Genomic DNA, 57671 nt, shown 5'->3' with positions numbered 1-57671 from the left:
AGTAACTTCTCCAGCTCCTTCAAGCAATGGTTTTTCACTGCTTCTTGATCTCCATACTCAGTCATGTGATAGGCATATGGTGAAGGGGCGGAAATCCGTTGAAATAAGAGTGGCTTAAAGATTCTATGGAATAGATCCATTCCGCCAACACTCACGGCACCGACAGTATCGCCATGGTATGCTTCGTCAAGGGAGATGAATTTGTTTTTATTCCGATACTTGACGGGATCGATATTCTGCCAATATTGATAAGCGACTTTAAGGGCGATTTCCACAGCAGCAGATCCAGTGTCAGAGTAGAAGACTTTCGATAAATGACCAGGAGTGATCTCTGCAAGTTTTTTTGCCAGTAAGATCGATGGTACATTTGCAGATCCCAGCAGCGTGGAGTGCGCGACTTTATTCACTTGTTCAATAAGGGCGCCATTTAATTCCGGTTCGTTATGCCCGTGCACATTCACCCATAATGAAGCATAGCCGTCCAAATAGCGTTTGCCATCCACATCAATCAAGTAGCTGCCTTCCCCGCGCTCGATGATCAGCGGTTTACTTTCCCGATACGTTTTCATTTGTGTGAACGGATGCCATACATATTCCTTATCCCATTGCTCTAAATCCTGACTGTTCATGCTTGGAACACCTCTTTCAGTTGTTGGGTATAATCTTGATCACCAAGTAAATCAAGGATGCAGATCCTCAAGTCTTTTCTAACATCCGCCAGTGTTGGGATGCAGGCGAGGCCATTCAGCCCTGTCAGCTTTTCAATGGTTTCGATATTGTCTTTATGAATCCGATCCTCTGACCGGTAGTGGTTATACAAAATGGTTTTCACGCATATATCATGGATTTGTGCATACGAATGCGTCGTCACGACATTATGAATCGCCCCTAAACCACTTGTAGATACGAATACGACAGGCATGCCGCAATCTCTTATGAAATCCGTCGTCATATAGAAATCAACGGATCGTTCAATGAGCGGGACAGCCAATCCGCCAGCACCCTCGACTAATACGATGTCATACATTTCCTCAAGTTCATGAACCCTTTCCACGACTTTCTTCTCATCAATTTGCTTTCCGGTCAATTTAATCGCCAAATGTGGGGAGGTTTCAGGTTCCAGTGTGTAAAACCCTGATTCCTTTACACCGAGTTCCTGCTCAAACCAAGATATGTCCGGGTATGTATTGTTTTCCTCATTGATTCCAGTTTGAAATGGTTTGAATATCGTGACGCTTTTTCCCAATGTTTGAAGAGACAGATAGAGTGCGCTCGTGACGATGGTCTTTCCAATATCCGTGCCAGTTCCGGTTATAAAGTAGGCTTGGCCCATGGATGATTCAGCTCCTTTAAGTTTATATATCTTGCAATGCGCGGACGTACTTGTTGAATGATGACAGCACATAGAATGCACAGCAGTAGATCACCGGGTACAGGTAATAAGAAGCCGTAAAGAATCGTTTGGTTGATTGAAAGCGGCGTTTCCACAATCCACTTCATCGCACCATACAGCCAGATGCAGCCGAAGAAGTAAACAGTCAGTAAAGAGGCGGCATTAGCAAAGAATATGGAACGAATCGTGGTGAGGGAAAACCGGTTGATCAGCCATCCATTTACATAGGCTCCCAGTATATATCCGAGCAAATAGCCGAAAGTGGGTTTGAATATATAGCCGAATCCCCCGCCTTCAGCAAACACGGGCACCCCGATAAGTCCGATCAAGACGTAGCATAGCTGACTGAGCAATCCAAGACGGGGACCCAATAATGCGCCTGCCAAATAGACTGCCAGAATTTGAAGTGTGAATGGTATGTAAGGGATAGGTATTTTAATAAAGGCGCCAATTGCGGTTAACGCGGTAAAAAGGGCCACATAAGAAATCGTCCTTGCTTTCAAGGTTTTCACCTCCTTTTTTAGAAATGATAGGCGAAATGCTCACTATTAGTTTGCCTGATTCCCATTTTATATGTCAACTAATTTATTATTTAGTTAACATATAAAAACCATACGTTCACAGGTTTTAATGGACAGACTAGTAAAATATTGAAAAAAGACCATTGAATAATATTTTGTTTGTATGTTATTATTCTATCGATATGTTAACTTAAAATATTTTAGGTTAACAAATTAAAAGTTCTATTTTTGGGAGAACTATTTAGATCACTTATTGGCATGTTTCCAGGCATTGTTGATCTTTCGGTGCTCATTATGGTTGGTGTTGCACGTTCGACCGGCGGGGAACTTCCGAACATTTTGGTTTGAAGGGAAAGATAGATACCGAAATGGGGCCATTCTGCTGAAAACCGGAACGAGCCAAGCTGCTTTCCTAGGAAGTACATAAGCCACGGAATCCATGCACCAGCGATTCATCTCACTTTAATGGCAACACATCAGGAACAACAGATGTGATTTAGCGAGTGCAAAAAATTATTCAATCCGTTCCAAGGGTCAGGTAATTAATCGAGTCAGTTTCATGAGAAGGAATTTATAAGATTGTAAAGAAAAGAGGGATAAGATTTGGATACATTAGTAAGGGATTGGAAGATGTTAGCTGAGAACGTAATTAAAGGATATAAGGTGACGAAGGAAGAAGCATTATCCATCGTGCAAGCTCCGGACGGCGATGTTTTGGAAATTTTGAATGCAGCCTATCTCATACGCAAGCATCATTATGGGAAGAAGGTTAAATTGAATATGATCATCAATACGAAATCAGGATTATGCCCCGAAGATTGTGGCTACTGCTCGCAGTCGATCGTTTCGGAAGCCCCAATCGATAAATATGCCTGGCTGACTAAAGAAAAGATTGTCGAGGGAGCGCAAGAATCCATTCGTCGTAAAGCGGGTACATATTGCATTGTTGCTTCTGGCCGTCGGCCGACTAGCAGGGAAATTGATCATGTCATTGAAGCGGTAAAAGAAATCCGCGAAACGACGGATCTTAAAATCTGCTGCTGTTTAGGTTTCCTGAATGAGGAACATGCCGGCAAACTAGCGGAAGCAGGCGTTCATCGATACAATCACAACTTGAATACATCACAGGAAAACTACAGCAATATTACATCGACACATACATATGAGGACCGGGTAGATACAGTCGAAACTGTTAAAGATGCCGGAATGTCTCCATGTTCAGGTGCCATTTTCGGTATGGGGGAATCTGAGGCGGAAGCGGTGGAAATCGCTCTATCATTACGCAGCCTTGATGCAGATTCCATTCCTTGTAATTTTCTCAATGCAATTGACGGAACACCGCTTGAGGGTACTTCCGAGTTGACCCCCAATAAATGCCTGAAATTGATTTCAATGATGAGATTCGTTAATCCGAGTAAAGAAATCCGTCTGGCCGGCGGTCGTGAGGTCAATCTCCGTTCCATGCAGCCCATGGCACTTTATGCAGCCAATTCCATCTTCGTCGGCGATTATTTAACGACAGCTGGTCAAGAACCCACGGCAGATTGGGGAATCATCGAAGACCTGGGATTTGAAATTGAAGAATGTGCTCTTTGATAAAGAAGGTTATAAAACTTTCATTTTTTGAAGAAACTATATGGATTTGAAAAAAACACCCTTAGGGTGTTTTTTTTCAGTTTGTGACAAAAGGGAGCGGATTTCTGAAAACAGCTGGAATATTTTTTGAGGGTTTGTAAAATTCGAACGCTGATTTACTCTCCAGGCACTCGCTTTCCGCGGGCGGTCCGGGAGCCTCCTCGGCGCTTTTTGCGCCTGTGGGGTCTCCCTTGACACGCTTTTCCCGCAGGAGTCTCGTACCTTCCGTTCCAATCAACTGGAATTTATAAAGGAAAAAACTGCAGGCAACCCGATTTCTTCAATTTGTCTACAGTCAGGGTGTTTTTTTTATTTAGCTGAAGATAGCAAGTGACCAGTCAATCTTTACAAAAATAAAAAAATGATTGATTAGTGAAAATAATTAAAAAAAAATGCTAAATTGTAAGAAGAGGTTTTTTTAATGTAATGAAAGACAGAGCAATGAAAATTGTAATTGCTTGAAGATAATAACATTTGCTGCATAGAGTTAAAAGATTATGATATAGGGAAAGGACCAGTATTGGTAATATAAATAATGAGAGGGTATGTTTTTGTGTGATACATATATGGATATTTAGTTTTATTATTTTATTTTTGCTATTTATATTTTATACTATTTTCCCAACGGTGCTTATTCGTGCATGCAGTCTGGGAATAACAAAAAATTTCAAGTCGAATAATGGGATGGCGCTAACTTTTGATGATGGTCCCAACCCTGAATATACGATAAAATTACTTGATCTTTTAAAAGATTATGGGATAAAGGCTACGTTTTTTGTTGTTGGCAGTAAAGTGAAAAGTAATCCTGAAATTATTAAAAGAATGCATGAAGAGGGACATACTATAGGTATCCATCATTTTCATCATGTTTCAAGTTGGGTTCTTTCTCCAATCCATCTGCGGAGACAGTTGGATATGACGGCAAAGGCAATAAATGAATGTACGAATGAAAAGGTGGTTTTTTACAGACCTCCATGGGGCCATTTCAATATTTTCACCCCACTTTTAAGTAAGAAATATAAGGTGATAATGTGGTCGCACATTTTCGGAGATTGGAAAGTTAAAAAATGCAGAAATAATCTGCTTGATCAACTGCGAACCACTTCAACAGAAGGTTCCATTCTATTGCTTCATGACTGTGGTGAAACCTTGGGAGCGGATAAAGAAGCACCTGGCTACATGATTGAAATGTTAAAAATTTACCTGCAGGAGCATAAGGAAAAGGGAACGCGCTTCATTACTTTAAAAGACTTATAACTAATTCTGGGGGTATTATGAATATAGATACGCTTTTACATTTTATTGATTCGTATGGATACCTGATCATTTTTCTTTTTTTATTCTTTGGCATTGTGGGAGTGCCTGCTCCAGAAGAATCCCTTCTATTTCTGATTGGGGTGTTGGTTGTCCAAGGGAAGCTCTCATTTGGTTTAGCGACGCTGTGTGCAATTCTCGGCGCCTTTATCGGAATGCTGGCAGCTTATGCATGCGGAAAATATGTGGGGTATCCATTTATAAATAAATATGGGAGATTCATTGGAATTACTGGTGAACGCTGGGAGAAAGCAAAGAAAAACTATACGGATAATGCACAAAAAACCTTAGTATTGGGATTTTATATTCCGGGTATAAGACAAATTAGTCCATATTTTGCAGGAATCTCTTCTATACCCTTTCGGAAATACTTCCTATTTTCCCTATTAGGCACTATACTCTGGACTGTCCCTTTTATAGTGGCCGGTTATTATGTGGGGGATGCTTTTAATGTTAATCCCAAATATGTTCCATATTTAGGAATTGTATTTTTGGTAATTTTTGTAATATATGTTACTATCAAATACATTAAAAAGAGAAAACGAATGTCGAAAAATTGAATCGGCTCCTCGTTATACAGCACTACATTGATTCCCTCTCGGAAGATGGAACTTTTGCTAAACTTGATTTAAAGGAAATTGTTTAAAAATATCGATAATTATATTGTAAGAGGAAGATATCATGGACCTGCTAATACATTTCCCCATTATATATTTTCAGAATGATTTCTTAGGAGATGACACATATGAAGAAGATTTTGTTTTTACCTCTCTTTCGAATGCAATCGGGACATCATCAAGTTGCAGAGGCATTAATGGATATGTTGAAAAAGCATTCAAATGGGATTACTTATAAAAAAATCGATCTAATCAGTTATACCAACACCTCTCTAGAAAAAATAGTGGCAAATAGTTATCTGACATGGATTCGTTATGCGCCAGAAACCTATAATCTTGCCTATAAAAACCTTTTTTACATTCACTCACCAAAGGAACGGATATTTAAATGGTATCAGCAAATATTCATGAAAAAAATGGAACAATTGATAGCTGAAGAAAAGCCTGATTTAATTGTTTGTACACATGGTTTCCCTTCCTATCTTTTGAGCCAGTTAAAGATGAAAGGAAAGTGCAGCACACCGGTTATAAACGTGTACACGGACTTCTTTATTAATAATGTGTGGGGAAGCGAAGGGATAGATGCCCATTTTCTTCCTAGTCAAGAAGTAAAAGAAAAGCTGATGGGTAAGCGTCAAATACCAAAACAAACGATGATGGTCACTGGTATTCCCGTGCACGAGGAAATCACTAAAAATGCAGGTGTACAAAGAAACACAGAACGACCAAAAGTTTTGATATCCGGAGGAAATAGTGGTTTGGGAGGGATTTTGAACTTAGGTGATGAGTTAAAGAATTCGACCGACTTTGATTATTTAGTTCTTTGTGGCAACAACACCAAGCTGTATGATGAAATCCAAACGTGGAACTTAGCTCATATCAAACCATTGCCTTATATCTCATCAAGGTCTGAAATGAATAAGCTTTATGAAGAAGTTGACGCAATCGTTACGAAACCGGGCGGTGTCACGATTAGCGAAGCATTGCGAAAAAGGCTTCCCATTTTTGTTCATTCCAGGCTTCCGGGGCAGGAGGAAATTAATCTACAGTATTTAAAACAACAAGGACTTGTATTTAAACTTAATCAGAAAACGCCTTTTGAAAAACAATTGTTGAGTATATTGAAGGATCAGAAAAAAATGAAAAAATGGAACACATCCATTGAATCCTATCATAAGGAAATAGAGTTGGAGAAACCTGAGCGAATGGTGGAGGTCATGAAATTGATCCTTAATCTTAATCAAAATGGTACGCCTTCCTATCTAGCCCGACAGCCCAAAATACTTTATAGCTAAGTTTTCACTTTCTGGCAAGGGCATCCTACAGTGAACCAGATGAAGAGGCGGTTTGAAAAGAACAGATTATAGTCAATGGCATTCCAAACCCGGAAGGCTGCTTTATTAGTAGCTCTCCTGATTTTGTTTTTATAAGATATAACTAGTCGGAAGGAAGAGCGATTTTGAAAAAAATATACCTTATGATTTTTGCGATTATGCTGCTTGTGGCAGTGGGTACAGGGTGTTCAAATGAAGAAGCGGAAAACACGGAAATGAAGGGGCAGCAGGTGGAATTGACGGTTTCCGCAGCTGTAAGTTTGCAAGATGCCTTAAATGATATAAAAGAGTCCTTTGAAAAAGAGAATGCAAATGTGAAAGTTAATTACAATTTTGGAGCCTCTGGAGCTCTTCAGCAACAGATTTCCCAGGGCGCACCTGTTGAACTGTTTTTCTCGGCTGCAGAAGATAAATTTGATAAATTAGTAGAGGAAGACCTTATTGAAGAGAAAAACGGAATCGATTTAGTCGGCAATGACCTGGTGCTGGTGGTGCCAAAGGATTCCGATAAGGAACTGGGATCACTGAAAGACCTCACAAAGGCTACCAAAATTTCGATTGGCACTCCGGAGTCTGTACCGGCAGGGCAATATGCGAAACAAACCTTGGAAAACCTGAATCTCTGGAAAGAGGTTGAAGATAGATTGATTTATGCCAAGGATGTCCGGCAAGTGCTTACATATGTGGAAACGGGAAATGTGGACGCAGGGCTCGTTTATAAAACGGATGCGATGAGCTCATCAAAAGTTGATATCATTGCAACAGCCAAGGAAGATTTACACGATCCGATCATTTATCCCGTCGGAATGATCAATGACCTGGACCATTCCAAGGAAGCCAAGCTATTCTATGACTATCTCCAATCGGAAGCCTCCATTAAAATTTTTGAAAAATACGGATTTAAGAATTTGAAATAACCACCAATCTGGTGGTCTTTTTTTTTAGTATAACAAGTAATATTAGGAATATTTTACTTTATATTGAAACTTCATCTCGCTTTAAACGTAAGTATAAGGACATGCATGTATTCATCTTTCAACATAAGGGGATAATTCGACCTACACTTGACTGCGAATGGTTCCATTCTTTTTGAAAACTGTGTAAAACAGCTTAATCGGCAGGTATCCTATAATCCCACCGAGAGTATTCAGGATTAAATCATCGGTATCAAAACTTCCTAATTCAAATAAAAGCTGAAGAATCTCGTAGGTGAAGCTAAAACAGAATGTCGCAATCAAGATCGGTTTGAGTTGGGTAAACCTTTTTGATAGTAAAGGAAGCATGAGGCCAAATGGTACGAAACCGATGATATTCCCCACTATGTTTTCAATCCGGATGGATGTATTTACATCAGCTAAGAACAGGTAATGGAAAATGGTTTTAAAGGGGATGAAGTTATGGGAACCCCAATAGCGGCCATTGAAGGAAAAACTAATATGATCATTCATTTCGGTTATCGAGAAGGTTTTAAATAAAATGAGCTTTGTAAGAATTAATAGATAAAGAACCATACATAGCGATAAAAGGACTTTTACAAAAAATTTCATGATACAACTCCAATATTAAAGTAGGAAATATATATCATTTTATCACAAATGGTATATGATGAGTTTAATGTAATATTTTACTAGTTTTTTAGAACAAATGACCAAGGAGGAGTAAAAGTGGAGGAAGCAATAATTGATTTTCTCATTGTAGTCATGTTAATTATTGGTTTCACATACGGTCTGATTCGGCAATTTAGACAATGCGTCAGTATCAGGAATGGAAATAAATCAGATTATGCACATTACAAGAGGGTACTGATTGGAAACTATCTGATTTGCCTATCCTATTTGGGTTTTCTTTTTTCCTACATTTTGAATTCATTACTGGCATCTCGTATTATACCGGCTTCATTTATTACAAGTGATAATACTAGTTTTTGCTGTTTCAGTTTTCTTGCCATTCTATTAATCGCTAAATTTGGAATTATTCCTAAGGAAAATGAACAAGTTGGATTACAAGAATACATAGTTGAGAAAGAGGAAATATGAAGAAAATTTCGCTTACCTTATTAATCGTATGTATATCGATCACCTTTCTATTGAATTTTGCCATGCCTGAATTTGCTGGCAAAATGAAAGGCAATATAAGTTCCATGAATATCCTGTATTCATACAGTGTCACAAAATCATTCTCGGAACAAACCCAAGAAAAGATCGAAATGGCATCCGTGCCTTCAGGGAAAACTGAGACCAGGAGCGCCGATTTCCGAAGTGATATTAAGCTTGAGGGAACTCCACTGAATATTAGAAGTGTAGTGAAAGAGAGCTTGAACAAGCCACAGGCGTATAAAACCAAAGAGAAATTAACCGGTCCCGAAAAAGGGTTTTCATACCGGAAATATTATCTTACCAAAAATTATGATAAAGGAAGATATACAGTCATCCGAACGAATAAAATTACCGGAAAAGAAAAGGTGTATGTCGGAACTTACTATGAGCCGAGCACGCAAGATCCAATCGTCAAATGGTCACGTGATGAGAAATGATAGCTGATAACATGAAAAGTTGGGTGATTATATGGGGAAAACAGTAAAGATCGAAGATTATAACCCAGATTGGGTTAGCGAATTTCAACAGGAAAAAGTAAGGATAATGGAGGTTTTAAAGAACTCTTGCCTTTGTATTCAGCATATTGGAAGTACATCTGTCAAAGGGTTGGGGGCAAAACCGATTTTGGACATCATGGCTGGCGTTCAACATTTAGATGAAGCTGACACATTCATTGAACCCTTGAAATCGGATTGGGTATGAATTTGTCCCGCATCAGGAATTTCCCGAAAGGCGTTTTTTTAGAAAAGGCCAATGGAGAGCGGGGACACATCATTTGCATATCTATAGATTCGGAAGTGAACAGTGGAAGAATCACCTTTCGTTTAGGGACTTTCTAAGAAGCCATCCTGACGTAAGGAAACAATATCAGCAATTAAAATTATCCTTAGCTCAAAAGCATCCTGCGGATATAGTCGGGTACACGGAAGCGAAGGCACCATTTATCCAAAATGTCATAGAATCAGCTAAAAATGAGGTGAATGGCGGGTGATTTCCAAGGTGAAGGTTTGATCATGTATCTGTAAATTACCTGAAAGAAAATCGGTTAGCTTTTCTTTCATCATTCCAGTGTAAATGGTAACGGCAGTGTAACTAACCTGCCGTTTTTGTCTAATCCTTTAGCATGAACCTCGAACAATCAGTTCGGGGGCAAACCGATAAGTAATGTACGGGGTCTGACCAGAATCGGTTATCCGGTGCAATAATAACTCTGCTGTTTTAATACCCATTTGTTGTATTGGTTGTCCGATTGTTGTGATCGATGGTTCATAAAACTCTGTATAAGCGACATCATCAATGCTGACAATGGCAACATCCTCAGGAATCAAGATTTTTTGTTTTTTCAAATAGCTAAGGATTTCACGTAACACTAAATCATTTCCTGCCACTATGGCTGTCGGAGGCTTTTCTGCATCGAATATCCGGGCCAACTTTTCTTGAATTTGGTTTCTGGGCAACGAATAAATATCATCATCCCTTACTTCCAATTTATGAGATGCCATCGCTTTTTTAAATCCTTCGATTCTCTCCATTCTTGGTGTGATGGGGATATCAATAGGTAAGGTTAAGAATGCAATATTTTCGTGTCCTTTTTCAGCCAGCATGGACACAGCCAAAAAGATTGCAGCATGATTGTCTAAAAGAACGGAATCAGATGTTACTCCATCAACCAATCGATCAACGAATACCATTGGAATGGAATGATCGATCAGGTAATTATAGACTTTGAAATCATTTCCTACCGGAAAAATGATGATTCCATCTACTTGCGTGGAAACCAGCAAATCAAGATATTCTTTTTCTTTCTCAGGATCATCGGCAGAGTCACATATGAATACCTTCATGCCATGCTGCTGAAGCTGTTCTTCTACGGTACGAATGATTTCGGTGGATAAAGTATGTAAAATATTAGCTACGAGTATCCCTATGACTTTTGTTTTTTTCACTTTTAAATTCCTGGCATTATCATTGGGACGAAAGTCGAGTTCTTGGATGACTTTCTCGATTCTGTCTTTGGTTTCAGCACTCATATAACGAAAACGTTGGTTGATATATTGAGAAACCGTACTTTTGGAAACACCGGCCTTCTCAGCAACATCTGATATGGTAATTTTCTTTTTTTTCATGATGTTCTCCTAAAGGGAATAATTTCTTGAAATAGAACGGGATACCTACATCATAACAAAGGAGTCTGATTTTGTTAAACATTGGATGAAAGAAACACCCTAAGCGCTTTGGCTAAGGGTGTTAACCTTAAACATATTCATTTGTCTTAATCGGCGGATTAACGAACGAGCCAGCCTCCATCAACAGCGAGGATATGGCCATTCATATAGTCAGAGGCCTTGCTTGCAAGAAATACGACGGTTCCCATGACATCAAAAGGTGTTCCCCATTTTTCAGCCGGGATCCTTGAAAGAATGTCTTTGTTTCTTGACTCATCTGCACGAAGCGCGGCTGTATTGGCCGTTTCAATATATCCTGGCGCAATCGCGTTTATTTGAATGTTTTTAGCGGCTAATTCATTAGCGAATGCTTTAGTCAGCCCAGCAACGCCATGTTTACTCGCTGTATAGGCCGGAACGAACTTACCTCCTTGGAATGTGAGCATGGATGCGATATTTATGATTTTTCCGCTGCCTTGTTCAACCATTTCTTTAGCAACAAGCTGACTAAGAAAATACAGGGAATTAAGGTTAATGTCCATTACTGCATTCCAATCTTCATCTGTATATTCCAATAAAGGAGCCCTGCGAATCGTTCCTGCATTATTAACAAGGATATCGATTTTCCCGTATGCATCAAGACAACCTTTTACAACACCTTTAAGGCTTTCCTTGTTCGTAAGTTCTGCTTGGTAAAAGACTGCCTTTTGTCCGGTCGTTTCGATTAAATCCTTCGCTTCCTGCCAATTATCACCATGGGCAACGATAAAAACATCTGCACCTGCTTTTGCTAACGCTACCGCATATCCTTGTCCTAATCCAGTGTTTCCTCCTGTTACGATGGCAACTTTACCTTTTAAACTGAAAAAGTCCATTGAAAAATCAAGTAAACTCATCTTTTTTCCTCCATCCCCAATAAGAATATGATTGTCTTCGGCAATTTTAGTTTTAGCATTCTTTGGTGTTACTTCATTTCTGAAATAGGAAAGGTATCCATATCCTCATATGTATAATTCTCTCCAGCCATTGCCCAAATGAAGGTGTAGTTGCTCGTAGCGGAACCACTATGTATGGACCACGGAGGGGAAATGACAGCTTGCTCATTTTTCATTACAATATGCCTTGTTTCTTCGGGTTCACCCATCATGTGGAACAAAATTGCATCTTTAGCTAAGTCAAAATACATATAAACTTCTACTCTGCGGTCATGAACGTGAGGAGGCATCGAATTCCAGACATTTCCTGAAGCCAATTCAGTCATTCCCATACACAGTTGACAGCTTTGGATTCCTTTTTCATGAATCATTCTACGAATCGTCCGCTTGTTTGCCGTTTCCTGTGAACCCAGTTCATCACCTTGCACTTCCTTAAATGCAACGTGTTGAACTGGGTAATTTTTATGGGCTGGAGCAGAGGCTAAATAAAATTTAGCGGGTTCGGTGCCTGAATCACTAGTGAAAATTAGCTCTTTACAGCCTAATCCTATATACAGACAATCGCGATTTTCAAGGGTATATACTGCCCCATCAACTGAAACCTTCCCTTGGCCGCCTATATTAAATACACCTAATTCTCTTCGTTGTAGAAAATAATCGGCTTTAATGAAATCATGGCCCTCAAGCTTCACCCCTTTAGAAACAGGTTTGATTCCCCCTATGATGATCCTGTCATCAAGGGAATAGCATAAAGAAACGTCATCATCGAGAAATAAATTTTCCACTAAAAAATTTTTGCGGATTTCACTTGTATCAAAATGTTTGGCTTGTGACGGATGAATGGAATAACGTTTTTCCATATGCATTATAAATAACCTCCTAATTTAGTAAAACGGTTTATCATATTTTTAAAAAATGTTAACGTTACCAATATTTAAAATATATATAATGTTTTCCGAATAGTCAATGTTTATAGAAAATTTTAGTAGTTAATTAGTATAACTAAGGGAAAATATGTTAAAAAATGTGTTTTTATGCAAAATAAAATATAAAAACTTAGTATTGTTAATAACTGGTTTATATGATAATCTGATTTCATTCAAAAGAAAGCGCTTTCTAGTAGTTATGGTTTACTAAACCGTAATATACCTTTTTTCAGGAGGAATTGGGAATGAAAGATTTAGATGTGATCACCTTTGGGGAACCGATGAACATGTTTTATGCAAATGAAGTAGAGCCATTACATGATGTTAAATCCTTTTCCCGAGCGATTGCGGGAGCAGAATCAAACGTTGCTTGCGGATTGGCGCGTCTTGATTTAGATGTTGCTTACATGACGAAACTTGGCAAAGACAGTTTCGGTAAGTTCATCATCGAAGAATTGAATAAAGAAAAAGTCGACACGACAGGGATCCGATTTACAAGTGATCACCCGACAGGAATGTTAATTAAGTCTAAAGTACTCCAGGGAGATCCGGAGGTGGAATATTTCAGGAAAAATTCAGCTGCTTCCACCCTGGATATTGACGACCTTTCAGAAGAATATTTTCGGCAAGCTAAACATCTGCATGCAACAGGTATCCCATCCGCATTATCTGAAAGTTGCCATGAATTCACAGTTGCTGCCATGAAATTTATGAAGAATCAAGGAAAAACGGTTTCATTTGACCCGAATTTACGACCTAACCTATGGCCGGATAAACAAAAAATGGTGGATTGCATTAATCAGCTTGCTTACATTTGTGATTTATTTCTTCCTGGCATGTCCGAAGCGGAAGTTTTAACAGGACTTAAAAGACCTGAAGAGGTGGCTGAATTTTATTTGAACAAAGGAGTTAAAATGATCGTCATCAAGCTTGGAGCAGAGGGAGCCTATTATAAAAATGCGGATGAAGAAGGGTATATTAAAGGTTTTGTCCCCGAAAAGGTTGTTGATACAGTAGGTGCCGGCGATGGTTTTGCCGTCGGGGTGATCAGCGGCTTGCTTGAAGGGAAATCTACGATTGAAACCGTTACTCGGGGTAATGCGATTGGCGCTCTTCAAGTCATGTCACCTGGTGATATGGATGGTATGCCTAGCCGGAAAAAATTACAGGACTTTATTGAAAGCCAGAATGAACTTTTAAACGTTGAATGATCGATGACAGCAACCAGTTAACTCCACAACTAGACTTCCAATTACAAATAATCATAAATTTGATAATGAAGTGGAGAGATTGCGATGAGAATAAAAGCTGCAATAGAAAAAATCCCTGGTGGCATGATGGTTGTCCCTTTGTTCATAGGAGCCTTGATACATACTATTTTTCCTGATACGGCAACCTTCTTTGGAGGATTTACAGGTGCCATGCTAACAGGTACCGCATCGATATTAGCCGTCTTTTTCTTTTGTGTCGGAGCTACGATAGATGTTAAGCAATCCGGGTATATTGCCAGAAAAGGATTTACATTGCTTATCGGTAAAGTCGTATTTGCGGCATTATTAGGATATGGGGCAGCTTTGCTGCTTCCAGAGAATGGGATTCAAACTGGTCTCTTTTCCGGTCTTTCGGTTTTAGTGCTGATAGCAGCTTTTAATGAAACGAACGGCGGTCTTTATACCGCACTTATGACAAAATTGGGCAGAACGGAAGATGCTGCCGCATTCCCGTTCATCAGTATTGAAAGCGGACCGTTCTTCACAATGATCATCCTGGGAGTAGGCGGGCTTGCTACATTTCCATGGCAAACAATCGTCTCCACTTTGATTCCATTTGCAGTCGGCATGATTGTAGGGAATATTGATAAAGAATGCCGGGAATTCTTTGGACAGGCCGTACCGGTCCTTATCCCGTTCTTCGCATTAGCTCTAGGATTCGGGTTGGACTTTGGCATGATCTTAAAATCCGGATTCATGGGTATTTTAATGGGTGTTGCTGTCGTCTTCCTTTCCGGAGGTGTCTTATATTTACTGGACCGCTACGTTACAGGCTCTGATGGTGTTGCTGGGGTCGCCGCTTCTTCCACAGCGGGTGCAGCAGTTGCTGTACCATTCATCATTGCCGAGTTAAACCCGCAATTTGCTCCTGTAGCGGAATCGGCAACCGCGATTATCGCAACAAGTGTATTGGTAACGGCGATTCTAACACCCATGCTGACGATGTGGGTCGCAAAGAAACAAGAAGAAAGAGGCATTCCGCACCGTAGAGGCATGAAACCAGCCATATTAAAAGATCTAAATGTAACTTCCATAAAAAGAGCGAAGTAAAACATATGAAGTGTAAGCGTTAACTAAAAGCAACTGGGATTGTAGTCCCAGTTGCTTTTTTTGTGATGCATATAGATTGATGTTAAAATAAGGAAATGACAGGACCTCCCTCATTATCAATCTATGAATTTGGCTAATCAATGGAGTTCTTCGATAGGGAAGGCTCCTGGATTGCAGTTCTTAGCCGTTTTAAGAATGTAAGCATGATAGAATATACCAGCTCTTTAAATGTTTATAAGAATCTATTATACAGAAGGTGATTATATATGAAACTAAATTATGATACACAGTACATCAGGGGCGTCTACCTGAATAGAGACCGAATATCTTCGTATGACCATTTTCCTCTTGATCTTCCGGTTATCAACCACCTTAATGAAGTGACCTTTCATCCCAGTGTTACCTATGTTATCGGGGAAAATGGAATGGGGAAGTCCACCTTGCTTGAAGGTATTGCGATTGCGTATGGCTTCAATCCAGAAGGCGGAACGTTGAATTTCAATTTTTCCAATTATGATTCACATTCGAATTTGGACGAATACCTCCGTTTGAAAAAAGGAGTTTACAAACCGAAGGATAATTTTTTCTTTAGGGCGGAAACTTTTTATAATTTAGCTACGAATATAGAGGAATTGGACAGGGAGGCATCGTTTGGTTCGAAAATCATCGATTCCTTCGGTGGAAAATCACTTCATCAACAATCACATGGGGAATCTTTTTTCTCAGCCTTTGTAGAACGATTTCAAGGCGATGGATTGTATATCCTTGATGAGCCTGAAGCTGCTTTGTCGCCATTGAGACAAATATCGATGCTGGCCAGGATAAATGAGCTTGTTCAACAAGGTTCCCAATTTATCATTTCCACCCATTCCCCGATCATCATGGCCTACCCGGATGCTAAAATCCTTCAGATTTCAGAAGAGGGAATGAATGAAGTGACGTTAGAGGAGTCCAATCACTATTTGTTAATGAAACAGTTTTTTGAAGATAAAGATCGGCTGCTTCATCATCTATTTCAATGAGATTTTAGCATCTCCATGAAAAGCAACTAAGGAAAAACCCCGTCTGCACTGCGCATACGGGGTTTTCATTTTTTTGGAATTCCTTGTTGACAGCTTAGGTGTATTACGGGTATAGTACATCTATAAGGTGTATGAACCACTTAGTACATACACAAGTTAATACACGTAATTCTAAATAAATAGGGGGTGTTTTTAATGAATGTTAATACCCGGGAACCGGTATATCTGCAAGTCGTTAGGCATTTTAAAGAACAAATAGCCATTGGTAAATTCGTTGCTGGACAGGAGATTCCCTCGCGAAGGGAACTGGCGGCTTCACTGAATATAAATCCTAATACCGCTCAAAAAGCGTATAAAGAAATGGAGGAACAGGGCTTGATTCATACAGAACGAAATTTCCCAAGTCAAATCACGACGAATGAAACGATTTTACAGGCTGTAAGGCAGGAATTGATTCTGGCAGCCGTTGATTCGTTTGTCGATGCGATTCGTCCGATTAATGTACCAGTTGATGAACTGCTTCGTGTTGTTAAAGAAAAATATTCGGAAGAAATAAGGGAGGAGGAAGAAAAATGATAGAAGTAAAACGGATTTCCAAGAATTACGGCCGGAAAAAAATCTTGGATAGTGTTTCTTTTACAGCTAATAAAGGGGAAGTCACGTGTCTGATCGGGATAAATGGTGTAGGTAAAACGACTACACTCAAAGCCATTATGGGATTGACGCCATATAAAGGTGAAATCCTGATCGATGATCAAAAGATGACAAAGGACAGTTATGAAAAAATCACCTTCATTCCGGACGCACCGATCATGCTTCCGCAAATGACCGTTAAACAGGCAATGGTTTTCATGGAGGATTTCTATACGTCATGGAATTCGGAAAGAGCTAACCAATTGATGGGATTCTTCAAGCTGAAAGAGGAGACCCCCATTTCGGAACTGTCAAAGGGGAATACAGCTAAGCTCAACCTGATGCTTGGTTTGTCCCTTGACGTGGATTATGTACTGATGGACGAACCATTTTCAGGCATCGATATGTTTAGCCGCGAGCAAATCGCCGATGTCTTTGCGAGCCACCTTATTGAAGATAGAGGAGTCATCATCACGACCCATGAAATCGGTGATATTGAACATTTAATCGATAAGGTCATTTTATTGGATAACGGTACAGTGCTTAAAGAGTTCAAAACAGAAGAAATGCGTGAAGAGGAAGGAAAATCGGTAGTCGATGTAATGAGAGAGGTGTATCAATCATGATGCGATATTTAAAGCTAGTGAACTTTGAAATCAATCGATTTAGTAAAATATATATATCCTTATTGTTGATAACCTTGGTTTCGCAATTTGCTGGAGTGATCATCGTAACGAAGAGCCTTCTTAAAGATGCCAGGAAGATCATGTCGGATGAAAGACTATCCGAAGCTGCCTATATTGCGACTTATAATGGCATTGATTTTAGCCATATCGCCAATACCCTCTTGTTTGTAGGACCGATTGCGCTGAGTGCGGTTGCCCTTATTTTTTACATTTTCCTTATTTGGTATCGTGATTGGTTTGGTAAGAATACATTCATTTATCGGCTATTAATGTTACCGACATCCAGATTATCGATCTACCTTTCAAAAGCTACGGCCATCTTCCTTATGGTATTAGGGTTGATTGCTTTCCAGATCATCATTTTACCAATGGAAAATGCCCTATTTAATTCAAATGTGCCGGAAGCATTCTTGAATGCGGAAATGTCAACTTACTCCATAGCGAAAGCCAATCAGGTATTGATGTTGATCATCCCAAGTACCTTCACGCAATTCCTGCTTTCCTATGGCATCGGTCTTATGGTCATGTCGATATTATTCACAGCGATCATGTTTGAAAGAAGTTTCCGCATAAAAGGAATCGTACTGGGCTTGGTGTATTGCGGAATTGCTGCTGCATTGTTTTTAGCTCCTGTTTTCGTAATGGCGCTTGGTAAATTCCATTTTTATCCTAATGAATTATTTGGTCTGCTGCTCGCATTAGGAATCATTGTGACAGGGCTTTCGATTTGGCTTGGTTCCTGGTTATTGAAAAACCGCGTTACCGTATAACAACAACTATTAAAGGAGAGTGAACAAGGTGAAACGTTATCTATGCAGCATCATTATTGGAATGGTTGTCATCTTAAGCATCGGGACCTATTATGTCAAAGTAGCTTCCTCCGCTTCCAGCCTACCAAAGTATACGTTCAAGACGCTAGAAGGCAGTGATAAAGAGCTTGATCCGGTGACCATAAATGCTTCGCTTGAAAATGGTGTCTTTTATGAATCGTTAACAATTGAATCAAATCGAACCACATATGACAGTGAAAAGTCTTACTGGCAGAACTTATCTGGAAGACAAGATTATCAAATTGAAAGATTAATAAAAGAACATCGTTCGTTTATGCGTGGCAAGGATTCCATTAGTTCTTTATATGAAGACGATGATTTTCTGGCTTACGCTTGGGTGAATAACGAAATTACGAATAACGGGAAAATGGAAGCGAAGTTTGATATCGGTTTACTGGAGAAGAAGGACGAAGAGGAAACTTTTTTCCAAATTGAACTTCCCGACCAAGAGAGAATCATGAATGCTGATGTCAGGGATGTGCAGTTGGTCCATTCAAAACTACAGGTTTTAACGATGAATGATGTGAATTCAAGTGATGATAAGCAAACGAAAGAGGTTCATCTGTATACGATCGATTTAGCTAATAAAAAAGTTTTGAGCGATAAAACCCTTTTATCCGAAACCTTTACTTACCCCAATCAAGTAGATTTTGAGATGCCAATTGATATTGCTCCTTCCCAGCCAAACAATATGGTTTTAATTTCTGTAATTAAAGGAGTAAATCATGAGGACGGTCCCTATGAGGAAAAATTAAATGAAAGCAAACTGTTATCTTATAATTATGAAACGGAAAAAGTAGAAACGGTTAAATTACCCAAAAGGGAATCTCTTAGCCTTGGTATGGTTGAATCAGGATATGTGGACGGGAAAAACCTTTACCTAATTGATAAGAAATCCGATAATTATCGCATTAAAATGTTTGACCTAAGCAGTCAAACATTAACGAATGACATGGAGCTAGATTTAGCTGTTAATAAAAAGGAACAAAACTTCGCTGCCATTAAGAATGGGCGTGTGTACTTCCTATTAGGCAACGGAGTGGATCAAGTGGGCTCATTAACATACAACCCTGCCAAACTTCTAATCGCTGATATAAAGACTGGAAAGACTTTATATAAAGGTGAATCGGTCATGCAAGCAACAAATAAAAATAATGGCAAAAAATTTGGAATCTTTATCGATGAATTGGAAGTAAAATAAGGATCACTATAGCTAGAAGCTGTTAAATGAAAAAGGGATATCCTCCAATAGGATATCCCTTTTTCATTTAAATGGAAGCCAAGTTCGTTCTGGCTGTACGTTCCTTCTTGCCGTGCAAGAAGTAGTAAAGGACAGAGGTTAAGATGACCACAACGCCCAAGATGACATAAAGTGTGCTGTAACCTGTTACCGGAATGATGAATCCCAGAATATAAGGGCCGAAGCCAAGTCCTGCATCAAGCATGATAAAGAAGGTGGACGTTGCCATCCCCATTCGGTGAGGCGGTGTCAGTTTAACGGCAATCGCCTGCGAGCTTGATTGCATATTACCGAACCCAAGGCCAATGAGGAAACCAGCTGCCAGTAAAGTGAAACTATTGGTTGTCATACTTAGAAGCAGCAAGCCGATTCCGAAAATAATGAAAGCCGGATACATAATGAAGTTCGATCCTTTCCGGTCCATCAATGGTCCTGAGAATGGACGTGATAACAATACGGCTACTGCGTAAACTACAAAGAAGAAGCTAGCCGTATTGACCAGATTGATTTCAATGGCATAAAAACTGATGAAAGAAAGGACACTGGAATAACAGAATGCCAATACCAGAGTGATGATTGAGATGGGCAGTGCCTTAGGTTCAATGAAATTGGAAAGCTTGAATCCTTTGCTTTCCGTAACTTTGGCCGTCACTTTCAATGCCGGGACATGTAAGAAGAATGCTGTAATCAGGCTGATCACTCCTAAAGCCAGGCAGAAACTGAAAATGACTTGGAAGCTTGTATGTTGAGCCATATACAGACCGATGAAAGGACCAATTGCCGTCGCAAGTGTTGCACTCATGCTGTAATAGCCGATGCCTTCTCCCTTTCGTGTTGCCGGGATGATCTGGGCAACGATCGTTCCTGTCGCAGTACTCGCCATCCCCATCGCCATACCATGGATCAGGCGGTTAACAAGCAGGAAGCCAATTCCAAGGTCCACAAAATATAGAAGTGTTGTCAAAGTGAAAAAGATCAAACCTATGAATAATGTTTTCTTGCGGCCGATTGAATCAATGAAACGGCCAATGAACAGACGTCCGATTAACGTCCCGATAATAAAAATACCCGATATGAGTCCGGCTTCACTTGTAGAAGCATCCAATTCATTAACAGCATAGATGGCAAGTGTCACCATCAGTAAATAAAAGATTAATGTTATGAAAAAATTGATGGACGAAACGATGACAAAGTCCTTCGTCCACAGTCTGGCTCTGGATTGATCCATGTTATTATCTCCTTATTTTATAATGTTATTTCTTATTTCGCCCATGATGCGTATGGCTGCGAGTTGTTCCTCTTCAGTGATTCCTTTCAAGATAGCCTGTTCGTATTGATCAATTGTCACGCGGACTTCACTGTAGATCTTTTTGCCAAGCTCCGTAAGCCGCATTCTTTTTTCGCGCTTATCTTTGCTTGGCACATGCTCGACATACCCCAGCTCTTCCAAACGGGCAATGGTCCTCGTAATCGTTGGTTTTTCCACACCTTGATAATTGGCAAGCTCTACAAGCGTCGCCGAACCATAATTGATTAAGAAATGTAAAATGGACCATTGCGCCCTGTGTAAATCATGCTTGTTCAGCTGGATATTAAGATTATTTTCAAACGGACGGTACAGCAGCAAAAATTGCTGAAAGAACTTTTGGTAAGTCTCTATCAGAAACACCCCTTATACTTAATATATAGTTACTGTGAGTAATTGTTACCCTGAGTAACTATAATAACAAAGTAATTCCATTCTGTCCACTCGGATTTGTATTGTTAATTTAATAAAATGAAGGGGAGGAGCGATCCTGAAACTCACGAGTAAAAGCCCCAAATTCACGAGTAACAGGCCGAAACTCACGAGTAAAAGGCCGAAACTCACGAGTAAAGAGCCGAAACTCACGAGTAAAAGCCCCGAATTCACGAGTAAAGAGCCGAAACTCACGAGTAAAGAGCCGAAACTCACGAGTAACAGGCCGAAACTCACGAGTAAAGAGCCGAAACTCACGAGTAAAAGCCCCAAATTCACGAGTAACAGGCCGAAACTCACGAGTAAAAGCCCCGAATTCACGAGTAAAAGGCCGAAACTCACGAGTAAAAGCCCCGAATTCACGAGTAAAGAGCCGAAACTCACGAGTAACGCCGAAGCTCACGAGTAAAAGCCCCGAATTCACGAGTAAAGAGCCGAAACTCACGAGTAACGCCGAAACTCACGAGTAAAAGCCCCGAATTCACGAGTAAAGAGCCGAAACTCACGAGTAAAAGCCCCGAATTCACGAGTAAAGAGCCGAAACTCACGAGTAAAAGCCCCGAATTCACGAGTAAAGAGCCGAAACTCACGAGTAACGCCGAAACTCACGAGTAAAAGTCCCGAATTCACGAGTAAAGTGCCGAAATTTACGAAAAGCGATGATAATTTTGAGCTGTATGTATCAAATTTAAACAGGACCATTGGTTTTTGGAGGGGATGAGCTATGAGCCATTCCAGGAGGGGAAGCGGGAAGAGTTGGAAATTGGATGAGAAGTATATGCATTGTTTTTGTACAAGCGGAAACAAGGGTTCTTGATGAAAGTCGAACTTGCAGGCACTTAATTACCAGCCAATTTCATGCGTAATAGTTTGCATAGCTATAATGGCCGTTATGTTCATCCTTACCTTTCTCAGGTTGTTCGGGTTCTGGTCCAATGGATAAGGCATCGATTAATATGAATGCACCGATAACTTGGGTCCAGCTGCCAAGCAAAAGAATTTGCTCTCCCATCCGTCGTTTTTCATTCAAAATGAAAATATTTCCGATCGATTCCAAAAAAGAACCTGCAGCAATGAGGCCATTTCCTTTGATCTCTAGAGAGCGTGAAAATGTCGCCTCCGTCAGTGATGCCCCGAATGCTTCAAAAGCGGCACCTAGGCCTTGGATTCCACTGCCGAGTGCATCGGTTCTGGTGCCCTCTTCTTCTGAACCACTCAACTGGATATCTATTCCAACTGCATTTGCGGTATTACCAGCAGCCTCAAGCCAACCACCGAATATGAAATAGGTTTCGGAACGTTCATTTTCCGAATTCAGCATTTTCGTCCGGCCGATTGCTTGCAGCGAATTTCCAACCGCTTCAATGACATTCCCTTTGAGGACCAGATCTTTGCCGAGATTAGTGCCCGTTAAAGTTTGCCGGGTTTGACCGATTGCACCTACGAGTGTACCGAGGCCCAGTAACCATGCTCCTGAAATAAGGAGGTCATCTCCATGAGTGATCATATCTTAAACGCTCCTTAAAAGTGGTTACATTATATTATTCAGGAAACAGTGTATGTTTACATATTGCTTTGGGGTATAAAGACAGTTTTGTTTCAAGATTGAGTGTGAATTTTACCCATTTATTGGTATGATGACGGCTGGAGGAGATGGCATTGACTTTTAAATATTTTTTGCAAATAATAATCGCTGCACTTTTCTTTATGGTATTTTCATTTTGTGCATGGTTTGAAGGCAGCGAAATTCTGGATGAACCTTGGGAATGGAAGTATTCCGCGCATTTTTCACAAGTAAGTGATGATGAGGTGATGGAGGCACATGATATCTCGAATTTGGATCATTTCGTGTATGCCGCAAAATTCAAGCCGTTATTTCCATTTCTAATGGCCCTTACCGCTTCATATATAATCATATTTACGGGTTATACCTTATTCAAAAGAAGCATTAAAAAGATAGCACTATTTTTGGCTGGATTGGGGGTCCTTTTTCTGATTTCAAGTGGTTTCATATCCGCTTCCCCGACTGTTGGAGGAAATATCTTTCAAACTTTTTTCCTGATAGGTGGAATGATAGCGATAATGGGCGCAGCTATATATTATTTCCGGATGCCAACAGGATTCAATACTGAAATTTAAAGTCACAAGGCTGCCGATGAGGCAGCTTTTTAATTTGCAGTGGCAAAGGTGACACAAAAGTACCAAAAATAATAGTCATTTTCGTAAAATTCTTAGATTGAACTTCACCGAAATATAGTTTATATTTAAGCCGAAATTGAGTAGACCAGTTGCTATATTACCAGAGGTGAACCCTTATCGGTTCAATGCACCGCACCTTTCAAATAAAGGGATACGCTGTTAAAAGCAAAACGTACTGTTTCCTGTAAAGAAGTGTGATGCAGTAGTTGGGAAAAAGAAATAAAGCGAAAAGGTGATAATATGTCAGGCAAAATCAAAATTGAACAGCCAAAGATCCCCCAAGACTTAACTCAAGCGAACTTTCAGGAAATATATTATCAGGATGAGCCTTATCTTGAGTCCTGTATCATAACTAACTGCACGATCGATAGAGAAAAAATGGACAAAATCGTATTATCACAGGTTGTTTTTAAAAATGTGATATTCAGCGATGTATCTTTCAGGAATATCGAGCTGACGGATGTCATTTTTGACCATTGCGATTTGACGAATGCCGATTTCATGGGTGGCTCGATTCATCGGGTGGAATTCAAGGAGTCCAAACTTTTAGGCATTAACCTGTCTGACGCAAGTTTAGGCAATGTCTCTTTTGAGAATTGCAACTTGAATTTAAGTGCATTCGGTTATTCCGGTTTGAAGCAAGTGAAGTTCGATCATTGCTCAATGGAAAGTGCTGATTATTATGAGTGTAAATTCATTAAAGTGAAGATCGAAACATGTAGATTAAATGAAGCGAACTTTTCCCGGACACCGCTCAAAGGAATCGATATTAGCAGTTCTACATTTCAAAGGCTTACCGTATCCCTGGAGGATTTAAATGGATGCGAAGTTTCCCCGGACCAAGCGATAGGCTTTGCAGCCATGCTTGGAATGAAAATTAAAGAATGATCCTTTTTAAGATGAAAAGATGAAAATACATGACCAAATGGAGTAGGAGAAATGATTCAAAACAAAGTGGTTTAATTAATGGTTCTCCAACAGGGCCGAACATTTCAGCTACGGTAGAAGAAATTGCCGACATGGTCATTTTTGCTTCAACAACAGGGGCGATCATGTTAAATGGAACCATCGTAAACTGCGCTGGCGGAGATATTTTTTCAATAAGGCCGCCTTTACTATATGTATACGGGGGACCACCGATTTGGTGGTCCTTTTTGAGTTGGCTGGCCGAAAAATTAAGGGATATTCCATTGGCTATTTGTGGTAAAAATAGGTAAAGTGAATATGAATATATATATTTTAATATGTAAATGAAGAGTACGGGTTTGGGAGAAGGGGGATTAAACTTTGATTATCAATAAGGTCACTTTGTATAGTCATGCATTGAATGATATGCGGAATTTTTATGTTAATGAGTTAGGATTTGAGTTACTATCGCATACTGATGATGGTTTTGAAATTAAGGCAGGGGACAGTGTGCTTGAAATTAAAAAATATCATCTCCAGGAAAAGCCTTTTTATCATTTTGCCATGAATATACCGACCAATTTATTCACTTCGGCCAAAGCATGGGCGAAATCAAAAGTGGAATTGACTAGAGAAGATGATGTGGACGAAGTTTATTTCAGCTATTCAAATGCACATGCCTTTTATTTTTCAGACCCTTCAGGCAACATTGTCGAGTTCATTTCCAGATATTCCGTATCACCCAAATCTGAGGCGGAGTCTTTCTCAGCTCAAAACGTTCTGTGTATTAGTGAAATAAACATTACGACGAATGAAGTAAGGAGCTTGGGAAATCAGTTGGTCAGTTTTGGTGTACCCGTAAGGAAGGCTGAAACGTTAAGTGAAGATGGATTGAATTTCATGGGGGAACATGAAGCAGGTTCGTTTTTACTTTTAGGTCCAAGTAAACGGCGGTGGATCTTTTCGGATAGAGAGTCGGAAATCTTTCCGCTTTCGATAGTCGTTAATCAGCAATTAGAAATTTCATTGGATGGCGAAGGCCTTATGGAGTTGAAAAAAGTGGAATGACCAAGGGGTAAGATTGATATGTCCGGAATTTGGAATGATGAAAGAGGTGAGTTAATTGAGGAATTTCATTTTTTTGACAATGGTTATTTTAAGTTTAATTATCCTATTCGGATTAAGATATTCATTTAATCTCATTACTGATTCAAATTTTATGAGTATAAACTTATTACTCCTGATATCAGTATTAATAATTAGGAGTAAATTAAATATCACTTTCTTTAAATAAGGCTATGAATCTTAATGTTTTGTAAAAGGGTAAAGTAGGCCCTTTTTCTTTTGTCTTCCGGAAAGGAAGAAAAGTCATGTTAATAGATTGAAATGCTCATAGCCAAACATAAAAAAGAAGTGAATACTGCACCATAACCCAAGGAGCGAGCCATGAAAAAAAGAAGTTTATTGATAGCGGTGGGATCGATCGTTTTCGTGATCATTGCCTCGCTAGCATTGGTATCTCAAAACACAAAGAAAGAGAGTGCCGGTAAAAGGGCATTTCCTCAGCATACAGTCTATCAAGCGGGTACGATAAAACCTGACAATCTATCTCAGAAGGCGATGGATGATGCCGTAGCGAATTATTATAAAACCTGGAAAAATGAATATTTGAAGCAGCCTGCTGATAAAAATGATGAATATTATATCTTTTACAATGATAAAGGATATGCAGAACCCAAGAACGCAGTGACCGTTTCTGAAGCGCACGGTTATGGGATGATGGTTACGGCAATAATGGCAGGCAGCAAGGACAAACAGTACTTCGATGGTCTTTATCGTTTTTATAAAGCGCATCGAAGTGACAATGACCCTTCATTAATGGCGTGGCAGCAAGTTAAGGATAAATCGGGCAAAATCATAAATACTCCAGGGGATGCCGATTCAGCAACTGATGGCGATATGGATATCGCCTATTCGTTATTATTGGCTGATCGCCAGTGGGGGAGTGAAGGGGACATCGACTATCTCGCCAGAGCAAAGGACATCATGGATGCGATCATGTCGAATGAGATAAATCGGTCGCAGTCCCTGATTAAACTAGGTGACTGGGCGGAGGATGAAGATGAAGTATACGGACAATCGACTCGTTCATCGGACTTTCTTCTGAATCATTTGAAGTCATTTGAGGAGGCAACTGGGAATCATGAATGGAAAGGTGTTACGGATAAGGCCTATGCGATCATTCATTCCATTTATAAGGAGAAAAGCGGCAATACTGGTCTCATGCCGGACTTCATTGTACAATCCAAGGGAGAGTATCAGCCAGCACAAGCTGACTTTTTAGAAGGGGAGAATGACGGCAATTATAGCTGGAACAGCAGCAGGACCCCTTGGCGGTATACGCTCGATTACTTACTGACTGGTGATGAAAGGGCGCTGCCGCAATTAAAGCGGATGAATGATTGGATTAAAGAGGAAACGGATGGAAACCCTGAAAATATCCAATCGGGCTATACGCTAAGCGGAAAAGCCTTGGAAGAAGGGAATAGTACAAGCTTCGTTGCTCCATTCATGGCAAGTGCCATGGTTGATTCCTCCAATCAGCAATGGATTAATCAGTTATGGAATCGGACGATACAGGAACAAGATGATGATGATTATTTTGCCAATACGATAAAATTACAGACAATGATCGTGGTTTCAGGTAACTGGTGGGCGCCATGATTCAATGCAAGAAATTAATTAAAGATGAAAAGGGGTTTGATGAGAATGATGAAGGTCACACCTTTCTTGATGTTCGAAGGAAATGCGGAAGAAGCAATGAATTACTACACATCTTTAATTGAAGGATCGAAAATAACCAGCATGAAACGGTATGGTGCAAATGAATCAGGTACAGAGGGGAGTGTCATGCAGGCTACCTTTACCTTGAAGGATCAGGAATTTATGTGCATCGATAGCAATGTTAAGCATCAATTTACGTTTACACCTTCGTTTTCAATATTCCTTACATGTGATAGTGAAGAGGAAATTGACAGGCTTTATGCGAGCTTAACTGATGGCGGACAAGTGATGATGCCATTGGGTGATTATTTCTTTAGTAAGAAGTTCGGATGGGTATCCGATAAGTTCGGTGTTTCCTGGCAACTAACTCTCCCAATATGAATGAAGTGAAAAGACCACTGGAAAGTGGCTTTTTTCATGAATAAACACTGATTTGTGGATTGCTAGATTAAAAGTAATATCACATACCTGTCGACGGAAAAAGGAGAATTTTTCATAAACAATCAACATAAACCGGGCAATAGTGGGATAGATCGAGGTTAAACCGTTTGAACTGGGAAGGAATAAATTATATAGTAATTCTTGAGTACATATATTCATTGATTAAAGTATGATGATGATAAGAAAAGCTCGGAGGAGACAATCATGAAAAATATTAATACAGAACAAGAATACCGTGAACACATCAAACAAGAGGGACTGACGGTCGGGATTTTTACGACTACGTGGTGTCCAGACTGCAAACGTTTAGACATGTTCATTGATGAGATCACTCAAGAACATCAAGACAAACAGTGGTTTACAATCGATCGTGACGAGTTCCCAGAGATTTCTGAAGAGCAAACCGTAATGGGAATTCCATCTTTATTAGTATTTAAAAATGGAGAAAAGGTTGCACACCTGCACAGTGCAAATGCTAAAACTCCAGAGGCAGTCAATGAATTTTTAAATGACCTATAATAGATCCTTCCAAAGGTGAACCCCGCATGATGTTGTCATGTGGGGTTCACCTTGTTTTGAGGACCCAAAACGCTTTTTTAGAAATTTTTTCTAGAAATAACTTGATTTCTAAGTTGAAACAGGGTTTAATTATAGATACCGAATATCCATTATGGATATCAAACATCCACATACATACTTGAAGAGGTGAACTGATTTGCAATTAACAAAAGGTGTCGAGCAAGCTATATGCATCATTGTTATACTCTCTACCCAGGATAAAAATGTACCGCTTTCGTCTAATGAGATCAGCAGGCGGTTAGAGGTGTCTCCTTCTTATTTGAAGAAAATCATTAGGAAATTGGTCGTTAAGCAGATAATCACTTCCGTTCCTGGTAATAATGGCGGCCTTTCTCTTGCCAAAAGTGTAGATAAGATTAAAAACCTTGAAATTATTGAAGCGATGGAAGGCCCCATTTCGATGTTTCCAGATACAGGACTTATAGAAAAAGCGTTTAAAGATGGAGAGTATGCAGAAAAGGGCATGGACGTTCTTCGTCGGATGTTTTCTCAGGCGGATGAACTTTTAATGGATTTCTTTTCCAGTCAAACAGTAGCAGATTTGCTTAAAGAAAGCTTTGGCACCACGGATATACCGACTGTTAATTGGAATTCGGGGTCATTGGGTGAATTAATTCGTGAAAAGAAAGGTGAAAAAGAGTGAACATGCTTAAACAAGAATGGAAGCTTTTACTTACAAATCGAAAACTGATCGGGGTCGCAATCGTATTACTGTTCGTGCCGATTATTTATGGGGGGTTATTCCTAAGTTCTGCTTGGAATCCATACGGAAATACCGGTAAATTGCCTGTTGCAGTCGTGAATAATGATGTGAAGGCGGAGTATGAGGGTAAAACCTTATCTGTCGGTGATGAGCTAATCGAGCAATTAAGGGACAACGATGATTTAGAATGGCATTTCGTAACGGAAAAAGCGGCGAAAAAAGGATTCGATGATGGTACATATTATATGGTCGTCACCATTCCTGAGGACTTTTCGAAAAATGCTTCAACCGTCATGGATGATAAGCCACAAAAAATGAATTTAACGTATGATGTGAATCCTGGACGCAGTTTCGTTTCTGAAACGGTCGGAAAACAGGCAACGAATAATTTGAAGACTGAAATTGCAGAAAGTGTCACAAAGGAATATGCAGAAGCGATCTTCTCACAACTGGATGAAATCGGAGATGGATTCGGTGATGCAGCAGACGGGGCATCAAAACTGGATGACGGTGCTGAAAAACTGCATGATGGAAACAAAGAAGTGACAGACAATCTGAATAAATTGGCTTCTAGTACATTAACTTTTAAAGATGGCGCGAATAAACTTCAAATTGGCGTTGGCGAGTTTTTGGAAGGAGCCAATAAACTTGAACGTGGGGCGTCGGAATTAAGCAAGGGAATTTCACAATACACGTCTGGTGTCGGTCAGTTGCAAACGGGTGCTAACGAACTCGCATCTGGTACAGGGGAGTTGACTAATAATAGTGGAGCGCTTATACAAGGTTCTTCCCAACTTTCCACAGGGCTTGCAAAAATGGTTCCAGGAGCCCAAACATTAAATAATGGATTGGCACAAGCGCAAACAGGCAGTGCGAATTTAAATGATGGCTTGAATCAGTTATCACAAAATGCAAGCCAGCTGACTGACGAATCTACGGGAATCCCAAAAATGGCAGTAGGTCAGCAGAGCTTAAATGAGGGAATCACTAAACTTTCAGAAGGAAGCCAGGCATTAAATGACGGCCTGAAAAAGATGGATGGCCAATTGCCCGCGGAAGAACAGCTGAGTCAGCTTAAGCAAGGCCTGACAAGCATTCAAAGCGGTGTAAATCAATTGCAAGAAGCGGTTCCTGCAGGAAGCGGTGCGTCCGGTACCGTATCGGGCATTACAGCAAATCTCGAGAATAGCCAAGCAGCTTTAACAGAACTTCAATCAACGATTGCGAATAATGGACAAAGCACAATCAATACTGTACAAAACACTGAAGCATACAAAAGTATGACCAGTGAACAACAATCCGAATTAATCGGAGCCATTCAAAATGAACTTCAAATGCAAGCGGAAGCACAAAAACAAATTGCATCGACTCTTGCTTCAAGTGTATCCGACTTATCAACACAATTAACGAATAAAGTAATGCCAGTATTGAATGGATTAGGCCAGCTTCCAGAACAAGTGGCCAATTTAAATAATGCGGTGAATAAAGTCAATCCAAACGCGGCATCAGCGTTAAATGGATATACCGCGATAAGGAACGCACTGGAAGAACAATTGATTCCTGGTGCAACCCAATTAAATAGCGGCTTGAATGAAGCAGTTAAAGGCAGCAATCAATTAACGGCGGCAACCGAAAGCTTAAATGAACGAGCACCGGAACTAGTGAATGGGATCAATCAGTTAGCACAAGGCGGTTCCTCGTTAAATAATGGCTTGTCAAAACTAACTGAGGGATCTGGTCAGTTGGTTGATGGAGTTTCACAACTTCAAGCAGGGTCATCCTCCTTTGGAAATGGTCTGGAGAAGTATGCATTTGGTGTTAGCAAAGTTGGCGAGGGGGCGAACAAACTTGCTAATGGAGCCAATCAACTGAATGCCAACTCAGCATCCTTGAACGATGGCTCATCAGCACTTGTTAAAGGCACTGAACAATTGGCAAGCAATCTGCCTACTTTAAGCAATGGGGTGATCCAACTTGCTGAAGGCGCAGGTAAGATCAATGAAGGTTCATCGGCACTAGCTGAAGGTTCACATAAATTGGGTGATGGAATCTCCTCACTAAAAGATGGAACGGTCGAACTTTCGGAAAAACTAAGTGATGGTGCAGAAGAAATAAGGGGAAATAAAACAACCGATGATAATTACAGCATGATTGCTGAGCCGACACAGGTTAAAGAACAAAAAAGCAGTGAGGTGCCTAATTATGGTCATGCTCTGGCTCCTTACGTATTGTCTCTAGGGTTATTTGTAGGAGCGATTGCCTTCAATATGGGATACCCGACAGGCAAGCCATCTACAAGACCTACATCAGGAGCGGCATGGTGGTTCAGTAAATTTACGGTCCTATTTATACAAGCCACGATTTCAGCATTAGTATTGGATGCAATCATGATTTGGGGAATGGATTTACAGGTCGAGAACATGGGGCAATTCATAGGGGTTTCCATATTGACTTCCCTTACTTTCATGTTCATCGTTACTTTCTTAACTGTAGGATTTGGAAATCCAGGTCGTTTATTAGCGATGATATTCCTTGTATTACAGCTAGGAGCAAGCGGAGGAATGTTCCCTGTGGAACTGACCAATAACTTCTTCAGTCATGTTCACCCGTTCATACCAATGACATACTCAGTCATGGGCTTCCGTCAGGCGATGAGTACGAGCCTTGGAGCGGATGCATTGACAACGAGTATCATGTTCCTTACTGGATGCATAATTGTATTTAATTTACTGTTGTTGCTAACGATGGTCATCAGGAAGCGCAAAGAACACAATATTGAAATGGATGCATAAATTAATGAAGAAAACCCCCCGGTGCAATGCGCCGGGGGGTTCTTCATTATGATTGTTCATCCGTGTCCTTTTCTTTTTCGGCGGCTTTAAATCCATTTTCCCTTGGATTTTCAATCACATGTTTAAGGATGGATAGTTTGTTATCCCAAAATTGATCGTAAAAAGAAAGCCACTGTTTCAATTCCGCTAAAGGTTCTGGATGAAGCCGAAAGCGTTTCTCTCTTCCTACCTTCCGGCCACTGACCAATTCAGCTTCAGAAAGGATATGAAGATGCTTGGCAATCGCTGTACGGCTCATGGAAAAGTGAGAAGTGATTTCTGAAATGGGTAAATCACCTTCAGCAAGCAATTGCAGGACCTTTCTGCGGGTTGGGTCCGCGATAGCCTGAAATACATCATGCTTTTCTGCTGCAGACACTTAGCCCTCAACAGCCTTTTTAAGATTTTGATTAACGATCTGTTCCCAGCCATGATCCATTCTATCGCGAATGACTGAGCTTTTTTCGTTCGGTTTCGGAAGAATCGTGTCAGGCTCTTTCCAACCACCATGAATAAGGGTAAACTCCGTTTTGCCATCCAGTTCTTTTAAAGTGAACGATATGATCCAACCGTCCGTATCCCAAGCGAATGAAAGCCGATGAGGAGCATCTAACTCTAATACCTTACAAGGAGAAGGACCAAAAGGTGATTGGACATGGAACTCATGTCCAACTTTCGGTTGAAAATCATTTGGCATGAACCATGAAGCTATACCCTCGGCAGTCGAAACTGTATCCCAAACTTTTTGGATGGGTGCTTCAAGAATAATCGTCTTTTTGATATCTTGTAATGTATGTTGATTTTCCATACTGATTCTCCTATTTAATTAAAAATATAAAACCAATTGGTTTCGCTTTATCGATTATATAAAACCTTTTGGTTTCATGTCAATAATTTGTTCCGAACATTCCTTTTTTATTCATGATTCCTTGAAATTAAAAGGGACATCGGTACGAGGAGTTCTTCATTTTAATGGAGCAGGCTGCTTAATTACCCAACTCTTCAATTTGCTTTGCCAATCCTGTTATATTATCGATTGATTTCATTATCTCTGAATCTTCCAATGCCTTAGGGTCAATTTGGCCATTTTCAATATTATTCAAGTATAATTCAATTCCATCTGAAAGCTGTTGATTTGAGCTGACGATCTTCTCATGGATGCCTTCAGCGATTTGGGGTGGTTCAGTTGAATTGAATTCTTCAATCTCCGTTTTCATTAATTCCAGTTCTTTTTCAAGATTTGCTCTTGCTTCGGTATTCGCGACGGCGTCTTGTGACAATGCGGGCACCTCATTGGAAAATTCCTTAACGGTACTTATATACTCCGTGGCATTATCTGCATACTCCAATGATGAATTGACTTCTCCCAAAAGCGAGCATCCGCTTAATGTAAGGATGGACAGTAAAGCAATGGTCATGATTTTTTTCATATGTGCCTCCAATGTGATTTTTTTATAGTGATATGATCAGATGGGCAAGAATCTCTTTTTATAAATCGCTGCAATGGAATTCAGTATGAAGCCTGGGATTTTCTTCGGAAAAAATGACTTCGAATAGAAAAGGTGAAAAGCACTTTTCAGGTCGTGCCACTGATTGCAGGATTTCACTTGCTTAAACCTCGCAACGTCAATGATCTTCACCTTCTTTTCGGAAGTGATGAAGATGTTTCGTAAATGAATATCAGAAGGGTTCAATCCCTCTTTCCTTGCTAATTGTAAGGCATGGTCAATCTCCTTGATATTTTCTTCCGTTATTGGGATTCCCAATGTTAAACATTCAAAAAGGGTGTTGCCTTCGATGTGATCTATTACCAGATAATTTACCCCCGCATCATATAGGGTTGGATAGTAATCGATCGATTGAACGGTTTTGTATATTTCAGCTTCTACTTTAGCTGTGTGAGTATGGTCCGGGAAAAATACTTTTAGTGCTTTATTGGTGGAATGTATTCGGAATACATAAGCGCTGCGGCCTTTTCCGATAAGTGATAAAGATGGGTCGGCATCAAGCAATATATGCTTTTTATCATCGGAAATCTTAACGCTTTGAGCTAATTCATTATAGTTCTGCATACTTTTCACCTCTATTGTGCAATTTTTTCGATTAAAAAAGACGGTATAACCGATTTTTGGTTATACCGTCTTTTAAAAATTAAAAAGACCTCACCAAATAATCGGCAAGGTCTTGCAAACAACTAAAATCAGTTGCCAATAAAGCCGAGGATTAAATCCTGTACTGACGACTTTATTGTATAGCTACTCCCCTTAACAGAAGGATTCATATAGGTTATATACAGTAATTATATAGGTTATGGCCTCGATCCGTCAAATATAAGGATTGTAGGCTTACCCTTTATGTATATTCGGTATGCGTAGAAAGATGCTCGTCTCATAAACATTACTATGAGTATGAATGAATTATTTCAAAATATCTTATTTTACGTCATTAAGCTTGTATCCGCTTCTTATGGAACTTAGTGAAATGGATTTCATTTCTAATGTTACTAATTAATTACTTAAATGTCTATTAGTTTACTGTTGTGTTACAATCTCGTCCATCTCTCTATAGATCTAAAGGAATATGTTATATTTTTAACGAATAAGCACAATTGCCTATAATATCATACTAAATTTAACCGATATTTAAATAAATGTTAAAAATATAATTCTTTAGTAGGGAGAATGAGATGAAGAAATTAATTATACCAACTTTCTGTTTTGCAGTGTTGTCTACAGTTGCTTTCGAAGAAAAAATATCTGCAGCTCCACTACAAGCAGAGCATGCCAATATTGAAAAGAGCGTCATGTTTGTAAATGTAAATTCCGGTTCGCTAAATATGAGAAAAACTGGTGGGGATAGTGCAAGCATAGTTGCAAAGCTGGCAAAAGGCACACAAGTAACCGTATATTCGGAATCCAGAGGCTGGGCGAAGATCAGAGCCAATGGAAAAGATGGATATGTCAGTACCAAGTATTTATCGGCAACGAAGCCAGGGACTTTAACTAAAGCTGCAGTAACCATTAAAACGGCAGAGAAATATGTGAATGTCAGTACAGGTTCACTCAATATGCGCAAAAGTGGAATGGATAGTGCAAGCGTAGTCGCGAAGCTGACAAGGGGCACACAGGTAACGGTGTATTCGGAATCCAAAGGCTGGGCGAAGATCAAAGCCAATGGAAAAGACGGATATGTCAGTACGAAGTATCTATCGGCAACGAAGCCTGGTACGGTAACCAAGGCTGCGGCACCCGTTAAAACGACAATGAAATATGTGAATGTGAGCACAGGTTCACTTATTATGCGGAAAAGTGGGGCAGATAGTGCAAGCGTAGTCGCGAAGCTGACAAGAGGCACACAGGTAACGGTGTATTCGGAATCCAAAGGCTGGGCGAAGATCAAAGCCAATGGAAAAGACGGATATGTCAGTACGAAGTATCTATCGGCAACGAAGCCTGGTACGGTAACCAAGGCTGCGGCACCCGTTAAAACGACGACAAAATATGTCAATGCAAGCACGCTCAATATGCGAAAAAGCGCGACAGTAAGTTCAAGCATAATTACGAGGCTTTCAAAAGGAACCAAAGTGACGGTGTATTCGGAATCCAATGGCTGGGCAAAAATCAAAGCCAATGGAAAAGACGGTTATGTCAGCACCAAATACCTGTCTGCTGCAAAGCCGGAATCGGGAACTACAGTAGCCACACCTGAAAAAACGACGATAAAATATGTGAACACGGGTTCACTCAATATGCGAAAAAGTGGTACAGAAAGTTCAAACATAGTCGCGAGGCTTTCAAAAGGAACGAAAGTGACGGTGTATTTGGAATCCAAAGGCTGGGGGAAAGTCAAAGCCAATGGAAAGGACGGATATGTCAGCACCAAATATCTATCGACGTCAAAGCCGGGATCGGGATCCACAGTAGCCACGCCAGAAAAAACGACGACGAAATATGTGAACACGGGTTTACTTAATATGCGAAAAAGTGGTACAGCAAGTTCAAGCATAGTTTCGATGCTTTCAAAAGGAACGAAAGTGACGGTATATTTGGAATCCAAAGGCTGGGCGAAGATCAAGGCCAATGGAAAAGACGGACATGTCAGCACCAAATATTTATCGACAACAAAACCAGGAACGGAAACCACGCCCTCCATACCTGATAAAACGACGACGAAATATGTCAATGTAAGCTCAGGAACGCTTAATATGAGAAAAAGCGGGTCGGAAAGTGCCAGCATAGTCGCGAAGCTTTCAAAAGGAACGCAAGTAACGGTGTATTCGGAAACCAAAGGTTGGGCGAAAATCAAAGCCAATGGGCAAGATGGGTATGTCAGTGCTGACCTTCTTTCAACAACAAAGCCAGAAGCCAAACCCTCCATACCTGAAAAAACGACGGTGAAATATGTAAATGTAAGCTCTGGTTCTCTGAATATGCGGAATAAACCGTCAGAAAGTGCTTCCGTTATTGTGAAATTGGCAAAGGGTGTGAAGGTGGAAGTCATCTCGGAATCAAATGGCTGGTCAAAAATAAAAGCGTATGGCGGAGAAGGTTATGTCAATACGCAATATCTATCAGCAACGAAGCCTGGTTCTGTACCGGAAAGCCCGAATCTCAATCCAGACGAGGAAGAAACCACGTTAGTTAAATATGTAAAAGTGAATGATGGCTCCAGTCTTAATATGCGCTCTTTTGCATCAGCTTCCGCTTCAATTATAGCCAAACTCGTAAACAATACGGCCGTAACGGTGTATTCTGAGTCCAATGGTTGGTCAAGGGTCACGGCTAATGGAAAAACGGGATATGTCAGTACGCAATATTTAACTGCTAAAGCACAAGGTCCAGGAAGTTCGAATGGATCGATAATCAGGATCGATAAAGAGTACAATCTTACGATGGACAAGATGGTTGAAATTCAAATGGCCGTAAATGGTCAAACGGATAAAACGTATAAAACCTACATACGTGAGGATGGGTTAACTTTAATCAATTCAACAACGGGAACGGTAAAAGGAAGCGGATGGCGTGTTAGGGGCGGAGCTGGATCTAATTATTGGGCAGTCGGTGCCGTCAGCAATAATCAATCATTGAATATTAAATCAAAAGTAAAGGGCTCTGACGGATACTATTGGTATGAAGTGAGTTATAACAAGACATGGGTAAATGCCAGTCCGGATGATATAAACTATAATCTCAACCCAGATAATTTTGTGAATGATCCAATCAAATCGTTCCAGTTCGTTAAGCTCTCCCAGGTCACCAACATGAACGTTTCTGAAGTGAATGCTAGAATCCTTTCAGGTAAAGGGATTTTACAAGGCCAAGCTGCAACCTTCACTACGGCAGGGGAAAAATATGGGGTCAATGAAATTTACCTGATTTCACATGCTTTGCTGGAGACCGGGAACGGTACTTCACCGTTAGCAACTGGAGTTAAGGTGAATGGGAAAACGGTCTATAATATGTACGGAGTGGGAGCTTTTGACGGAACAGCGGTAAGCAGCGGCGCTCAATACGCATATAAAGCAGGCTGGTTCACCCCGGAAGCGGCCATAATAGGCGGTGCCGAATTCATCGCCAAAGGGTATATCTCTGCTGGACAGGACACGCTTTACAAAATGAGATGGAATCCTACAGCTGCAGAGAAAAATGGAAATGCTTCACACCAGTATGCAACTGATATTGGCTGGGCAACAAAACAAGTGAAACAGATTTATAATTTGTATAGTTTACTAGATTCCTATAAAATGACGATTGAAGTTCCTAAGTATAAATAAGAAAACAGGAAAAAACACATGAGTCCGACTCATGTGTTTTTTTGCTATTTAGTTTTTATCCTTTTCCAGAATACCTCTAACGACATCCTCTATAGTCACCACTCCAAGCGCCTTTTCCAAGGCAAGTTCAGCGACTGAAAAGATGGGCTCTATTGTATCTTGTATATTTCTTCCAACAGTGCATGCTGGATTAGGATTTTCATGGATTCCAAATAATTCTTTATCGGAGACAACGTTAACAGCCTGATAAACATCGAGCAAAGTAATATCTGATAAGTCCTTGGCCAATGTCGCTCCGGCGATACCCGGCCGAACGTTCACTAAACCTGCATTCTTCAGCATGCCGGTGATTTTTCTGATTAAGGCTGGGTTTGTGTTTACACTTTTTGCTATAAAATCAGAAGTGTTAACGCCTTCTTTGTTTATTTCTAAAAGAGATAATATATGGATTCCTACGGAAAAGCGGGTACTGATGGACATCTCTTTTTTCTCTCCTTTAAAATCTCTATTCTTATATAGTATAAATTATTTAACATGTAATTCAAGTGGTTACAAGTTATAATGGCCTGCAAGAATAATATTTATCCATTAACCGTTTCCTTGTCAAGTCACGCCGTTTTTGCAAAGGCAAAAATAAAAGGTATGTGTAATTGACAAACCATCATGATGAAACTTATATTATAACGTGTAAATGAATCAGTTACAGGTGAAGGCTACAGGAAGGGGGAACTGAAATCGGCCGCTATGGCTGCAAAAGGAATATCGACACAACTACAAGTGATGGAGGTATATGATGGCTAATAAAAAAAAGGGTAATCAAAAACAATCTTCTGCATTCACGTTTTGGATCATAGGGTTAATCGCTGTAATCATTATTGGCTTTATATTTTTAGCAAATGGGAAGGACGAAGATACAGCCGTTAATGAAATCGATTATAAATCACAGCCTTATTTGGGAGAAAAATCGGCTCCTGTCCAAATAGTGGAATTTGGTGATTATAAATGTCCAGTATGTAAGACATTCGAGGAACAATTCTTTCCTTCCATACAAAGTGAACTGATCGAAACAGGAAAAGCGCAATTTTATTTCATGAATTATTCGTTCATTAACGTCGATTCAACCAGATCCGCTAAATTTGCGGAAAGTGTTTATCAAGAATTAGGAAATGATACCTTTTGGAAATTTCATGAGCTGTTGTACGATAAGCAGCCAGATGACTTGAAATATGAAAAGGAAGATGTCTTTACGGATAAATTCTTAGAAGAAACATTGAAAGAAATCGCAAATGACAAAGATGTGAAAAAGGTCGTTTCCTCTTTTAAAGCCGAAAAGTCCGAGGACCAATGGAACAAGGATATGGAGTTGGCCGACGAATTGGGCGTTTCTGGAACACCTTCCTTATTTGTCAATGGCAAGAAGTTTGAAGGAAATACAATTGATGATTTAGTGAAAATGGTTGATGATGCAGCGAAGGAGAAATAGTGATGAACAAACCACTATTATTTTCGTGGATCCTATCCATCATTGCCACTGCTGGAAGTCTCTACTTTAGTGAGATTCTCCATTATGTACCTTGTACCTTTTGTTGGTATCAAAGGATCTTGATGTACCCGCTCGTTATTTTATTGGGCCGGGCCTTTTATGAGCAAGACCTGAAAATCCATCGATACATCCTCCCATTATCGATTTTGGGCATGTTGGTGTCAGGGTATCACTATAGTCTGCAAAAAATTCCGGCCCTACAGCATTTCGAAATGTGCCAAAGCGGTGTTCCCTGCTCAGGCGAGTATATAAATTGGCTAGGATTCATCACGATCCCGTTTTTGGCTTTTATTGCTTTTACTCTCATTACTATCTGTATGGGATTGCTAATGAGGAAGAATGGAAAGAACTGATCAATAAGTGCACCATTCCTTGTGTCTGCAAGGAATGGTGCTTTTTTTATCGACGAAAATCGGGATATATCTCCGAAAAATGAAATATATCAACGGATATCGGGATATATCTATTGGAAATCGCAATATATCGACGAAAATCGGGATATATCTATCGGAAATTGCAATATATCGACGAAAATCGGGATATATCAATCGGAAATTGCAATATATCTCCGGAAAATGAAATATATCTACGAAAATCGCAATATATCAGCGAAAATCGGGATATATCAATCGGAAATTGCAATATATCGACGAAAACGGGATATATCAATCGGAAATCGCAATATATCTCCGAAAATCGGGATATATCAATCGGAAATCGCAATATATCGACGAAATCAGGATATATCAATCGGAAATTGCAATATATCAACGGAAATCGGGATATATCTATCGGAAATGGCAATATATCGACGAAAATCGGGATATATCTATCGGGAATTGCAATATATCAGCGAAAATCGGGATATATCAATCGGAAATTGCAATATATCGACGAAAATCGGGATATATCAATCGGAAATTGCAATATATCGACGAAAATCGGGATATATCAATAGGAAATGGCAATATATCGACGAAAACGGGATATATCTATTGGAAATCGCAATATATCGACGAAAATCGGGATATATCTCCGAAAAATGAAATATATCGACGAAATCGCAATATATCTATCGGAAAATGCAATATATCAGCGAAAATCGGGATATATCTCCGAAAAATGAAATATATCAGCGAAAATCGCAATATATCATCGAAATACTTCCTCGATAAATAAGTTGACAAAACAGAAACCTGTAACTTATATTATTACATGTAAGTAATTTGATTACAATTATAATTCAAAAACGATATAGGAGGAATTTGAAAATGAAAATAGGTATTATAGGTGCGAGCGGAAAAGCTGGAAGTCTGATTTTAAAGGAAACATTGACTAGGGGACATGAAGTTACGGCCATTGTCAGAGATGAAGCCAAAGTCCAAATTCAAGGTGCATCCGTACTGGAAAAGGATCTATTCGCTCTGAAAGCGGAAGATATTAAAGAATTTGATGTGGTAGTGAATGCCTTTGGCGCTGCTCCAGGGAAAGAACATCTGCATGTGGATGCAGGAAAAATCCTAATTGACGCCATGAAAGGGGCTCCTAAAACTAAACTGATCGTTGTTGGCGGAGCTGGAAGTCTTTTCGTTGACGAGGCGAAAACGACACGTGTACTGGAAACGCCTGAATTCCCTAAAGAATACTTTGCAACGGCATATAATCAATCCAAGAACCTTGAGGATTTACAAAATGCCACTGGGATCCAATGGACGTTCATCAGTCCTTCAGCCTTCTTTGATCCGCAAGGAAATAGAACCGGAGGGTATAAATTGGGTAGAGACAACCTTCTTGTAAACTCAAAGGGTGAGAGTTATGTAAGTTACGCCGATTTTGCCCTTGCAGTACTTGATGAAATTGAAAACCCGCAACACATCAACCAACGCTTCACCGTTGTTGCCGAAGCTGAATAATTTGTAAGGTGATCCATCATCGTGGACATCGCTCCTGTTTACAGGCGGTGATGTCCATGATCATCGCAACATCGCCATCCTCTATTTTTGCCTTCCAACAAATTTTTTATGTTGAGAATATTGACTGATGTCTATTTATTGCTGATAATATAGCGAAGAAAGTCGTATGAACGGCTTTTTTTTATTTCAGCGGTAATTGTTATTTTTTAGTGAAAACATCTAGATTTTCCAAGGGAAACTAGAAAGAAAGAAGGACTATGTGAAGATGGATTGGAAATGTTCTTACCACTCATGGGTGAATTTCGAAAACCTTGATGAGGAAATGAAATCATTACTTAACAAGATGCAAGATGATGAAAAAAATATTGAAGATGCGTTTTATAAGAACTTGGAATTCGGCACAGGCGGTATGCGAGGGGAAATTGGGGCAGGTACCAATCGGATGAATCTATATACAGTCCGTAAAGCAACATTGGGATTAGCCCATTATCTGCAATCGATGGGTGATGAAGCAAAACGCAGAGGTGTCGCGATTGCCTACGATTCACGTTTCAAATCGCCTGAATTTGCCTTGGAAGCAGCCAAGACACTGGCTACAGAAGGTATCAAGGCTTATCTATTCGATGAGTTAAGACCAACGCCGGAGTTATCCTTTGCCGTTCGTGAACTGAATGCTTATGCTGGGATCGTTATCACAGCAAGTCATAATCCCCCTGAATATAATGGCTATAAAGTGTACGGGCCAGATGGTGCCCAGCTTCCTCCGGCAACGGCTGATAAAGTGATTGAATTCGTGAATGCGATTGAAAATGAACTTGCCATTTCGGTAAAAGATGAAGATACATTGAAAGCGCAAGGCCTCATCAAGATGGTCGGAGAGGAAATCGATACCGCTTATAATAATAAATTGCTTACTGTGCCCGAAAATAAAAACCTAAGTGAAGAAGTTGATGTGACTGTAGTATTCACACCGCTTCATGGCACGGCAAATAAGTCGGTTAGAAGGGCTTTACAAGATCTGGGATACGACAAGGTACATGTTGTAAAAGAGCAGGAATTGCCTGATCCCAATTTTTCGACAGTCAAATCCCCGAACCCTGAAGAGCATGCAGCATTTGAAATGGCCATTGAATTAGGAAATGAGGTATCGGCAGACCTCTTGATCGCAACAGATCCTGATGCAGATCGACTCGGTATCGCCGTTAAAAATAAAGATGGCGAATATGTGGTGCTTACAGGTAATCAAACAGGTGCACTAATATTGGATTATCTTTTGAAAGAAAAGAAATCTAAAGGCACTTTACCTGAAAATGGAGTTGTCTTAAAAACGATAGTAACCTCTGAAATAGGCCGCAGAATCGCAAAGGAATATGGTTTAGGGACCGTTGATGTATTAACGGGTTTTAAATTCATCGCTGAAAAGATCAACGAATATGAGGAAAGCGGTAAGCATACTTTCTTATTCGGATATGAAGAAAGTTATGGTTATTTAATCAAGGATTTTGCCCGTGATAAAGATGCGATCCAAGCGGCCATTCTTGCGGTGGAAGTTTGTGCCTACTATAAAAAACAGGGCATGGACCTATATGAAGGATTGCTTAATATCTTTGAAGAGTACGGATATTACCTGGAGGGACTTCAGTCATTGACTTTAAAGGGGATTGAAGGCGCTGGGCAGATTCAAGGGATATTGAATCAATTCCGCAATGCTCCTCCAAAGCATATAGCCGGAAAAGCTGTAACGATTCAAGAGGATTATCAAAGTGGCGTGAAGCTCAACATGGGCACCAATAAGGAAGAAGTCATTGATTTACCTAAATCAAATGTAATTAAGTACTTCCTTGAGGATGGTACATGGGTATGCTTACGTCCATCTGGCACAGAACCTAAAATCAAATTCTATTTCGGGGTCCAAGGTGAAAAGATGGAATCAGCCGAGCTGAAATTGAAGCAGGTCATGAATGCTTTCATGGAAAAAATTAATGGGATAATCAATAGTGCTATATAAGTCAGACCCTTGGACCTGACAGCCATATATATTGAAGAAAATAAGGCCTTTTCCTGTTTTCATCGGGAAAAGGCCTTTATATTTTCTGAAGATGGTTTTGGGGAAAAGTTGCAATTATATATGGGATTACAAATGTTTCATGATAACATATTTACAAAAAACAAGTCTATGTTACTATGAAAAGGGTGAATAAGTAAATTTTTTAGTTTTATATTAATGTGGAGGAGTTACAAAAGAATGAAAAAAGTTAAAAAGGCTATTATACCTGCAGCGGGATTGGGAACTAGATTTTTACCTGCTACGAAGGCAATGCCAAAAGAGATGCTGCCAATAGTGGATAAACCAACTATTCAATATATTATAGAAGAAGCCGTGAAATCGGGAATTGAAGATATAATCATTGTCACAGGAAAGAATAAACGTGCGATAGAAGATCATTTTGATAATGCATACGAGCTAGAGAATAACTTGAGGGAAAAAGGGAAATTCGATTTATTGGAGAAAGTACAATACCCATCCAATTTAGCTAATATCCACTACATTAGGCAAAAAGAACCGAGAGGTCTTGGACATGCTGTATGGTGTGCACGTAACTTTATTGGTGATGAGCCGTTTGCCGTACTATTAGGCGATGACATCGTTCAAAGCGAAATACCCTCTCTAAGTCAATTAATCAACGAATATGATGCGACGGGTTCGTCCATCATTGGAGTGCAGCCAGTAAATGAGAACGAGACACATAGATATGGCATCATTGACCCGCTTACCCAAGAAGGCAGAAGATACGAAGTGAATCGTTTCGTTGAAAAACCCAAACAAGGAACGGCACCATCCAATTTGGCCATTATGGGAAGATACATACTGACTCCGGAAATATTCGATTTCTTAGCTAAGCAAGAAACGGGAGCTGGCGGTGAAATCCAGTTAACGGATGCCATCCAAAAACTGAATGAAATCCAAAGAGTTTTCGCATACGATTTTGAAGGGAAACGCTATGATGTCGGAGTTGTCGATGGCTTTGTGAAAACGACAATTGAATTTGCCCTGCAACATCCTGAATTAAGAGATGACATTATAAAGGAAATGGAAAAAATCCTCGAACGGCACAAGGCAGTGAACAAAAAATGATTTATTGATTTACTGTATTACCGCCAAATCGATTTTTTCAGTTTAAAGAAAGATTATCTACACAGCAAATGATGGTTGTAGTCATTAAGTTTTAAGTTTAATAGAGTTTAAAAAAAATCTCCAACTATTGATCATTCATAGTTGTTATTTTTTGTTAATGAAATCATGATTTTGAATGGTGAATACTAAATTCTTAAAAGGGGATGCCTATTAGTGAATAAGAAGGTAATAAAAAGAAAAGTCGATTTCCTTAAACAGCCGCTTGCCAATTTTCTATTGAAGGAGAACCATCAGCGTGTAAATAGATATGCGAAGTATTTTGAGAAATTAAATGTGCAAAAAAACACGATTTTATATGAGAGTCGTGATGGAAACAGTATGACTGACAGTCCATACGCGATGTTTAAATATATGCTGGAAAAGCAAGACTTTAAAGATTTCATGCACATTTGGTCAATCCAGGATTTTAGTGCCCTCTCAGGTGTAATATCGAAATATAAGGATATGCCGAATGTGAAATTTGTTCAACGTAATTCAAAGGAGTATTTAAAGTGGTTGGCAACAAGTGAGTATTTAATCAATAACTCCACATTCCAGTCCTTCTTCATACCTAAAAGCGATCAAATTTACATGAATACCTGGCATGGAACGCCCCTTAAGAATATGGGCTTTGATATACCCGGTAACCCTTCGGTCTCTCAAAACGTTGTAAGGAACTTTTTGAGTGCAGATTACATTTTGAGCCCTAATTCCCACACTACCAAGATATTTACAGATAGCTATAAGTTAAACGGATTGTATAAAGGTGAAATTATAGAAGAAGGATATCCGAGGATCGATTTAACGTTGAATACGAATCCAGGGGAGTATAAGGAATATCTAAGGACCCTGGGTTTGAACATCAGTGATGGTAAGGAGAATATTTTATATGCTCCGACTTGGAAGGGAACGAACCTTGCCAAAGTGGATAACGACCTTCTTCAAATCATTGCCGATATTAATTATTTACAAAGTCAAATCGGTGAACAATATAACTTATTCATCAAGGTGCATCCATTTCTATATAAAGAAGCTGCCAAGCATTCAGAAATCATGGATAGATTGATACCTGACTATGTGGATACGAATGAATTACTTGCTGCTGTTGATTTGCTTATCACGGATTATTCCAGCATTTTCTTTGATTTCCTTGTTACCAATAAGCCCATCCTATTTTACACATGGGATACGGACGTTTATACAGAACAAAGGGGACAGTATCTCCAAAATGATGAACTCCCAGGCCCGATGCTTTTTAACTCGAAAGAATTGGCGATCGCAATTAAAGATATCAATAATGTGAAATTGAGTTATTCCGATAAATATAAAAAGATGCAGGAAAAATTCACTAACCATGAGGATGGACATGTAACGGAGAGAATAGTCAACTATCTCTTCAATAAGTCTGCGAAAGAACTAAACACAATTACTGGCCTGGATTCCTCAAAGGAAAAAATATTAATTTATCCTGGCGGATTGAGGGATAACGGAATTACATCCTCTTTTCTTAACCTAATGAATAATATTGATTATGAGAAATATGATGTCAGCTGTTTCACTGCCACTCCTCACTCATACGAGGTTTTGAAAAATATGGACAAAGTAAATAAAAATGTGCGTTTTCTTTTTAAACCTGGCTTACCTGTGTATAAATTTTTGGAAGTCTATAAAGATAAATTCATCCATAACAGAGGGGAAAGAGGTTTCTTAGGGAAAAAGCTTTACCCGGAAAATGCCTATATTAGAGAGCATGCACGTTTATTCGGTAAAACTAAATTTGATTTTGTTATCGATTTTAGTGGTTATAGCCATTATTGGGCTAAATATCTGCTAGCGGCAGATGCAAAAAAGAAAGTTTGTTATATGCATAATGATTTACTGTCTGATAGTGAGCGTATCATTAATGGAAAGAGACCTCACCGTATTAATCTAAGAGGGATTTTTTCTGTATATAATCGATTTGATAAACTTGTAAGTGTTTCTGAGGGAACGATGGAATTAAACCGAAAGAACCTATTGGAGTATGCAGACTTTGATAAATTTGATTTCGTAATGAATTCTATCAACCCGGATAAAATCCTTCAACTCGAGTCAAATAACTCTGAAGTCAGCGATAATGATGAAGATGCGTTGACCACTGAAAACTTCAAAGCAAGAGCGATATTAAGGAATGTGAAGGATAATCAGGTTTGGAATACCCTTCCGGGAATTTCAAATGCCACTCAATTTCCTCTGGATGAACGATTTGAAGAAGCTGAAATCATGATTTCGAGGAAAGGCCATGCAGATCAAAATACTTTCTACAAATTCAGTCATAACAATCAAATAATTGGCTGGATTAGTGAAGACGCTGTTGAGTTGTTGCCAGACAGCATTATTTACGAAAAGGAATTGGATAAAATTGCAAGGTTAGTAAGGCCTCGATCGAACTATATTTGGTCCATGCCATATAAGGTTGAAGGAACGTACAAGGTTTCTGGCAGTCAAGATTTTAAAGGGATCATTGTAAAAATTGATAGGGAAGTAAAGACCCAACATTCGATTTATAGCAGGATATCTGTGAAAAACAAGGTAATAGGTTGGATAGATAATGCAGCTTTATCCATGCTTGAACATTGTACGATCAATGAAAACACGAGCTTAGGTGACAAGCTTCAAATCATGGTGAAAAGAAAGTATATAATATCCAGAAACTATAAAAACAATAAAAAATTCATTGATAAGATCGATAATAGAACGTTGAAGGAAATAAACACAGGCAATCAGAAGTATGGAAAAATAACGGAACCGGAAGACCATACAATCTGGACGAAGGCTTATCCGAATTACAAGGCTAAAAGAGTAACTAAGGCTATCGATTTTGAAGGGCAAATCGTCAAGATCATAAAATATAACAGAACCAGAAAAGGCGGCTATTACCTTTTCGAAATAGATAATAAGAGAATTGGCTGGTTGAATACAAGGGCATTCGAAATTATGGAAGAGCCAATACTGTTAAAAGAGCGGGAAGTGCGCGGCACCGCAGAAATTAACTTGGGAGATTATAATATTTGGGATAAGCCTTATGGGTTGCAAGATGCCATGGTCGTGGAAAATGGGCCAACCTTTAATGGCCGGATTGTGGAATTCGATAAAGAAGCGGTTACTCAACTTGGTACTTATGCTCATATATCATTGGACGGGATATCTCTAGGTTGGATAGATGAACAGGCGTTGATCGTAGAAAAAGTGCATGGATTGGAAGTAAACAATCAATTCGTTCCATTTCCTGATAAAAATGATTTCAATTTTGTCAATATGGGAAGGTTATCTCCTGAAAAAGGTCAGGATAATTTGATTCGTGCATTCGCAGGTTTTCATGAGAAATACAGTAATAGCAAGCTGTATATTTTAGGACAAGGTCCATTAAAGGAAGATTTGCAGGCAATCATTGATGAGCTGGAATTAAATCATTCCATTCATCTTTTGGGCCAGCTTGAAAATCCATTTTCGTTCATGGAAAAATGTGACTGTTTCGTTCTTTCATCACATTATGAAGGACAGCCTATGGTATTATTGGAGGCAATGACTTTAGGAATGAAAATCATGGCTACTGATATAGTTGCTAACCGAACCGTTTTGGAAAACGGTAAATATGGTTTACTTGTTGAAAATAGCATAAATGGACTTGAAAAAGGCTTATCTACTATGGTTAGTACTGATAATCCTAAACTAGAAAAGTTTGATTACAACCAATATAATGGATTAGCCATGGAAACCTTCAAAAAATGCTTATAAAATAAGGGAGGGGCTCTTTTCAATAATAAAAAAGAGCCCCTCAAACTCTAAGGACATAAATAGGTTACGAATAAAGCTTAAAGTAAAAGGGGAAATTCTATATGATTTTGGTCGTTGGCGGTGCAGGATATATTGGAAGTCATCTTGTAAAAGAGTTAGTGAATACAGAAGAGGTTGTCATTCTGGATAATCTCTCAACCGGTTTTCGTTCGCTGGTCGATTCGAAGGCCATCTTGGTTGAAGGGAATTTAGGGGACAAAGCGGTTTTGAATGAAATATTCCTTAAATATCCCATTAAAGCCGTTATGCACTTTGCTGCTAATAGCTTGGTTGGTGAGTCTGTTCAAGACCCTTATAAATACTATGAGAATAATGTTGGTGCAACTCTTACATTATTGAATACCATGCTCAAGCATGATGTTAAGAATTTCATTTTTTCATCAACGGCAGCTACATACGGGATACCAAATGTAGATATGATTGATGAAGATCAGCCAACTAATCCGATTAATCCATATGGCCGCTCGAAATTGATGGTAGAGCAAATCTTAGGTGACTTTGCAAAGGCATATGGACTCCATTATGTAGTTTTGCGATACTTTAATGCGGCTGGAGCACATGTATCGGCAGAAATCGGTGAAAGCCATGATCCGGAAACACACCTGATCCCCATTATTTTACAGCATTTATTAGGTCAACGTGATAAGATTTCCGTGTTTGGTACGGACTATGACACAGAAGATGGCACTTGCATCCGTGATTATATTCATGTAACGGATTTAGCTCAAGCTCATATAATCGCGCTTCAAGCCCTATTGTCCGGGAAGAAGGATACGGCCACCTACAATCTTGGGAATGGAAAAGGATTTTCGGTTAAGGATGTAATCGACACTTGCGAAAAAGTCACAGGAGTGAAACCGACCATAGAGTATGCAGACCGACGCCCTGGTGATCCAGCCCGTCTGGTTGCTTCTGCTAATAAGATATTTGAAGAACTTGGATGGAAGGCATCAATAGATTTGGAAGAGATTATTGAAAGTGCATGGAAATGGCATAAATCTCAAATGAATTAAAGGTCCCTTGGGACTCGATAGTCGTTTCAGACTGTAGACAAACTCGAAGAAAAGCGAGTTTGCCTGCAGTTTTTTTATTTAAAGAAAGTTGCAGGTGATTTCAGAAATCCGCTCCCTTTCCGGTCAAGCCGACATACCTAAAACAATGAGGAAAACCTAAAAAAATAGCCCACCATAGAGGGAGGCCATCTCCAATATGTATTAATTATTCATAACTCTCCATTTTCTAGTTTTTTGTTTAAAAGTATATAATCATCTTTGTTAAAGGTTATCGCTACTCTATCTAATCTATCTCCATTTGGATATAAATATAACTGTTGATTGAATTTTATACCTAAAGGTACGACTGTTTGATAAATAAGATTTAAAATCTTAAAACATTCTAAATCTACTCCTTCTTTCAAATGATTTTTAACATGAATTATTACTAGATCTTCAATATTTTCAAACCTAGGTTTTCGAGGAGAGATATTATCAGCTTTACAAAGTCTTTTTAATAGATTTTGATAATAATCATGATATTGTTTCAAATTAACCACCTCATATTTTATTAAATAAAGCTAGCTTTAGCGTACTTCGTTTAGACCAAATTATTATTATCGTTTGGACAATTTAATTGGGGAGTAATGAGATCAGTCTTCTTACTTTCGACCGTCCCCGCAGTAATTCGACCTACCGCGTACTTTATTCGACCGTCCCCGCAGTAATTCGACCTACCGCGTACTTTATTCGACCGTCCCCGCAGTAATTCGAGCTACCGCGTGCTTTATTCGACCGTCCCCGCAGTAATTCGAGCTACACACACTTCATTCGACATTCTAAGCTTCCAGTGCTTTCTGGATTGATTTTTTCAGGGCTTCTACGAATTTCTGGCGTGTTTCATCGGTTAATTCCAACAAAGAAAGATAGGGATTTAAATCTTCCAGTTCAACTAATAATAGTTCACCATGTTCATTCCGGCACGCATCAACTCGTTGAATCCCCCAATCAAGGTTGTTCCATTCAATAAATTGTTGAGCAAAAGCTAGATCTTCTTCAGTAGGTGCATATTCTTTCAATTCCCATCTTTTCTCTTTATCCGGAGCATAAAGGGCATACTGAAATTCTGTATCGATAAAGTAAAATGAGACTTCATATTCAAAATTGATAAATGGTTGTACCAATGTATTTTTCAATTCAGAATTAACTTTGCCATTCAATGCATCTTTCGTAACAAATTCCAAACCGATAGAATCCGCTCCATCTTTCGGCTTTACGATATACGTGTCTACATTAGGCAGTTTATCTAGGGAGTGAACCGTATCGATAGTTGGAATGACAGGAAATTGAGCATTCGTTAGTTCTATTAAGTATTCTTTTCCGTTCATATCAGCCTTTCCTATAAATGAATTGTAAGTTTTCAAATGATTGGTAGCCACTCTTTTACGGAATGCTTGATACTTATCTTTAAAATTTGCTACTGGACCAGCATTTCGAAATACAATTAGGTCAAAATCCTTTTCAAACGTTTCAATATCTTCAGGATGACAAATGACCAATTGAAAATCTTCCCTAAGTTTTGAAGTTAGATATAAATCCTCCTCGTAATAATTTCTTCCTTTTGCTTCATAGTTTAAATCTGTTACGAATAATAGTGTCTGCATTAGACCTGCACCTCTTTGCCTTTATTTTCATTGATTTAAATACAAAAAATCCCGTCTCATTAAGAGACGAGATTTGAACTCGCGGTACCACTCTTGTTTAATAAAATGCTTCGAAAGCAAATTACTACCCTTTACGAACGTACAATAATACGTTGTCCCTTATAACGGGGGAAACCGATAAAGCTTACTAAGGATTCGGCTTTACTTCTCAGGGATGATCTTCGGTTATATTCTGGACACTGGCTTTCAGCAAAGCACCAGCTCTCTTTGGAACAGAAACTATAACGTACTTTTTCCCTTCATGGAATTTTAAATGAAATTAGATGAATTTGAGTCATTGTACAATAGTCAGAAAATAAAATCAATGGTTGTTTCTCTTAATATAGGTAAACTGGACGAAAAAGGGATTTTATAAAGAACATAGAATTACTATTCAAGAGAAGCACCATTCGGTTAATAGGAGATGTTAGATTTGAAAATGGTTAGGGTTTTTCATTACGATGCGTTCAGCAGTAAACCGAATAAAGGAAATCCGGCAGGTGTGGTTTTAGATGCGGATGGACTGACGGAAAAGGAAATGCAGGATATAGCGCTGAAGGTGGGGTTCAATGAAACCTCTTTTCCCATGGAGTCCGATATTGCCGATCTTAGAATCCGTTATTTTACACCAGGACACGAAATGAATCTTTGCGGACACGCGACAATGGCTGCCATTCATGCACTGAAGACCAGAGGATTATTGGATAAAGATGAGCTGATGATTGAAACAGGAGCGGGAATATTACCAATCAAGATCCATACGATGGCTGATCGAGAGCTATACATTACGATGAAGCAGGCTACCCCAACGTTTGAAGAGTTTAGCGGAGATAAGCGGGATTTAGCGAGTTCCCTCGGACTTGATATAGAAGATCTGGAAGCGGAGTTACCTATTATGTATGGAAGTACAGGTTTATGGACTTTACTGATTCCGATAAATGACCTCAATGGATTCAAAAAGATGAAGGCGAACAATAAACTGTTTCCACAAATTTTAAAGGAAATGCCAAGAGCTTCTGTTCATCCCTTTTGCTTGGAAACGTACGATCAGGATGCCCATATGCATGCCCGGCATTTCTCCTCGCCATTTTCAGGTACGCTTGAGGACCCGGTTACAGGAACGGCTTCAGGTGTAATGGGCGCTTATTATGCAAAATACATAAAAGATGACCGTGAAAATGAGCTGCACCTGTTAATAGAACAGGGAATTGAAATCGGAAAGGATGGCAGGGTCCGCGTTACGGCTACAAAAAACCATGACAACTATGATATTGAAATCACAGGGAATGCTGTCTACGTTAATGAATTTGAAGTGGAAGTCTAAAGGTTCATGCAGGGGAGGATGGGGGGGTGAATGATGAGAAAGGTATATTGAAAATACGAAAAACCCTCTGCCAAGACGTTTCATGTCTTAGCAGAGGGTTCTTGATGAATCATTCCCCCATGCTCATTCCTTTTAAAACGACCGCAGTCAGAAATACGGTCACGCAAATGATTGAGGTGGATACGACAATCGCTATCGGTAAAGTCATTGGAAATTCCTCCTTAGATGATGGTCACGCCGCTAAGATCAACCTTACCTCCATGTAAAAAGTTGTAAGTGAGTTTATCCATCGAAGCTCCCGTAAAGTCAATTTTCTTTAAATCGGACACCCGAAATTGAACATTGATGAGTGTGGCGTCGCGAAATGATGCCTTTTTCAATGAAGAACCCTCGAAAACGGTTTGGTTGAATGTTTCCCCATCAAATATAAGACCAGATAAATTACAGCCTTTAAAATGGGTCTTGTTATAAATGCTGTTCTTGAAAGTTACGCCTTTTAAATTGGCACTTTTAAATAAGGTACTAGTTAAATTGGCGTTTTCAAAGATGCAGTCATTTAAGTTACTGCTTTTAAATGTGCTGTTCGTCAGGTCCGAATGGCTGAAGTCGGAACGGCTTAAATCACAGGAATTAAATTTCCCATCATGCACGGAAACCGAGCGGAAGTCGGAATCCAATAAACGGTGTCTGGAATAGTCCATGGATATCGCCTGCTCAAGCTCGTTATACTGAAGGTTGAGTGATTCCATGAGCTCTGATACTTCTCCAATTGAATCCACAGTCAGCTTATAAGCTTCTTGCTCACTAGAGCCATTCCTTTTATGGTCATTGTATTTTTCCAGTAAGTTTTGCAGCAGTTCTTCTTCCAATTCCTTTGTGGTTTTTGCATTTTTGTACGGGGCAAAAATGCTATGAACATGTGCATGCAGTTTTTCAATCACATTTCATCTTCCTTTCTTACAAGAGGCGTTCAAGTATTCTCTTGGCCTGCTCCCAGTCATTTTTATTTTGCGTATATGTCTCTTCCCCGATTGGGGTGATTTTGTAATACTTCCTTCTTCCGCCTTGTGTAGCATCTCCCCAATAAGAGAGGATGCAACCATCCTTTTCTAGACGTTTTAAGCTGGAATACATCGTAGCTTCCTTTATTTCATATTGCTCATTTGAACTCACATATATCAGTTTGCTGATTTCATAACCATATTTATCGCCACTTTGCAGGAGTTTTAGAATCATCGTATCTACATGTCCGCGAAGCAAGTCAGAGGATAGTTTACGTTCAACCAAATCCTCACCTCCTTTGGTATATCTTATAGTGTATTACTATGACAGTCAAGGTAATTTGTATAATATGGAGTGTGTCAGTTGGGGGCTTTATATTTGGAGGGTCGTTCTTAAACATGTCCGTTATCGCGGACCACTGCGTCGCATACTATTTTTAATTTTACTAATTTGCCAGATATAATATCCGCTTGGAAGGGATTTATTATGCTACATAGAAGAAGTATGTAAGGGGTGGGGATGTTGAATAATTCGTGGAATAAAGTGATTTATAAGTTTTGGTCGCCGATTTATGATAAAATCTTCAACTCTCATCTCTTTTTAGATGCCAGGAAAAGAATATTTGAAGAGATGCATTTTCATGATAATGAGAAGGTTCTGTTTGTAGGCGTAGGTACGGGTGCCGATTTGGAGTTGATCAAGAACCTTGACCTTGAGATAACGGCGATAGATCTATCAGCCGATATGCTGAAGAAAGCGATGGGGAAATATGAAAATACAACGATCAAATTCCTGGAGATGGATGCACAGAATATGGAATTCGATAATGAATCGTTTGACTATGTACTTGGAAGTTTGGTCCTTTCCGTCGTACCTGATGCCAATCAATGCCTTCAGGAAATGATCAGGGTTTTAAAAGGAGAGGGGAAAATAATACTATTTGATAAGTTCATTTCTAAAGATGAACGGCTTTCATTACCCAAAAAGGTTCTGAGACCCATCATTGGATTGTTAGGTACAGATATTGGCTTGCGGTTTGAGGACTTGTTCAGTAGACATGAAATGAATATGAAAATTGAAGAAGATCGACCGATCATGCTGAATGGAATGTACAGAAAGATAATCATCAGTAAACGGATATGACATGTAAAGACCTATAAAGGTGTGGAAACATTCTCGAAAATGAAAGGGCTCAACATGAAAACACTTAAGAAGTTTATATTCTTATAGATTTGGTAATCTGAATGATTTCCAGTCATCGTTCATATACTCTTCAATCTCACTTATTACGTCATCCATCATACCTTTTGTTTGTTTTTCCTTAGGTCGGCTTATTTTAAAAGGATTTTTAAAAAGAAAAATTCCAATTAAGTCTTCTAAGTGTCCTTCTTTTCTATACAGCCTTACATATGGATCAGTCTGTTTATATAGGAAAACGTAAGCCTGATCCGCTGTAAAGTACATGTAATGATTGACATGTAAATAAAAAGCCCCTGCCTCATCTATTATGGATATAGGACTGATCAACGGGTTATTAAGTAATGGTGGATAAATACTATCAGAAGGCAGTTAGAGCACATTCTTGATACCTTTAAATGCCAGTGGACATTAAATAATCAACGGGGTCCAATAGTGTGTGAACGCCATCTGTAACGCATTTTTGATGCAGCTGTTACATGGGAACCGACCGAAATCGATATAATTAAGTGGTGGGATTTAATGGGAAGAGGTGAGGGTTTTGTCGGAGACGATTACAACCTATGAAGATCTATTGAACATGCTGGACTCGTTATTGCGTGAGCCCACTGCATTCTGGAATGGTTTTTATGAAGACCGTGAAAAAGGGATTCCCTTTTTCGGAAACCTCCCTGATGAGAATTTGGTTCAATACTTTGATAGTGGGTTACTTGGGTCAGGAAAGGTTCTTGAGCTTGGGTGCGGACCTGGAAGAAATGCTATTTACCTTGCTCAAAAGGGCTGTTCCGTTGATGCGGTGGATCTTTCAAAGGAAGCCTTGGAATGGGGGAAAGAACGAGCGGAAGAAAGCAAAGTGCACGTGAACTTCATTCAAAGGAATATGTTTGAATTGGACATTGGGGAAGGGCAATATGACTTTGTATATGATTCAGGTTGTTTTCATCATATTGCTCCACATCGAAGGATCAATTATTTAGAGATGGTGAAAAAGGCGTTAAGGCCTAAGGGAATGTATTCGATTACTTGTTTTGTGGAAGGCGGCATATTGGGTGGTGCAGATATCTCGGATTGGGAGGTATATAGGCAAAGAAGCCTTAAAGGCGGATTAGGTTTTACTGAAGAAAAACTTAGAATGATCTTCAAGGATTTTGAAGTGGTGGAAATACGTAAAATGAGGAAAATGGAACAATCTGATGAAACCTTTGGGGTGCAGGGTTTATGGACCGCAATATTTATGAAAAGGTAATTCTCATGGTGTTAATTAGGTTATGTGGATAGTATAGCTCAATTTCACTGAACGGAGGATCTGGGATCAGGTCCTTTTTTACGTGATAAAGAAAAGGGGCAGGATGGCGGTGAATTTGTTAACAAAAAATAAAAATGGTAAACTATAACAAAAAAATACGATTTGGTGAATGCTGCTTTACCAGAATGATAGATGAATGTTCTTGCAGATTTTTTTTTTTGAAAAATCAGTGGTTGTATGGTTTCAAAAACAGCTGGGAAGGTATATGGAATGAAGGGACCATTGGCATGGGATCTTAAGTATTGAAGCGGTTATCTTCGATGCTTCTTTTGTTGATAAAACGGTTAACTTTCAATACCCTGACAATGCTGATTCAGTCTTTAATAGCATTAGATATTATAAAAAAATTAAATAGGTGGAGGAGTTTATGCACAGAAATAAAGAACTATATTCCTTTTTATTAGGTGAGGCAGCTCAATTGACTGAGGATTGGTACGCAACATTGAATAAAAATGATAAGTCGGGGGTTTATAGCTCACCCGATCCCAAAGTGATTAAAAAACTGAAGCAACAAAATAATGAATTCCACTTACATTTCTTTCAGATATTTGTTACAGAGGAAAGGGAATTCTTTAAGCGTCTTGATGAGTGGATTGAAGATATCGGTCAGGATGAGCAGCATTTAAACACACCCATCTATTTTATATTGAGGGAGTTTTTTCGAACGCAAGAGCAATATCTGGATTACATTGACCGATTTGTGGGATTGCATGGAGATCGATATACACGGGAGGAAGTAAATTCCTGGTATCGGATAGTGGTCAAGGTGTTCAGTGAAGTGATGGAGAGGTTTACGGAAGCGAATCATAAATATGCCAATAAAATTATGAAAGCCCAACAGGCCACGATCGATGAATTGAGCACGCCCATCATTTCCCTTAAAGATAATACCGCGTTGCTTCCCCTGATAGGCGATATTGACACGACGAGGGGCATGTCCTTGCTTGAAAACACCTTACAAAAGTGCGCTGAAAAAAATGTCACCAGGCTTTTCATTGACCTATCGGGCGTTCATGCAATAGATAGTGCATCCGCCCACCAACTGTCACAATTGATTGAATCCTTACATTTGATCGGAATTCATACAACCCTTTCAGGACTTCGGCCGGAAATAGCCATGACTGCCGTTAAGCTTCAACTGCCTTTTGATAAAGTGACGATAAAGTCTACTCTTGCCCAAGCGATCAGTACGATAAAATAATACATACATATACATGGCAAGGGTATGCTCGTTATAAATTTCAGCGAGAAGACCTCCATATGGCGGTCTTCTCGCATGTATAGGTGATGCTACATTCAAAATAGGTGGCGGGCTCCATAAGGCAAAAGCCGGCCACCTACCGGATTATTCAATATTTGCAAAGACGGCTAGGTCTTCTTTATTGCCAACGACCAAAAGCATATCTTTTTCATGGATATCCTGATCTGGTGACGGTGCTATGATAATTTCTCCGTTACTCACGATGGCAATGACGCTGATATTATATTTTGCGCGTAAATCAAGTTCCCTGAGGCTTTTTCCCTTCATGCTCATGGGGAGGATGATTTCCTCGATATTGTATTCTTTAGACAGCTCGATATAGTTCAGCATGTTAGGGAACAGGAGCTGATTCGCGACCCGTTCCCCCATATCCCTCTCAGGATAGATGACCCAGTCGGCACCAACTTTAGTGAGCACCTGACCGTGATTTTTATTAAGTGCTTTGGCAATGACCTTTTTGACCCCAAGCTCTTTTAAAAGCAAGGTAGTCAAAATGCTTGATTGCATATCATTTCCGATGGCTACGATGACACAATCAAAATTACGGATTCCGATGGATTTCAATGTCTCTTCTTCAGTGGTATCCGCCATGACTGCATGGGTAACGCTCAGTTCCGCATTCTCGACTCTTTCCTCGCTGATATCAATACCCAATACCTCTTGGCCAGCGGTATATAATCTATCTGCCACACTACTTCCGAATCTGCCTAAACCGATCACGGCATATTGTCGTTTTCCCATCATTTACACTCCTTCAGTTTTGGTTAACCAATCATGATTTTCCCTTTTGGATGAC

59 protein-coding genes, 2 pseudogenes and 1 other annotated feature (2 of these 62 running past the window's edge) are annotated in these 57671 nt (G+C 39.5%); of the genes and pseudogenes, 37 read left to right on the top strand and 24 right to left on the bottom strand.

Features of this window, described 5'->3' with window-relative positions; genetic code table 11:
- The 3 genes in view from bioA to QUF78_RS23935 are tightly spaced (each overlapping or abutting the next) and all read right to left on the bottom strand, a layout consistent with a single transcriptional unit that may run on beyond the window.
- On the bottom strand, positions 1-629 hold the start of the coding sequence (gene bioA / locus QUF78_RS23945; RefSeq protein ID WP_289326664.1) for an adenosylmethionine--8-amino-7-oxononanoate transaminase. It extends 754 nt beyond the left edge of the window; 629 of the gene's 1383 nt are visible here — the first part of the coding sequence; its start codon is at positions 627-629; its stop codon lies beyond the left edge, outside the window.
- Entirely contained in the window at positions 626-1333 is a 708-nt protein-coding gene (gene bioD / locus QUF78_RS23940; protein ID WP_289326663.1) for a dethiobiotin synthase, read from the bottom strand. The genes bioA and bioD overlap by 4 nt, the downstream gene beginning before the upstream one ends.
- Positions 1312-1896, bottom strand: a complete 585-nt coding sequence (locus QUF78_RS23935; protein ID WP_289326662.1) for a biotin transporter BioY — start codon at positions 1894-1896, stop codon at positions 1312-1314. Before QUF78_RS23935 ends, bioD begins: the two co-directional genes overlap by 22 nt.
- A gap of 648 nt (positions 1897-2544) precedes the next feature.
- Between QUF78_RS23935 and bioB the strand changes: the two genes are divergently transcribed.
- The 5 genes from bioB to modA all read left to right on the top strand — a co-directional run bounded on the left by bioB (position 2545) and on the right by modA (position 7731).
- Positions 2545-3510, top strand: a complete 966-nt coding sequence (gene bioB, locus QUF78_RS23930; RefSeq protein WP_289327397.1) for a biotin synthase BioB — start codon at positions 2545-2547, stop codon at positions 3508-3510.
- A gap of 723 nt (positions 3511-4233) precedes the next feature.
- Entirely contained in the window at positions 4234-4806 is a 573-nt protein-coding gene (locus QUF78_RS23925) for a polysaccharide deacetylase family protein (RefSeq protein ID WP_289326661.1), read from the top strand.
- A gap of 17 nt (positions 4807-4823) precedes the next feature.
- Complete coding sequence (locus tag QUF78_RS23920) at positions 4824-5423, top strand: DedA family protein (RefSeq protein WP_289326660.1); 600 nt, start codon at positions 4824-4826, stop codon at positions 5421-5423.
- A gap of 185 nt (positions 5424-5608) precedes the next feature.
- Complete coding sequence (locus tag QUF78_RS23915; RefSeq protein WP_289326659.1) at positions 5609-6775, top strand: MGDG synthase family glycosyltransferase; 1167 nt, start codon at positions 5609-5611, stop codon at positions 6773-6775.
- Positions 6776-6939: 164 nt separating this feature from the next.
- Entirely contained in the window at positions 6940-7731 is a 792-nt protein-coding gene (modA, locus tag QUF78_RS23910; protein WP_289326658.1) for a molybdate ABC transporter substrate-binding protein, read from the top strand.
- Positions 7732-7872: 141 nt separating this feature from the next.
- Here the strand turns inward: modA and QUF78_RS23905 are convergent, their stop codons facing one another.
- A complete protein-coding gene (locus tag QUF78_RS23905; RefSeq protein ID WP_289326657.1) occupies positions 7873-8361 on the bottom strand; it encodes a VanZ family protein in 489 nt (162 codons plus the stop codon).
- Positions 8362-8478: 117 nt separating this feature from the next.
- On the opposite strand from QUF78_RS23905, the gene QUF78_RS23900 reads away from it, so the two are divergent.
- From QUF78_RS23900 to QUF78_RS23890, 3 genes and pseudogenes are all read left to right on the top strand, one after another.
- Positions 8479-8850 carry a hypothetical protein gene (locus tag QUF78_RS23900; protein WP_232522697.1) on the top strand — a complete coding sequence of 124 codons (372 nt, stop codon included), beginning with the start codon at positions 8479-8481 and terminating at the stop codon, positions 8848-8850.
- Entirely contained in the window at positions 8847-9347 is a 501-nt protein-coding gene (locus tag QUF78_RS23895; protein WP_289326656.1) for a hypothetical protein, read from the top strand. Before QUF78_RS23900 ends, QUF78_RS23895 begins: the two co-directional genes overlap by 4 nt.
- 31 nt (positions 9348-9378) lie before the next feature.
- Positions 9379-9901, top strand: a pseudogene (locus tag QUF78_RS23890) (GrpB family protein).
- Between the two features lie 127 nt (positions 9902-10028).
- Here QUF78_RS23890 and QUF78_RS23885 read toward each other — a convergent pair.
- The 3 genes from QUF78_RS23885 to kduI all read right to left on the bottom strand — a co-directional run bounded on the left by QUF78_RS23885 (position 10029) and on the right by kduI (position 12870).
- Complete coding sequence (locus QUF78_RS23885; RefSeq protein ID WP_289326655.1) at positions 10029-11036, bottom strand: LacI family DNA-binding transcriptional regulator; 1008 nt, start codon at positions 11034-11036, stop codon at positions 10029-10031.
- 158 nt (positions 11037-11194) lie between these two features.
- Positions 11195-11971, bottom strand: coding sequence for a 2-dehydro-3-deoxy-D-gluconate 5-dehydrogenase KduD (gene kduD / locus QUF78_RS23880; RefSeq protein WP_289326654.1), 777 nt, complete (start codon positions 11969-11971; stop codon positions 11195-11197).
- 68 nt (positions 11972-12039) lie between these two features.
- Positions 12040-12870 (bottom strand): 5-dehydro-4-deoxy-D-glucuronate isomerase, encoded by an 831-nt coding sequence (gene kduI, locus QUF78_RS23875; RefSeq protein WP_289327396.1) that lies wholly within the window; start codon positions 12868-12870, stop codon positions 12040-12042.
- A 311-nt stretch (positions 12871-13181) separates the two neighbouring features.
- Here kduI and QUF78_RS23870 point away from each other — a divergent pair, with 311 nt between their 5' ends.
- From QUF78_RS23870 to QUF78_RS23840, 7 genes are all read left to right on the top strand, one after another.
- Positions 13182-14147, top strand: a complete 966-nt coding sequence (locus QUF78_RS23870; protein WP_289326653.1) for a sugar kinase — start codon at positions 13182-13184, stop codon at positions 14145-14147.
- Positions 14148-14231: 84 nt separating this feature from the next.
- Entirely contained in the window at positions 14232-15257 is a 1026-nt protein-coding gene (locus QUF78_RS23865) for a 2-keto-3-deoxygluconate permease (protein ID WP_289326652.1), read from the top strand.
- Between the two features lie 266 nt (positions 15258-15523).
- Positions 15524-16279: an AAA family ATPase gene (locus tag QUF78_RS23860; RefSeq protein WP_289326651.1), complete on the top strand. Its 756-nt coding sequence runs from the start codon at positions 15524-15526 to the stop codon at positions 16277-16279.
- 195 nt (positions 16280-16474) lie between these two features.
- Complete coding sequence (locus tag QUF78_RS23855; protein WP_289314719.1) at positions 16475-16855, top strand: GntR family transcriptional regulator; 381 nt, start codon at positions 16475-16477, stop codon at positions 16853-16855.
- A complete protein-coding gene (locus QUF78_RS23850) occupies positions 16852-17538 on the top strand; it encodes an ABC transporter ATP-binding protein (protein WP_289326650.1) in 687 nt (228 codons plus the stop codon). Before QUF78_RS23855 ends, QUF78_RS23850 begins: the two co-directional genes overlap by 4 nt.
- Positions 17535-18368, top strand: a complete 834-nt coding sequence (locus QUF78_RS23845) for a hypothetical protein (protein ID WP_289326649.1) — start codon at positions 17535-17537, stop codon at positions 18366-18368. The genes QUF78_RS23850 and QUF78_RS23845 overlap by 4 nt, the downstream gene beginning before the upstream one ends.
- Positions 18369-18396: 28 nt before the next feature.
- Positions 18397-19629: a hypothetical protein gene (locus tag QUF78_RS23840; protein ID WP_289326648.1), complete on the top strand. Its 1233-nt coding sequence runs from the start codon at positions 18397-18399 to the stop codon at positions 19627-19629.
- Positions 19630-19696: 67 nt separating this feature from the next.
- On the opposite strand, the gene QUF78_RS23835 is transcribed toward QUF78_RS23840, so the two are convergent.
- The 5 genes from QUF78_RS23835 to QUF78_RS23815 all read right to left on the bottom strand — a co-directional run bounded on the left by QUF78_RS23835 (position 19697) and on the right by QUF78_RS23815 (position 22913).
- Positions 19697-20896, bottom strand: coding sequence for an MFS transporter (locus QUF78_RS23835; protein WP_289326647.1), 1200 nt, complete (start codon positions 20894-20896; stop codon positions 19697-19699).
- Between the two features lie 12 nt (positions 20897-20908).
- On the bottom strand, positions 20909-21328 hold the full coding sequence (locus QUF78_RS23830; protein WP_289327395.1) for a MarR family winged helix-turn-helix transcriptional regulator: 420 nt from the start codon (positions 21326-21328) through the stop codon (positions 20909-20911).
- A 45-nt stretch (positions 21329-21373) separates the two neighbouring features.
- On the bottom strand, positions 21374-21790 hold the full coding sequence (locus tag QUF78_RS23825; protein ID WP_289326646.1) for a hypothetical protein: 417 nt from the start codon (positions 21788-21790) through the stop codon (positions 21374-21376).
- On the bottom strand, positions 21787-21996 hold the full coding sequence (locus QUF78_RS23820) for a hypothetical protein (RefSeq protein ID WP_289326645.1): 210 nt from the start codon (positions 21994-21996) through the stop codon (positions 21787-21789). Before QUF78_RS23820 ends, QUF78_RS23825 begins: the two co-directional genes overlap by 4 nt.
- Before the next feature lie 266 nt (positions 21997-22262).
- A complete protein-coding gene (locus QUF78_RS23815) occupies positions 22263-22913 on the bottom strand; it encodes a DUF6944 family repetitive protein (protein ID WP_289326644.1) in 651 nt (216 codons plus the stop codon).
- 152 nt (positions 22914-23065) lie between these two features.
- Between QUF78_RS23815 and QUF78_RS23810 the strand changes: the two genes are divergently transcribed.
- The 9 genes and pseudogenes from QUF78_RS23810 to QUF78_RS23770 all read left to right on the top strand — a co-directional run bounded on the left by QUF78_RS23810 (position 23066) and on the right by QUF78_RS23770 (position 31810).
- Positions 23066-23545, top strand: coding sequence for a DUF4306 domain-containing protein (locus tag QUF78_RS23810; RefSeq protein ID WP_289326643.1), 480 nt, complete (start codon positions 23066-23068; stop codon positions 23543-23545).
- A gap of 300 nt (positions 23546-23845) precedes the next feature.
- Entirely contained in the window at positions 23846-24493 is a 648-nt protein-coding gene (locus QUF78_RS23805) for a pentapeptide repeat-containing protein (protein ID WP_289326642.1), read from the top strand.
- Positions 24494-24522: 29 nt separating this feature from the next.
- A complete protein-coding gene (locus tag QUF78_RS23800; RefSeq protein WP_289326641.1) occupies positions 24523-24822 on the top strand; it encodes a hypothetical protein in 300 nt (99 codons plus the stop codon).
- A gap of 70 nt (positions 24823-24892) precedes the next feature.
- On the top strand, positions 24893-25579 hold the full coding sequence (locus tag QUF78_RS23795) for a VOC family protein (protein ID WP_289326640.1): 687 nt from the start codon (positions 24893-24895) through the stop codon (positions 25577-25579).
- Between the two features lie 378 nt (positions 25580-25957).
- Complete coding sequence (locus QUF78_RS23790) at positions 25958-27235, top strand: family 8 glycosyl hydrolase (protein ID WP_289326639.1); 1278 nt, start codon at positions 25958-25960, stop codon at positions 27233-27235.
- Positions 27236-27280: 45 nt separating this feature from the next.
- Positions 27281-27676, top strand: coding sequence for a VOC family protein (locus QUF78_RS23785; RefSeq protein WP_289326638.1), 396 nt, complete (start codon positions 27281-27283; stop codon positions 27674-27676).
- Positions 27677-27916: 240 nt separating this feature from the next.
- Positions 27917-28255, top strand: a pseudogene (locus tag QUF78_RS23780) (thioredoxin family protein); the annotation flags it as partial.
- A 196-nt stretch (positions 28256-28451) separates the two neighbouring features.
- The gene (locus tag QUF78_RS23775) at positions 28452-28958 is read left to right on the top strand and encodes an RrF2 family transcriptional regulator (RefSeq protein WP_289326637.1); all 507 of its coding nucleotides are present in this window, start codon (positions 28452-28454) and stop codon (positions 28956-28958) included.
- A gap of 2 nt (positions 28959-28960) precedes the next feature.
- On the top strand, positions 28961-31810 hold the full coding sequence (locus QUF78_RS23770) for a YhgE/Pip domain-containing protein (RefSeq protein ID WP_289327394.1): 2850 nt from the start codon (positions 28961-28963) through the stop codon (positions 31808-31810).
- A 46-nt stretch (positions 31811-31856) separates the two neighbouring features.
- Here QUF78_RS23770 and QUF78_RS23765 read toward each other — a convergent pair whose 3' ends face one another.
- From QUF78_RS23765 to QUF78_RS23750, 4 genes are all read right to left on the bottom strand, one after another.
- The gene (locus tag QUF78_RS23765; protein ID WP_289326636.1) at positions 31857-32228 is read right to left on the bottom strand and encodes an ArsR/SmtB family transcription factor; all 372 of its coding nucleotides are present in this window, start codon (positions 32226-32228) and stop codon (positions 31857-31859) included.
- A complete protein-coding gene (locus QUF78_RS23760) occupies positions 32229-32657 on the bottom strand; it encodes an SRPBCC family protein (protein WP_289326635.1) in 429 nt (142 codons plus the stop codon). It abuts the gene before it with no gap.
- 178 nt (positions 32658-32835) lie between these two features.
- Positions 32836-33279, bottom strand: coding sequence for a DUF6376 family protein (locus tag QUF78_RS23755; protein WP_289326634.1), 444 nt, complete (start codon positions 33277-33279; stop codon positions 32836-32838).
- A 36-nt stretch (positions 33280-33315) separates the two neighbouring features.
- On the bottom strand, positions 33316-33921 hold the full coding sequence (locus QUF78_RS23750) for a protein kinase family protein (RefSeq protein ID WP_289314737.1): 606 nt from the start codon (positions 33919-33921) through the stop codon (positions 33316-33318).
- A 614-nt stretch (positions 33922-34535) separates the two neighbouring features.
- On the opposite strand from QUF78_RS23750, the gene QUF78_RS23745 reads away from it, so the two are divergent.
- Positions 34536-37622, top strand: coding sequence for an SH3 domain-containing protein (locus QUF78_RS23745; RefSeq protein ID WP_289326633.1), 3087 nt, complete (start codon positions 34536-34538; stop codon positions 37620-37622).
- A 48-nt stretch (positions 37623-37670) separates the two neighbouring features.
- Here QUF78_RS23745 and QUF78_RS23740 read toward each other — a convergent pair whose 3' ends face one another.
- Complete coding sequence (locus QUF78_RS23740; RefSeq protein ID WP_289314739.1) at positions 37671-38102, bottom strand: Rrf2 family transcriptional regulator; 432 nt, start codon at positions 38100-38102, stop codon at positions 37671-37673.
- A gap of 313 nt (positions 38103-38415) precedes the next feature.
- On the opposite strand from QUF78_RS23740, the gene QUF78_RS23735 reads away from it, so the two are divergent.
- The 8 genes from QUF78_RS23735 to galE all read left to right on the top strand — a co-directional run bounded on the left by QUF78_RS23735 (position 38416) and on the right by galE (position 49103).
- Positions 38416-39105 carry a DsbA family protein gene (locus tag QUF78_RS23735; protein WP_289326632.1) on the top strand — a complete coding sequence of 230 codons (690 nt, stop codon included), beginning with the start codon at positions 38416-38418 and terminating at the stop codon, positions 39103-39105.
- 2 nt (positions 39106-39107) lie between these two features.
- Positions 39108-39518, top strand: coding sequence for a disulfide oxidoreductase (locus QUF78_RS23730; protein ID WP_289314741.1), 411 nt, complete (start codon positions 39108-39110; stop codon positions 39516-39518).
- 21 nt (positions 39519-39539) lie between these two features.
- Entirely contained in the window at positions 39540-40211 is a 672-nt protein-coding gene (locus QUF78_RS23725) for a hypothetical protein (protein ID WP_289326631.1), read from the top strand.
- Between the two features lie 225 nt (positions 40212-40436).
- Complete coding sequence (locus QUF78_RS23720; protein WP_289326630.1) at positions 40437-41078, top strand: NAD(P)-dependent oxidoreductase; 642 nt, start codon at positions 40437-40439, stop codon at positions 41076-41078.
- 265 nt (positions 41079-41343) lie between these two features.
- Positions 41344-43086, top strand: a complete 1743-nt coding sequence (locus QUF78_RS23715) for a phospho-sugar mutase (RefSeq protein WP_289326629.1) — start codon at positions 41344-41346, stop codon at positions 43084-43086.
- A 237-nt stretch (positions 43087-43323) separates the two neighbouring features.
- Entirely contained in the window at positions 43324-44214 is an 891-nt protein-coding gene (gene galU / locus QUF78_RS23710; protein WP_289326628.1) for a UTP--glucose-1-phosphate uridylyltransferase GalU, read from the top strand.
- A 213-nt stretch (positions 44215-44427) separates the two neighbouring features.
- Positions 44428-48030, top strand: a complete 3603-nt coding sequence (locus QUF78_RS23705; protein WP_289326627.1) for a CDP-glycerol glycerophosphotransferase family protein — start codon at positions 44428-44430, stop codon at positions 48028-48030.
- Between the two features lie 101 nt (positions 48031-48131).
- Positions 48132-49103: a UDP-glucose 4-epimerase GalE gene (galE, locus tag QUF78_RS23700; protein WP_289326626.1), complete on the top strand. Its 972-nt coding sequence runs from the start codon at positions 48132-48134 to the stop codon at positions 49101-49103.
- A 209-nt stretch (positions 49104-49312) separates the two neighbouring features.
- On the opposite strand, the gene QUF78_RS23695 is transcribed toward galE, so the two are convergent.
- On the bottom strand, positions 49313-49633 hold the full coding sequence (locus QUF78_RS23695) for a hypothetical protein (RefSeq protein ID WP_289326625.1): 321 nt from the start codon (positions 49631-49633) through the stop codon (positions 49313-49315).
- A 288-nt stretch (positions 49634-49921) separates the two neighbouring features.
- Positions 49922-50746: an ATP-grasp domain-containing protein gene (locus QUF78_RS23690; RefSeq protein WP_289326624.1), complete on the bottom strand. Its 825-nt coding sequence runs from the start codon at positions 50744-50746 to the stop codon at positions 49922-49924.
- Between the two features lie 59 nt (positions 50747-50805).
- Positions 50806-51058: a binding site (T-box leader), on the bottom strand.
- A 160-nt stretch (positions 51059-51218) separates the two neighbouring features.
- On the opposite strand from QUF78_RS23690, the gene QUF78_RS23685 reads away from it, so the two are divergent.
- The gene (locus tag QUF78_RS23685; RefSeq protein WP_289326623.1) at positions 51219-52109 is read left to right on the top strand and encodes a PhzF family phenazine biosynthesis protein; all 891 of its coding nucleotides are present in this window, start codon (positions 51219-51221) and stop codon (positions 52107-52109) included.
- A gap of 221 nt (positions 52110-52330) precedes the next feature.
- Here QUF78_RS23685 and QUF78_RS23680 read toward each other — a convergent pair whose 3' ends face one another.
- Together QUF78_RS23680 and QUF78_RS23675 are read right to left on the bottom strand one after the other, a co-directional pair.
- Positions 52331-53050 carry a pentapeptide repeat-containing protein gene (locus QUF78_RS23680; protein WP_289326622.1) on the bottom strand — a complete coding sequence of 240 codons (720 nt, stop codon included), beginning with the start codon at positions 53048-53050 and terminating at the stop codon, positions 52331-52333.
- Positions 53051-53066: 16 nt separating this feature from the next.
- Complete coding sequence (locus QUF78_RS23675) at positions 53067-53396, bottom strand: PadR family transcriptional regulator (protein WP_289326621.1); 330 nt, start codon at positions 53394-53396, stop codon at positions 53067-53069.
- Between the two features lie 237 nt (positions 53397-53633).
- On the opposite strand from QUF78_RS23675, the gene QUF78_RS23670 reads away from it, so the two are divergent.
- Positions 53634-54254: a class I SAM-dependent methyltransferase gene (locus QUF78_RS23670; protein ID WP_289326620.1), complete on the top strand. Its 621-nt coding sequence runs from the start codon at positions 53634-53636 to the stop codon at positions 54252-54254.
- 81 nt (positions 54255-54335) lie between these two features.
- Here QUF78_RS23670 and QUF78_RS23665 read toward each other — a convergent pair whose 3' ends face one another.
- Positions 54336-54575, bottom strand: coding sequence for a hypothetical protein (locus tag QUF78_RS23665; RefSeq protein WP_289326619.1), 240 nt, complete (start codon positions 54573-54575; stop codon positions 54336-54338).
- Between the two features lie 274 nt (positions 54576-54849).
- Here QUF78_RS23665 and QUF78_RS23660 point away from each other — a divergent pair, with 274 nt between their 5' ends.
- Together QUF78_RS23660 and QUF78_RS23655 are read left to right on the top strand one after the other, a co-directional pair.
- Positions 54850-55554 (top strand): class I SAM-dependent methyltransferase, encoded by a 705-nt coding sequence (locus QUF78_RS23660; protein ID WP_289326618.1) that lies wholly within the window; start codon positions 54850-54852, stop codon positions 55552-55554.
- Between the two features lie 427 nt (positions 55555-55981).
- Positions 55982-56815, top strand: a complete 834-nt coding sequence (locus QUF78_RS23655; protein ID WP_289326617.1) for an STAS domain-containing protein — start codon at positions 55982-55984, stop codon at positions 56813-56815.
- Between the two features lie 144 nt (positions 56816-56959).
- On the opposite strand, the gene QUF78_RS23650 is transcribed toward QUF78_RS23655, so the two are convergent.
- Both QUF78_RS23650 and QUF78_RS23645 read right to left on the bottom strand, forming a co-directional pair.
- Positions 56960-57616, bottom strand: a complete 657-nt coding sequence (locus QUF78_RS23650; RefSeq protein WP_289314753.1) for a potassium channel family protein — start codon at positions 57614-57616, stop codon at positions 56960-56962.
- Between the two features lie 23 nt (positions 57617-57639).
- Positions 57640-57671: the 3' end of a TrkH family potassium uptake protein gene (locus QUF78_RS23645; RefSeq protein ID WP_289326616.1), read on the bottom strand. 1306 nt of this gene lie beyond the right edge of the window; 32 of the gene's 1338 nt are visible here — the last part of the coding sequence; its start codon lies beyond the right edge, outside the window; it ends in the stop codon at positions 57640-57642.

Origin of the sequence: Peribacillus sp. ACCC06369, assembly GCF_030348945.1 — a bacterium.
In the GTDB taxonomy this organism is placed as follows: domain Bacteria; phylum Bacillota; class Bacilli; order Bacillales; family DSM-1321; genus Peribacillus.
This window is presented reverse-complemented; position numbering and strand designations above follow the sequence as displayed.

Coding starts and splice junctions, on each gene's coding strand:
- bioD (WP_289326663.1), bottom strand. CDS start 1,333: ATGGGCCAAGCCTACTTTATAACCGGAACTGGCACGGATATTGGAAAG.
- bioB (WP_289327397.1), top strand. CDS start 2,545: ATGTTAGCTGAGAACGTAATTAAAGGATATAAGGTGACGAAGGAAGAA.
- QUF78_RS23925 (WP_289326661.1), top strand. CDS start 4,234: ATGGCGCTAACTTTTGATGATGGTCCCAACCCTGAATATACGATAAAA.
- QUF78_RS23920 (WP_289326660.1), top strand. CDS start 4,824: ATGAATATAGATACGCTTTTACATTTTATTGATTCGTATGGATACCTG.
- QUF78_RS23915 (WP_289326659.1), top strand. CDS start 5,609: ATGAAGAAGATTTTGTTTTTACCTCTCTTTCGAATGCAATCGGGACAT.
- QUF78_RS23905 (WP_289326657.1), bottom strand. CDS start 8,361: ATGAAATTTTTTGTAAAAGTCCTTTTATCGCTATGTATGGTTCTTTAT.
- QUF78_RS23895 (WP_289326656.1), top strand. CDS start 8,847: ATGAAGAAAATTTCGCTTACCTTATTAATCGTATGTATATCGATCACC.
- QUF78_RS23885 (WP_289326655.1), bottom strand. CDS start 11,036: ATGAAAAAAAAGAAAATTACCATATCAGATGTTGCTGAGAAGGCCGGT.
- kduD (WP_289326654.1), bottom strand. CDS start 11,971: ATGAGTTTACTTGATTTTTCAATGGACTTTTTCAGTTTAAAAGGTAAA.
- kduI (WP_289327396.1), bottom strand. CDS start 12,870: ATGGAAAAACGTTATTCCATTCATCCGTCACAAGCCAAACATTTTGAT.
- QUF78_RS23870 (WP_289326653.1), top strand. CDS start 13,182: ATGAAAGATTTAGATGTGATCACCTTTGGGGAACCGATGAACATGTTT.
- QUF78_RS23865 (WP_289326652.1), top strand. CDS start 14,232: ATGAGAATAAAAGCTGCAATAGAAAAAATCCCTGGTGGCATGATGGTT.
- QUF78_RS23860 (WP_289326651.1), top strand. CDS start 15,524: ATGAAACTAAATTATGATACACAGTACATCAGGGGCGTCTACCTGAAT.
- QUF78_RS23855 (WP_289314719.1), top strand. CDS start 16,475: ATGAATGTTAATACCCGGGAACCGGTATATCTGCAAGTCGTTAGGCAT.
- QUF78_RS23850 (WP_289326650.1), top strand. CDS start 16,852: ATGATAGAAGTAAAACGGATTTCCAAGAATTACGGCCGGAAAAAAATC.
- QUF78_RS23845 (WP_289326649.1), top strand. CDS start 17,535: ATGATGCGATATTTAAAGCTAGTGAACTTTGAAATCAATCGATTTAGT.
- QUF78_RS23835 (WP_289326647.1), bottom strand. CDS start 20,896: ATGGATCAATCCAGAGCCAGACTGTGGACGAAGGACTTTGTCATCGTT.
- QUF78_RS23815 (WP_289326644.1), bottom strand. CDS start 22,913: ATGATCACTCATGGAGATGACCTCCTTATTTCAGGAGCATGGTTACTG.
- QUF78_RS23805 (WP_289326642.1), top strand. CDS start 23,846: ATGTCAGGCAAAATCAAAATTGAACAGCCAAAGATCCCCCAAGACTTA.
- QUF78_RS23800 (WP_289326641.1), top strand. CDS start 24,523: ATGACCAAATGGAGTAGGAGAAATGATTCAAAACAAAGTGGTTTAATT.
- QUF78_RS23790 (WP_289326639.1), top strand. CDS start 25,958: ATGAAAAAAAGAAGTTTATTGATAGCGGTGGGATCGATCGTTTTCGTG.
- QUF78_RS23785 (WP_289326638.1), top strand. CDS start 27,281: ATGATGAAGGTCACACCTTTCTTGATGTTCGAAGGAAATGCGGAAGAA.
- QUF78_RS23770 (WP_289327394.1), top strand. CDS start 28,961: ATGCTTAAACAAGAATGGAAGCTTTTACTTACAAATCGAAAACTGATC.
- QUF78_RS23760 (WP_289326635.1), bottom strand. CDS start 32,657: ATGGAAAATCAACATACATTACAAGATATCAAAAAGACGATTATTCTT.
- QUF78_RS23755 (WP_289326634.1), bottom strand. CDS start 33,279: ATGAAAAAAATCATGACCATTGCTTTACTGTCCATCCTTACATTAAGC.
- QUF78_RS23750 (WP_289314737.1), bottom strand. CDS start 33,921: ATGCAGAACTATAATGAATTAGCTCAAAGCGTTAAGATTTCCGATGAT.
- QUF78_RS23745 (WP_289326633.1), top strand. CDS start 34,536: ATGAAGAAATTAATTATACCAACTTTCTGTTTTGCAGTGTTGTCTACA.
- QUF78_RS23740 (WP_289314739.1), bottom strand. CDS start 38,102: ATGTCCATCAGTACCCGCTTTTCCGTAGGAATCCATATATTATCTCTT.
- QUF78_RS23735 (WP_289326632.1), top strand. CDS start 38,416: ATGGCTAATAAAAAAAAGGGTAATCAAAAACAATCTTCTGCATTCACG.
- QUF78_RS23730 (WP_289314741.1), top strand. CDS start 39,108: ATGAACAAACCACTATTATTTTCGTGGATCCTATCCATCATTGCCACT.
- QUF78_RS23720 (WP_289326630.1), top strand. CDS start 40,437: ATGAAAATAGGTATTATAGGTGCGAGCGGAAAAGCTGGAAGTCTGATT.
- QUF78_RS23715 (WP_289326629.1), top strand. CDS start 41,344: ATGGATTGGAAATGTTCTTACCACTCATGGGTGAATTTCGAAAACCTT.
- galU (WP_289326628.1), top strand. CDS start 43,324: ATGAAAAAAGTTAAAAAGGCTATTATACCTGCAGCGGGATTGGGAACT.
- galE (WP_289326626.1), top strand. CDS start 48,132: ATGATTTTGGTCGTTGGCGGTGCAGGATATATTGGAAGTCATCTTGTA.
- QUF78_RS23690 (WP_289326624.1), bottom strand. CDS start 50,746: ATGCAGACACTATTATTCGTAACAGATTTAAACTATGAAGCAAAAGGA.
- QUF78_RS23665 (WP_289326619.1), bottom strand. CDS start 54,575: ATGTACTTTACAGCGGATCAGGCTTACGTTTTCCTATATAAACAGACT.
- QUF78_RS23655 (WP_289326617.1), top strand. CDS start 55,982: ATGCACAGAAATAAAGAACTATATTCCTTTTTATTAGGTGAGGCAGCT.
- QUF78_RS23650 (WP_289314753.1), bottom strand. CDS start 57,616: ATGGGAAAACGACAATATGCCGTGATCGGTTTAGGCAGATTCGGAAGT.